The following is a 55338-nucleotide window of genomic DNA, read 5'->3' as shown; positions in this document are numbered from 1 at the left end:
GTTTCCGCTGCTGCGAGCGCCGCAGGTTCCGCCGCTCCGGCCAAGGCAGAGGCCGCACCTGCGCCGAAGGCCGACGCTGCGCCGGCGAAGGCTGAGGCCGCTCCGGCCGCGGCACCGGCGCCTGCCGCTGCACCCGCGGCCGTTTCGGCTGGTGGCAACCGCACCTTCTCTTCGCCGCTCGCACGCCGCCTGGCCAAGGAAGCCGGAATCAACCTTTCTAATGTCGCAGGTTCCGGTCCGCATGGCCGCGTGATCAAAAGCGATATCGAAGCTGCCCTTGCCGGCGGCGCCAAGCCCGCTCCGGCGCCTGCCGCTGCTTCGGCTCCGCAAGCTGCTGCCCCGGCCGCAGCAGCGCCGAAGGGCGCTTCCGAGGAAGCCGTGCTCAAGCTCTTCGAGCCGGGCTCCTATGAGCTTGTGCCGCATGACGGGATGCGCAAGACGATCGCCCGGCGCCTCGTCGAATCCAAGCAGACGATCCCGCATTTCTACGTCAGCGTCGATTGCGAGCTCGACGCTCTGATGGCGCTGCGCGCCCAGCTGAACGATGCGGCTCCGCGCAACAAGGACAACGCTCCGGCCTACAAGCTCTCGGTCAACGATATGGTCATCAAGGCCATGGCGCTGGCGCTGCGCGACGTTCCGGACGCCAATGTGTCATGGACCGACAACAACATGGTCAAGCACAAGCATGCCGATGTCGGCGTCGCCGTCTCGATCCCCGGTGGCCTGATCACGCCGATCATCCGCAAGGCCGAGCAGAAGACGCTGTCTGTCATCTCCAACGAGATGCGCGATCTCGGCAAGCGGGCCAAGGACCGCAAGCTGAAGCCCGAGGAATATCAGGGCGGCACGAGTTCGGTTTCCAACATGGGCATGATGGGCGTGAAGAACTTCGCCGCCGTCGTCAACCCGCCGCATGCGACGATCCTGGCCGTCGGCGCTGGGGAACAGCGGGTCGTGGTCAAGAACGGCGAAATGGCCATCGCCACGGTGATGTCGGTGACGCTGTCGACCGACCATCGCTGCGTCGACGGCGCGCTTGGCGCCGAGCTGCTCCAGGCCTTCAAGGGCTACATCGAAAACCCAATGGGCATGCTTGTCTGATAGCGAAGCGGAGGCGGAAATGACCAAGACCGTTCTTTGCTATGGCGACTCGCTGACCTGGGGTCATGACCCTGAGACAATCGGCCGTCATGAGTACAAGAATCGCTGGCCGAGCGTGCTTCAGGCAGCGCTCGGCAGCGAGGTGCGTATCATTCCCGAAGGGCTGAACGGTCGCACCACCGCTTTCGACGACCACCTTGCCGATTGTGACCGCAACGGTGCGCGCGTCCTGCCGACGATCCTGCAGACGCATGCGCCGCTCGACCTCGTCATTCTTCTGCTCGGCACCAACGACATGAAGCCTGTTGTGGCCGGCTCCGCCTTTGCCGCCTGCCAGGGCATCAGCCGGCTCGTGCGGCTGATCCGCAATCACGCCTGGCCCTTCGAATTTGACGGGCCGGAGATCCTGATCGTGGCGCCGCCGGCGATCTGCGCGACCGGCAATGTGCCCTTCGCCGCATCCTTTCCCGGCGGCATCGAGGAATCGGCAAAGCTTGCGACACTCTATCGCGATCTTGCCGACGAGCTCGGTTGTGGCTTTTTCGACGGCAATTCCGTCGCCAAGACCACACCGATCGACGGCATTCACCTTGACGCGGAAAATACCCGTGCACTCGGACGCGGGCTGGAATCAATCGTTCGGATGATGCTGGGGATCTGAGAATGACCGCCTTCGTCGTGCTGCGGCAGGCCTCACGGCGGGATGCCTCGGAGCTGGCGATTTTGGCAGATATTGCCTCGCATGGTTTTGCCTCCTGGCTCTGGTTCGCCGATGTCACGAAAGACGTCAGCGATACGCCGCTGGAGCGGGGCAGGCTGAAGATGAGCGAGGAGGAAGCCGTCGGCGGCTGGCGGGATGCGGTCGTCGCCGAGGCCTATGGCGAGGTCGCAGGTATCGCGATCGGCCATGCGCTGGACAGAGGCATCGGGGATATCGAGGCGACGATCGCGGCGACGGAGCCGATGCTCGCCTTGCAGAAAATGGTTGTGGGAAGCTGGTTCATCGGCAGTCTCGGCGTCTATCGCCACCTGCGCGGCATCGGCATCGGACGCAGGCTGCTGGAGGACCAGATCGAAAGAGCCGGTCGTCGGCCCGTCAGCCTGATCACCTCAAGCAATAATGAGGCGGCTTTGTCGCTTTATGAAAGAAACGGATTCTTGGAGGCTGCGCGCGCCGATGCCGTGCCGCTTTTCGAAAACAGCAAGAGACACGCGTGGGTGCTCATGACCCGCAGCGCAGTGTAACAAAAAGGGCAGGAAACACATGGCTGAATCCTACGACGTCATCATCATCGGCTCCGGTCCCGGCGGCTATGTCGCCGCCATTCGCGCCGCCCAGCTCGGCCTCAAGACGGCGATCGTTGAGCGCGAACATATGGGCGGCATCTGCCTGAACTGGGGCTGCATACCGACGAAGGCGCTGCTGCGTTCGGCCGAAGTGCTCGACCATGCCAATCACTTCAAGGATTTCGGCTTGGTTCTCGAAGGCACGGTCAAGCCGGATGCCAAGGCCGTCGTCGGCCGCTCGCGTGCTGTCTCTGCCCGCCTCAATGCCGGCGTCGGCTTCCTGATGAAGAAGAACAAGATCGACATCATTTGGGGCGAAGCAAAAATCACCAAGCCAGGCGAGATCGTCGTCGGCAAATCGTCCAAGCCGGTGGTCGAGCCGCAGCACCCGCTGCCGAAGAACGTCAAGGGCGAGGGCACCTATACCGCCAAGCACATCATCATCGCGACCGGCGCCCGTCCGCGTGCGCTACCCGGCATCGAGCCGGACGACAAGCTGATCTGGACTTATTTCGAGGCGCTGAAGCCGGATGCGCTGCCGAAGTCGTTGATCGTCATGGGCTCCGGCGCCATCGGCATCGAATTCGCAAGCTTCTATCGCTCGATGGGCGTCGACGTCACGGTGGTGGAAGTCATGCCGACCATCATGCCGGTCGAGGATGCCGAAATCACCGCAATCGCCCGCAAGCAGCTGGAAAAGCGCGGCCTCAAGATCTTCACCAGCGCCAAGGTGACCAAGGTCGAAAAGGGTGCGGGCAGCATCACCGCCCATGTCGAGACTGCAGACGGCAAGGTCCAGCAGATCACCGCCGACCGGATGATTTCGGCCGTCGGCGTTCAGGGCAATATCGAAAACCTCGGCCTCGAGGGACTTGGGGTGAAGACCGACCGCGGCTGTGTCGTCGCCGATGGTTACGGCAAGACCAATGTGGCCGGCATCTATGCGATCGGCGATGTCGCCGGCCCGCCAATGCTGGCGCACAAGGCCGAGCATGAGGGTGTCGTCTGCGTCGAGAAGATCGCCGGTCTGCCGAATGTGCATCCAACCGACAAGGGCAAGGTCCCGGGCTGCACCTACTGCAATCCGCAGGTCGCCTCCGTCGGTCTCACGGAAGCCAAAGCCAAGGAACTGGGCCGCGACATCCGCGTCGGCCGTTTCTCCTTTGCGGCAAACGGCAAGGCGATCGCGCTCGGCGAAGACCAGGGCATGGTGAAGGTGATCTTCGACAAGAAGACCGGCGAACTGCTCGGCGCCCACATGGTCGGCGCCGAAGTCACCGAGCTCATCCAGGGCTTCGTCGTCGCGATGAACCTCGAAACGACCGAGGAAGAGCTGATGCATACCATCTTCCCGCATCCGACGGTATCCGAGACGATGAAGGAAGCGGTGCTCGATGCTTATGGTCGTGTGCTGAACGCTTGAGAATTTTCGGGGCGCCGCCCTTTTCCGGAGTGGAAAGCCACTCCGGTCGGGTGGAAAAAGCGAAAGGAAATCATCATGTCTATGGAGACGCAGGCGTTGCTGGTGTTTTTGCTGATCGGCCTGGTTGCGGGATTCCTGGCAAGTCTCGTCGTCGGTGGCGGCGGTTTGATCAGATGCCTGCTGAGCGGCATCATCGGCGCCTTCGTCGGCGGCTATCTGTTCAGCGCGCTCGGCATTTCGCTGGGCATTGAAAATGCGCTGGTCGTGCAGATCATCCACGCGACGGTCGGCGCCATCATCGTGGTGCTGGTCGCAAGGGCGGTCGCTTAGCGCAGTTTGAGGGCAGGACAGGCATGGAAAGCGTGGGCTGGATTTCAGCAATCATTATCGGCGGACTTGCAGGCTGGCTGGCCGGCAAGCTGATGGATGCACGATATGGAATTTTCCTGAACATCGTGCTTGGCATCGTCGGCTCGGTCGTCGCCACCGCTATCCTCGCCCAGTTTCATGTCCAACTGGCCGGCGGACGGCTCGGCTATTTCGTGACGGGTTTCCTCGGCGCCTGCCTGCTGATATTCGTTGCGCGACTGGTGCGGCGCTAAATTGCGACGCGTAGAGACTGTGCCGCATAGGGCGGCGGAAAGCTGACACGACAATGGTGACCATTCTCGACACGATCAATCCCGACGCCAAGCGCGTGCGTCATCCGGAGAAGGCGCATCGGCCGGATACGGAAGTCATGCGCAAGCCGGACTGGATCCGCGTCAAGGCGCCGACCTCCAAGGGGTACGCCGAGACGCGCGCGATCGTGAAGGAGCACAAGCTCGTCACCGTCTGCGAGGAGGCCGGCTGCCCGAATATCGGCGAGTGCTGGGACAAGAAGCACGCCACCTTCATGATCATGGGCGAGATCTGTACCCGCGCCTGCGCCTTCTGCAATGTCGCGACAGGCAAGCCGAATGCGCTCGACATGGCCGAGCCGGAGAATGTCGCCAAGGCGGTCAGAGAGATGGGTCTCAGCCACGTCGTCATCACCTCGGTCGACCGCGACGACCTCGAGGACGGCGGCGCCGAGCACTTCGAGAAGGTGATCTGGGCGATCCGTGCCGCCTCGCCGGCAACGACGATCGAGATCCTGACGCCTGATTTCCTGAAGAAGCCGGGCGCCTTGGAGCGCGTCGTCGCCGCCAAGCCCGACGTCTTCAACCACAATATGGAAACGGTCGCCGGCAACTATCTGACGGTTCGCCCCGGCGCCCGTTATTTCCATTCCATTCGCCTGCTGCAGCGGGTGAAGGAACTCGATCCCACCATGTTCACCAAATCGGGCATCATGGTCGGCCTCGGCGAGGAGCGCAACGAAGTGCTGCAACTGATGGACGACCTGCGCACAGCCGATGTCGACTTCCTGACGATCGGCCAATACCTGCAGCCGACCCGCAAGCACCACAAGGTGGAAAGCTTCGTCACGCCGGAAGAGTTCAAGTCCTATGAGACGGTCGCCTACAGCAAGGGCTTCTTGATGGTCGCCTCCAGCCCGTTGACCCGCTCCTCGCACCACGCCGGTGATGATTTTGCCCGGCTGCGGGCTGTGCGTGAGAAGAAGCTGTTGTTGGCGGCTGAGTAAGGCTGGGGTGCTGCGACGGGAGGATATCCTCGCCCCCTTGAGATCGCCACATGCCCCTCATCCGCCTGCCGGCACCTTCTCCCCGCTTGCGGGGCGAAGGGGGTATGCCGCACCCGCCTCTTCCATCTTAACGCTGTGTTTGGCACGTCCCCTCTACCCGTTTACGGGGAGAGGGTTAGGGTGAGGGGCAAGCCGTGGTAGGGCCGAGGATGACACGATGGACCTCAGAGCAGATTTGCCGCTGCATCAGCAGATCACCGACCTCGAGCAGGCGGCGGAGCATATCCGAAGAGCCCGACGCATTCTCGTCGTCGGCTGCTCCGGCGGCGGCAAATCCACTCTGTCTCTAAAAATTGCAGCGCGCTTCGGGCTTCCCTACATTTCGCTCGACCGGGACGTTTTCTGGCTTCCCGGCTGGGTGGCGCGCGACAGGGCGGAGCAGCGAAGTATCATCGCCAGCCGGATCCTCGAAGAACGCTGGATCATGGACGGCACCAACCCGTCCTCGCTGGACATCAGGCTGCCGCGTACCGATTTCGTCATCTGGGTCCGCATGCCGCGACTTCTCTGTATCTGGGGTGCGGTCAGCCGATGGGCGAAATGGATTGGCCGCACCCGACCGGAAATGGCACCGGGTTGCATCGAGAAGGTCGATTTGGAATTTCTGCGCTTCATCTGGACCTTCGAGCAGAAATTTGCACCGCGTGTTGCCGCCAGCATCGCCGAACATGGGCCCGATGTGCCCGTTCTTCAGCTAAAATCCCGCCGCCGGATGCGCGGACTCCTTGATCTTCTGGGCGCGCCCGCTTAAGTGCCGCCTATGCCGCAATTCGAAACGCACCGTTCCGTCCCGCACACGCCCGACCAGATGTTCGATCTCGTTGCCGATGTCGAGCGTTATCCCGAATTCCTGCCGCTCTGCGAAGCGCTTTCAGTCAGGAGCCGCAAGGAGCGCGACGGCAAGATCCTGCTCCTGGCCGACATGACGGTCGGATACAAGGCGATCCGCGAGACCTTCACCACCCAGGTGCTGTTGAACCGGGCCGAGCGCGTCATCGAGGTGAAATATATCGACGGCCCATTCAAATATCTGGAAAACCGGTGGCATTTCGCCGAAACGCCGGCTGGCGGCTGCACGATCAATTTTTTCATCGATTATGAGTTCAAGAGCCGCATTCTGGGCGCGCTGATGGGCTCGATGTTCGATCGTGCCTTCCGCATGTTCACCGAAGCCTTCGAGACAAGGGCGAACAGGATCTACGCCACGGTGTGACGAACCATACCAGGCGTCAGTCGGGCAGCAGCGAATGCACCATCTCCAGCGCCGTCTTGACCGTAGCCAGCCGCACCGCGTTGCGGCCGATATCGCCGTAAAGCATCTTTCGGTGGATGAATGCGCCGGTTCGTGATCTGGCGGCGAGATGCACGAGGCCGACCGGTTTTTCCGCCGACCCGCCACCGGGGCCCGCAATGCCGGTGACGGCGACGGCGACCGCGGCGCGCGAGCGGAACAGGGCGCCTTGCGCCATCTGCCGGGCGGTCTCTTTGGAAACCGCGCCGAAGCCGAGCAGCGTTTGCTCCTGTACCCCGAGCATCTCGATCTTCGCCGTATTCGTGTAGGTGACGAAGCCGCGGTCGACGACGGCGGACGAGCCCGATATTTCGGTCAGCGCCCCGGCGATCAAGCCGCCGGTGCAGGATTCGGCGGTCGAGATCATTAGGCCGGCAGCCGTGAAGTCGCGGATGATCGCCTCTGCCGCCGACTGGATATCCTCGGGAAAAAGGCTCATCGCTTCATTCCCCGATAGACGACGGTCGCCGTGGCGATCGCCGCGATGCCTTCGCGCCGGCCGACGAAGCCGATCTTCTCGTTGGTCGTCGCCTTGACCGAGCATCGTTCGATATCGATGCCGAGATATTCCGACAGTCTCGCCCGCATGGTCTCGCGGTGCGGTCCGACCTTCGGCGCCTCTGCAATCAGCGAGACGTCGGCATTCATGATCGTGCCGCCGCGCTCGCGTACAATCCGGGCGGCATGCTCGATGAAGATCTTCGAAGCCGCTCCCTTCCATTGCGGATCGGACGGCGGGAAATGATCGCCGATATCGCCGGCGCCGCAGGTGGCAAGCAGCGCGTCGGTCAACGCATGCAGCGCGACATCGGCATCGGAATGGCCTTTGAGCTTCTGATCATGCGGAATGAACACGCCGCAGAGCGTCACGCCGTCGCCCGGTTCGAGCTGGTGCACGTCATAGCCGTTGCCGGTGCGCACGTCGGGCAGCAGCGAGGCCGACAGCTTGTCGTCGGCCATGGTGATATCGCGCTTGACCGTCAGCTTGACGTTATCGGGCGTACCCTCGACGATCGTCACTGGAATGCCGGCCCATTCGGCGATCGAGGCGTCGTCGGTGAAATCGCTTCGCCCGCTCGCCGCCGCCTTCTCATGCGCGTCGAGGATCGCTGCGAAGGCGAAGGATTGCGGCGTCTGTGCCGCATAGAGGTGCTCGCGCGAGACCGTCGTCAGCACAGTGCCGGCGCTGTCGGCGCGTTTCAGCGTATCGGTGACCGGCATGGCCGGCAGCACTGCCTGTGCGCCGTCGGCGAGGTTTTCGGCAATGCGGTCGAGAAGTCTCTGATCGAAGAACGGCCGCACCGCATCGTGGATCAGCACATGGCCGACATTCTTGTCCTGGAGGTATCTGAGGCCGGCAAGCACGGATTGCTGCCTGGTCGCGCCGCCGTGCACCGTTTCGATCGGCGTTGCCGAGACGATATGGCGAAAAGCTCTCGCAAACAGCGCCTCGTCGTCGGGATGAATGACGACGACGATCTGTTTGGCAGCTTCCCATGTCATGAAGTTTTCAAGCGTATGAACGATAACCGGCTTGCCGCCGATCATGCGATATTGCTTGGGGCCTTCCGTGGAGGATCCGGCGCGCTCGCCGCGGCCGGCGGCGACGATGACAATGCCAGCCGATATCGGTTGCTTGGACGGCATTTGCAGCATAAATCCCCTAAATCATGCGGAATTGACTGGAGTGCTCTAACCTCTTGCTTTGGCCTTTTCCAGCATCTGCCCGAAAAATATCGATTCCGACCCGAGCCCTCTTGGCAAAGGCATGGATCTATGGCTAAAAATAATGCAGTTCCATGGTGTGCCTGAAAGATAATCATTTGATTTGCAAGAATCTCGCAGCGCCTTTCCGAATCGGACCCGTGTCCGTGCGGAACCGCGTTGTGCTGGCGCCGATGTCCGGCGTCACGGATATGCCCTTCCGTGAGCTTGCCTGGCGCTTCGGCGCCGGCCTCGTCGTTACCGAGATGGTGGCGAGCCGCGAGCTGGTCAACGACACCGCCGAATCCTGGTCGCGGCTGAAGGCTGCAGGCTTTCGGCCGCACATGGTGCAGCTCGCCGGGCGCGAGGCGCACTGGATGGCGGAGGCGGCGAAGATCGCCGCCGATCATGGCGCCGATATCATCGACATCAACATGGGCTGTCCGGCAAAGAAGGTGATCGGCGGTTATTCCGGCTCGGCGCTGATGCGCGATCCCGATCACGCGCTCGGCCTGATCGAGGCGACGGTCAAGGCCGTCGACATCCCGGTGACGCTGAAAATGCGCCTCGGCTGGGATGAGAATTCCATCAACGCGCCCGACATAGCGCGCCGCGCCGAGGCGGCCGGCATTCAGCTCATGACCATTCATGGCCGCACCCGCATGCAGTTTTATGAAGGCCGTGCCGATTGGGATGCGATCCGCGCCGTTCGCGAGGTGATCTGCGTTCCGCTGATCGCCAACGGCGACGTCGAGACCGCCGACGATGCGCAGGAAATCCTGCGCCGCTCCGGCGCCGATGCCGTCATGATCGGCCGGGGCTGCCAGGGCAGGCCGTGGCATGCCGGCGTGCTCGCCGGAGCGGCAGAACCGCGACGCGAGGAGATTGCCGATATCGCCGTCGAACATTACCGGATGATGCTCGACTTCTACGGCGAGGCAGTGGCGATCCGCCATGCCCGCAAGCATCTCGGCTGGTATCTCGAGCGGTTTGCGCCCGCACTCGCCGGCGGCGAGAAGGCTGACATCATGACCTCGCGTGACCCGCGTGAGGTGGCCGCGCGCCTTTATCACGCGCTGGCTGCAGGTGCGCTCGATAGCCGGGAGGCGGCATGACGAAGGATATGACATCTCCGCCCGACAACGCCGGCGGAACCGTCGCCATGGCCGTGCTGAACGCCATCCAGAACCCGGTCATCATGGTCGATGAATCCGGTTTTGTCGCCTTCGCCAATTGGGAGGCGGAGGCCTTTTTCGGCGCCAGCGCGTCGCATCTGGCGCGATACCGGATCTCGACCTTCATTCCTTTCGGCAGCCCGCTGCTCGCCCTGATCGACCAGGTGCGTGAGCGCAAGGCGCCGGTCAACGAATACCGCGTCGATCTGAGTTCGCCGCGCCTCGGCCAGGACAAGCTCGTCGATCTCTACGTCGCTCCGGTGCTGAGCGAACCCGGCGCCGTCGTCATCGTCTTCCAGGAACGCTCGATGGCCGACAAGATCGACCGGCAGCTGACGCACCGCGCCGCCGCCCGCTCGGTGACCGGTCTCGCTTCCATGCTGGCGCATGAGATCAAGAATCCGCTCTCCGGCATCCGCGGCGCCGCCCAGCTGCTCGAACAATCGGTGATCGACGACGACCGGGCGCTGACCCGGCTGATCTGCGACGAGACCGACCGCATCGTCTCGCTGGTCGACCGCATGGAGGTGTTTTCCGACGAACGCCCGGTCGACCGAATGCCGGTCAACATCCATTCTGTGCTCGATCACGTGAAGGCGGTCGCCAAGGCGGGGTTTGCCCGCAATATCCGCATTACCGAAAGTTACGACCCGTCGCTGCCGGCGGTCTATGCCAATCGCGACCAGCTCGTTCAGGTCTTCCTCAATCTGGTGAAGAACGCCGCCGAAGCGGTCGGCGACCGGCCGGACGGCGAGATCATGTTGACGACGGCCTATCGCCCCGGCATCCGTCTTTCGGTCGCCGGCACGCGCGAAAAGATCTCGCTGCCGCTCGAGTTCTGCGTCCATGACAACGGCCCCGGCGTCCCTGCCGACCTGCTGCCGCATCTCTTCGATCCCTTCATCACCACCAAGACGAATGGCAGCGGCCTCGGACTGGCATTGGTCGCCAAGATCATCGGTGATCACGGCGGCATCATCGAATGCGACAGCCAGAACAGCCGCACGACTTTCCGTGTTCTCATGCCGGCGTCGAAGGACGCCTCGCTCGAGGATGCTTCTTCCGCAAGCTCGACAGGACCTTCTCGATGACAGCCACGATCCTCGTTGCAGATGATGATGCGGCCATCCGCACCGTGCTCAACCAGGCCTTGAGCCGCGCCGGTTATGACGTTCGCATCACCTCCAACGCCGCAACCCTCTGGCGCTGGATTTCGGCGGGCGAGGGCGATCTTGTCGTCACCGACGTGGTGATGCCCGATGAGAACGCCTTCGATCTTTTGCCGCGCATCAAGAAAGCCCGTCCCGACCTGCCGGTCCTGGTCATGAGTGCGCAGAACACCTTCATGACCGCCATCAAGGCGTCCGAGAAGGGCGCCTATGATTATCTGCCGAAGCCCTTCGACCTGACCGAACTGATCGGCATCATCGGCCGGGCTCTGGCCGAGCCGAAGCGCAAGCCCGCCAAGCTCGAAGAGGATATGCAGGACGGCATGCCGCTCGTCGGCCGCTCGGCGGCGATGCAGGAAATCTATCGCGTGCTCGCCCGCCTGATGCAGACCGATCTGACGCTGATGATCACCGGCGAATCCGGCACCGGCAAGGAGCTCGTCGCCCGCGCTCTGCATGATTATGGCAAGCGCCGCAACGGCCCGTTTGTTGCGATCAACATGGCGGCGATTCCGCGCGACCTGATCGAATCGGAACTCTTCGGCCATGAGAAGGGCGCCTTCACCGGCGCCCAGACCCGCTCGACCGGGCGCTTCGAACAGGCCGAAGGCGGCACGCTCTTCCTCGACGAGATCGGCGACATGCCGATGGATGCCCAGACGCGGCTTCTGCGCGTCCTGCAGCAGGGCGAATATACCACTGTCGGCGGCCGTACACCGATCCGCACCGATGTGCGCATCGTCGCCGCCACCAACAAGGATCTGAAGCAGGCGATCAATCAGGGCCTGTTCCGCGAGGATCTCTACTATCGCCTCAACGTCGTGCCGCTGCGTCTGCCGCCGTTGCGCGACCGCGCCGAGGACATTCCCGATCTCGTGCGCCATTTCATCCAACAGGCGGAAAAGGAGGGCCTCGGCTCCAAGCGCTTCGATCAGGAAGCGCTGGAACTGATGAAAGCCTATGCCTGGCCGGGCAACGTCCGCGAGCTGGAAAATCTCATTCGCCGCCTGATGGCTCTCTATCCGCAGGATGTCATCACTCGTGAGATCATCGATGCCGAGCTGCGCTCCGACGTGCCCGACAGCCCGATCGACAAGGGGCCGATCCGCAGCGGCTCGATGACGATCGCTCAGGCGGTCGAGGAGAACATGCGCAGCTATTTCGCAAGCTTTGGGGACAACCTGCCGCCGCCAGGCCTCTATGATCGCGTGCTGACCGAATTGGAATATCCGCTGATTCTCGCTGCGCTCACCGCAACGCGTGGTAATCAGATCAAGGCGGCCGATCTTCTCGGGCTCAACCGCAACACCCTGCGCAAGAAGATCAGGGAACTCGGCGTCTCTGTTTACAGAAGCTCGCGCACCGCCTGAGAAAAAGGCGGTGGGCTCCTCGTTTGCCCACCGCCACCTCCTCCCCAGTATCCGCCGCCACGGTCGGGAACAAAACTTAATCTATCCAAGCTTGAGCGCGGTTTGTATCTGCGCCGGCAAACAAAAACGCAGTGTCATCCGACGGTCACATAGTATTTGTGAGCTATTGTTTGCCGTTCGCGAAATGTCATTGAAGTTGCTGCATTCGCCGCCGCCACGCCTGTGGATAAGCTGTGGATAACAGGTGGATCATATGGCTCGATCAGCGGAGGACAGCATTCCCGAATCCGCTCGCATGTTGCCTATCCGTTCCGAATCTCGTCATCTGCCGCTGCTGCTGTAGACTTCCGCCGCAACTGTCGTCGTCAGCTGCCATGGGCGCTCCGGCTGATGTCGTGGAGCGCCCTTTTCTGTACGGCCGGGCTGACCGGAGCTGCGACATCGTGTTCCATGGCGAGCAATTTGGCGGCGGCGCCTCGTATATCCTTGCGGCCGCCATAGATTATGCGGATCGATCGCTCATTGATGGTGCGACGCCGGCCTCGGACGGTCGGCCCATGTTCTAACCTGCGGGAGCTGCGTGATGGAATATCGTCGTTTGGGAAAATCGGGTCTGAAGGTGAGCGAGTTCTCCTTCGGCTCATGGGTCACTTTCGGCAAGCAGGTGAATGGCGGCGACGCCGTCGACCTCATGCGGCTTGCGTATGATAACGGGGTGAACTTCTTCGACAATGCCGAAGGCTATGAAAGCGGCAAGTCGGAGATCGTCATGGGCGAGGCGCTCAAGTCGCTCGGCTGGAGCCGCGACAGCTTCATTGTCTCGAGCAAGGTCTTCTGGGGAGGCCAGAAGCCGACGCAGCGCGGCCTGTCACGCAAACATGTGACCGATGCCTGCCATGCGGCGCTGAAGCGGCTTCAGGTCGATTACCTCGACCTCTATTTCTGCCACCGCCCTGATATCGACACGCCGGTCGAGGAAACGGTCCGGGCCATGCACGATCTGGTCGCCCAGGGAAAGGTACTCTATTGGGGGACCTCCGAATGGTCCGCCCAGCAGCTGACCGAAGCCTACGCCGTTGCCCGCGACCTGCGGATCACGCCGCCCACCATGGAGCAACCGCAATACAACATCTTCGAACGCCAGAAAGTCGAGGCCGATTATCTCCCGCTCTACGACCTCATCGGCCTTGGCACCACGATCTGGTCGCCACTCGCCTCCGGCGTCCTGACCGGCAAATACAATAACGGCGTGCCGGACGACAGCCGCATGAATCTGCCCGGCTACGAATGGCTGAAGGAAAGATGGTCGAGCGATGCCGGCCGCGCTCAGCTCCGACAAGTCGGCGAACTCGCAAAACTCGCGGACGAGATCGGCTTGTCGATTACCCATCTCGCGCTTTTGTGGTGCCTCGCCAATCGCAACGTTTCGACTGTCATTCTCGGCGCCTCGCGGGCCAGCCAGCTGCAGGATAATCTCGCGGCACTTTCGCACAGGCACAAGCTGACCGCTGATGTGTTGGAGCGCGTTGATGCGATTGCCGGAAACAAACCGGAAGAACCGCGTCGCTTTTAAGAAGTCGCCAAAACTGTGTGGCTGCGGGTGCCCCTTGGCTTGACAACGTGGCGAGGCGCGTTGCATTTTCGCCACAATGCGTTGCTTAAAGGTCACGCAAGGGTTTTGGACATTTCGCTCCCGATCGAGTCGTTCCGACGCTGGCTCTTCTGAGCCGGCGTTCTTTGGTTTCGATCGGATGGCGGGACGGCGGGGTGCCGTCTGAAGAGAGGCCGAATGACGCAGGATGGGGTAGCGCCGGCGGCGGCGGGCGAGGCGGTGACGACGGTGACCGATCGCCGCGCGCTTTTCGCCGTGCCTGGCCTCGTGCTCGCCGGCGGCGCGCTTCTCTGCGCCACGATCACACTCTTCATACTGCTCGGCCTGACGCCGATCGCGCCGACCTCGCATGTCGTCATCACCTCGGTGATCGTCAATTCCTTCTTCGTCCTGACGCTGCTGGCGCTGATCGCCCGCGAGGTGGCAAGGCTGCTCAAGGCGCGCACACGAGGCAGAGCGGCCGCGCGCCTGCACATCCGTATCGTCGTGCTCTTCTCGATCGTCGCGATCACGCCGGCCATCCTCGTCGCCATCTTCGCCAGCATCACGCTGAATGCCGGCCTCGATCGCTGGTTTGCGCTGCGCACCCAGTCGATCGTCAGCTCGTCGCGCAATATCGGCCAGGCCTATATGATGGAGAACGCCAGCTACCTGCAGGGGCAGACGGTCTCCATGGCCAACGACCTGGAGCGCAATCGCGCTCTCTACAGCCTCGACAGGACGGGTTTTGCCGAGCTGATGACGCGGCAGGCGAGGGGGCGCGGTCTGCTTGGCGCCTTCCTCGTCGAGCGCGACGGATCGGTGGTCGTCCAGGCCGACATCGCCACGGAAAAGCCGCTGCCGGCCATTCCGCAGGACGCGCTGGAAAAGGCCGCGGCCGGCCAGCCGACGCTGATTCCGCCCGGCGTCACCAACCTCGTCGGTGCCATTATCAAGCTCGATGCCATCCAGGGCACATTTCTCTATACGGTGCGGGCCGTCGATCCCAAGGTCATGGGCGCCATGCGCATGATGGAGGAGAACGCCACCGAATACCGCTCGATGGAAGCCAACCGCTTCTCGCTGCAGATCGCCTTCGCCGTGCTCTACATCGGCTTCGCGCTGATCGTGCTGCTCGCGGCGATCTGGACGGCGATTGCCGTCGCCGACCGCATCGTCCGGCCGATCCGCCTGCTGATCACGGCCGCCGACAGCGTTGCCTCGGGCAATATGGATATTGTCGTGCCGGTACATGCCGTCGATGGCGACGTCGCCAATCTGTCGCGCACTTTCAACAAGATGATCTCGGAAATCCGCACCCAGCGCGACGAGATCCTCGAAGCCAAGGACGAGGTCGACGACCGCCGCCGCTTCATCGAAGCGGTGTTGTCGGGTGTTACCGCCGCCGTTATCGGCGTCGAACAGGATCGCCGCATCGCCATCGTCAACAGCTCGGCCGAGACGCTGATGTCGCTGTCGGCCGACGAGATGCTCGGCAAGCAGCTGGCCGACATCGCGCCCGAGGTCGATCAGGTGCTGACCGAGGCGGCGGTGCGTCATCGCGGCGATTTCCGCAAGCAGATCGCACTGGTGCGCGGCGGCACGGTCAGAACGCTGAGCGTGCAGGTCACCCGCGAGGAAGTGCGCGATATGAGCGAATCCTACGTGATTACGCTTGACGATATCACCGATCTCGTCATCGCCCAGCGCTCGACGGCCTGGGGTGACGTGGCACGGCGCATTGCTCACGAGATCAAGAATCCGCTGACGCCGATCCAGCTGTCCGCCGAGCGCATCCAGCGCCGCTACGGCAAGCAGATCAACCAGGACGACCGCACCGTCTTCGACCAGTGCACGGATACGATCATCCGCCAGGTCGGCGATATCGGCCGCATGGTCGACGAGTTCTCGGCTTTCGCCCGCATGCCGAAGCCGACCAAGGAGCCGAGCGACCTGCGCGATATCTTGCGCGACGCGATCTTCCTGCGCGAGATGGGCAATCATCACGTCACCTTCCTCTCGGAGTTCGGCGATAAGCCGCTGGAGGGCCTGTTCGACAGTCGCATGCTCGGCCAGGCGTTCGGCAATCTCATCAAGAATGCCGTGGAATCGCTGGAAGCCGTCCCGAGTGACGAGCGCGACGAGCGCAAGGTTCTCGTGCGCGCCGCGCTCGATGTGGCCCGCGACCGTTTCACCGTCGACGTGATCGACAATGGTCGCGGCCTGCCGGTGGAAAACCGCCATAGCATTCTGGAACCCTATATGACGATGCGCGAAAAGGGCACCGGCCTCGGGCTGGCCATCGTCAAGAAGATCATCGAGGAACATGGCGGGCAGCTCGAGCTGCATGACGCGCCCGCCGATTTTGACCGGGGAAGAGGGGCCATGATCCGCGTGCATCTGCCACGCCTGGAGCCTGCGCCCGCCGCTCCCGCAGCCAATGACAAGGAAAGCGCTTATGGCCTCTGATATTCTCGTCGTCGATGACGAGCACGATATTCGCGAGATCGTTTCCGGCATTCTCTCCGACGAAGGCCATGAGACACGCACGGCCCATGACAGCGACAGCGCGCTGGCGGCGATATCAGATCGCGTGCCGCGGCTGATCTTCCTCGATATCTGGATGCAGGGCAGCAAGCTCGACGGCCTGTCGCTGCTGGACGAGATCAAGACCCGTCATCCCGATCTCCCCGTCGTGATGATCTCCGGCCACGGCAACATCGAAACCGCGGTCTCGGCGATCAAACGCGGCGCTTTCGATTTCATCGAGAAGCCTTTCAAGGCCGATCGGCTGATTTTGATCGCCGAACGCGCGCTGGAAAATTCCAAGCTCAAGCGCGAGGTTTCCGAGCTGAAACGGCGCACCGGCGACGCCTTGGAGCTAATCGGCACTTCGGTCGCCGTCTCGCAGCTGCGCCAGACGATCGAGAAGGTGTCGCCGACCAACAGCCGCATCATGATTCTCGGCGCGTCCGGTTCCGGCAAGGAGCTGGTGGCCCGGATGATCCACAAGAAGTCGGCCCGCGCCAATGGCCCGTTCGTGGCGCTGAATGCTGCCAACATCACGCCCGATCGCATGGAAGTGGCGCTGTTCGGCACCGAAGGCACGCCTGGCCAGGCGCGCAAGATCGGCGCGCTCGAGGAGGCCCATCGCGGTATCCTCTATCTCGACGAGGTCGGCGAAATGCCGCGCGAGACGCAGAACAAGATCCTGCGCGTGCTTGTCGATCAGCAGTTCGAGCGGGTCGGCGGATCCAAGCGCGTCAAGGTCGACGTCCGCATCATTTCCTCGACCGCCTATAATCTCGAAAGCCGCATCGCCGAAGGCTGGTTCCGCGAGGATCTCTATCATCGCCTGGCCGTCGTGCCGGTGCGCGTACCGCAGCTTGCCGAGCGGCGCGAGGATATTCCCTTCCTCGTCGATCAGCTGATGCGCCAGATATCAGAACAGGCCGGCATTCGTCCGCGCCGCATCGGCGACGATGCCATGGCGGTGCTGCAGGCGCATGACTGGCCGGGCAATATCCGCCAGCTGCGCAACAATATCGAGCGGCTGATGATCCTTGCCCGCACCGACGGCCCGGACACGCCGATCACCGCCGACATGCTGCCGACCGATCTCGGCGACATGCTGCCCAAGGTTTCGGCCAAGAACGACTATCACATCATGACGCTGCCGCTGCGAGAAGCCCGCGAGATGTTCGAGAAGGATTATCTGATCGCCCAGATCAACCGCTTCGGCGGCAATATTTCACGCACCGCCGAATTCGTCGGCATGGAGCGCTCGGCGCTGCACCGCAAGCTGAAATCGCTCGGCGTCTGATCCTGGCGGCGCGGCCAGCCGCCGCGCCGCGTCTCTCCCACATCCCGAAGACCAGGTTTCCCATGCCGAGAATCGCCTATGTGAACGGCCGCTACGTCAAACATTCCGATGCCAGCGTGCATATCGAGGATCGCGGCTATCAATTCGCCGACGGCGTCTATGAGGTCTGCGAGATCCGCCACGGCTATATCGTCGACCTCACCCGTCATCTCGATCGTCTTGGCCGTTCGCTCGGGGAACTCAGCATCGCCTGGCCGATGAGTCGGGCGGCGCTGACGCGGGTCATTCGCGAGACGCTGCGCCGCAACCATGTCCGCAACGGGCTTTTCTACCTGCAGGTCACACGTGGCGTCGCCCGCCGCGACCATGTCTTCCCGGCCGACGGCACGCCGCCCTCGCTTATCATAACTGCCAAGAGCACCGACCCGAAGATCATCGCGGCCAAGAACGCCAACGGCATCAAGGCGATCACCGTCACCGACAACCGCTGGGACCGCGTCGACATCAAATCCGTCGGCCTGCTGCCGAATGCCATGGCCCGCCAGCAGGCCAAGGAAGCCGGCGCCCAGGAGGCGATCTATGTCGATGGTGACGGCATGGTAAAGGAAGGGGCGGCGACCAATGTCTGGATGGTCGATTCGGATGGAACCTTGGTAACGCGGCCGGCCGAACACGGCATCCTGCGCGGCATCACTCGCACCACATTGATCGATGTGGCCGCCAAGCTGGGCTTGAAGATCACTGAGCGGAATTTCTCTGTTTCCGAAATGCTCGCAGCCCGCGAGGTCTTCCTGACGGCAGCCACAAGTATCTGTTTTCCGGTCGTTTCCATCGATGGCCAAACCATCGCCAACGGCCATCCCGGCAGCGTCTCGCAGAAAGTCCGCGAAGCCTTTTTCGACGTTGCGGAAAAGATTGCGATTTGATACCAAGATTTGCTGGACCGGTGGAATGAGGGTGTTGCCGGTCTCGCATGGAGAGGTTGATTGATATTCTACCGGCCAACACGGGTCGGCAATAAAGAAAGAAGCGGCGCGATGGCGGAACGTTCTCAGAATTTGCAGGACTTATTTCTCAATACTGTTCGCAAACAAAAGATTTCCCTGACAATCTTTTTGATCAACGGCGTGAAACTCACGGGTGTTGTTACCTCCTTCGACAATTTCTGTGTTCTGCTTCGCCGTGACGGCCACTCGCAGCTCGTGTATAAGCATGCGATCTCGACGATCATGCCGGGTCAGCCGATGCAGATGTTCGAGAGTGAAGAAGCCGCGTCCTAACAGGATCAGCCGTCATTTCGACACGCGATACCAAGAACGATTCGATCATCCCTGAGGCCGCCAAGCACAGAGACGATATGCGCGCGACCGTCGTCGTGCCGGTTCTGAAATCGCGCAGCCGCGGTGGCCAGACCGAATCGGCCTCGACCCGCACCCCGGAAAGCCGGCTCGAAGAGGCGACCGGCCTTGCCCAGGCAATTGACCTAGACGTCGTCAACGGTTCGATCGTGCCGGTCAATGAGCCAAGACCGGCGACTTTGCTCGGCACCGGCAAGATCGAGGAGATCAAGGCGCTGCTCGACGAGCGCGATTCCGGTCTCGTCATCGTCGATCACCCGCTGACGCCGGTGCAGCAGCGCAATCTCGAAAAGGAATGGAACGCCAAGGTCATCGACCGCACCGGCCTGATCCTCGAAATCTTCGGCCGCCGCGCCTCCACCAAGGAGGGCACGCTGCAGGTCGATCTGGCGCACCTGAATTATCAGAAGGGCCGGCTGGTCCGCAGCTGGACCCACCTCGAGCGCCAGCGCGGCGGCGGCGGTTTCATGGGCGGCCCCGGCGAAACCCAGATCGAAGCCGACCGGCGGCTCTTGCAGGACCGCATCATCAAGCTCGAACGCGAGCTGGAGCAGGTCGTGCGCACCCGCCAGCTCCACCGCGCCAAGCGCCGCAAGGTGCCGCACCCGATCGTCGCGCTCGTCGGCTACACCAATGCCGGCAAATCGACGCTGTTCAACCGCATCACCGGCGCCGGTGTGCTGGCCGAAGACATGCTGTTTGCGACGCTCGACCCGACGCTGCGCCGCATGAAGCTGCCGCATGGCCGCACGGTCATCCTGTCCGACACGGTCGGTTTCATCTCGGACCTGCCGACCCATCTCGTCGCTGCCTTCCGCGCCACCTTGGAAGAGGTGCTGGAAGCTGACCTCATCCTGCATGTCCGCGACATGTCCGATCCGGACAACCAGGCGCAGAGCTCCGACGTGATGCGCATTCTCGGCGACCTCGGCATCGACGAGGCCGAAGCGGAGAAGCGGCTGATCGAGGTCTGGAACAAGATCGACCGTCTTGAGCCTGAGGTCCACGACACAATGGTGCAGCGGGCGGCGGGCGCCGCCAACGTCGTCGCCGTCTCGGCCGTCAGCGGCGAGGGCGTCGACACGCTGATGGATGAGATCAGCCGCAGGCTGTCCGGCGTGATGACCGAAACGACGATCCGCCTTCCCGTCGACAAGCTGACGCTGCTGCCGTGGCTCTACGACCACGCGATCGTCGACGGCCGCGAGGACAATGAGGACGGCTCGATCACGCTCGACCTGCGCCTGTCGGAAACCGAGGCCGCCGAACTCGAACGCCGCATCGGCAACGGCCCGAAGCCTGCGAAAGAGGATTGGGAGCGGTAAGTGGGGCCGTGAGCATGTCCATTTAAAGACAGCTACCAAGGCGTAGTTGCTCGACTGAGTGAGAGGACGCGGGGACGCTGCGACATCTCCCTTCTCCCCAGCGGGGAGAAGATGCCGGCAGGCAGATGAGGGGGTGAGCGGCAAAGCCGCGAATGCGCTGAGTGCAAGCGAAGGGCAATGAATGGCGTGCCGTGCGGCCCCCTCATCCGACCCTTCGGGCCACCTTCTCCCCGCTGGGGAGAAGGGGATGTGGCAACGCTCTGGCTCTTTCGGCCGGCTGATTTGGCCAGAAGCCAACCTCAGTCTCCGTCATCCTCGGCCTTGAGCCGAGGATCCATGCCACCGGCGCTGGTGGATGCGGTGTGGATGCTCGGCTCAAGGCCGAGCATGACGGAGGGTGGGGCTGCCGTCACCGCCCGCTCGATCGCCTTGGCCGCCTGCCAGATCTCCTCCATCCGCTCCAGCGTCGCATCCTCAAGCGTCTCGCCTTCTGCTTCAAGAACATGTTCTATGTGATTGAAGCGACGCCGGAATTTCGTGTTCGTTCCACGCAGCGCCTGCTCCGGATCAGCCTTAACATGCCGGCCGATATTGACGACCGCGAAGATCAAATCGCCGAGTTCGTCGCTGACCTTGGCGCGGTCTCCGTCCCGAAGTGCGGCCCGCAATTCGCCGATCTCTTCCTCGATCTTGTCGAGGATCGGCTCGGGCGCCGACCAGTCGAAGCCGACCTTGGCGGCGCGTTCCTGCAGCTTCAGCGCCTCGGTCAAAGCCGGAAAGCTGCGCTGCACCGAGCCAAGGAAGCCGCCCTTGAAATCCTCGGTGATCCCGCGCCTTGCCCGGCGCTCGGCGCGCTCGCGTTTTTCCGCCTGCTTGATTTCGTCCCACTGGATCTTCACCGCGTCGGGTGTGTCGGCGTCCGAGCGGGCGAAGACATGCGGGTGGCGGCGGATCATCTTGGTGGTGATGGCGTTGACCACGTCGCCGAAGGAGAATTCGCCGGCTTCCTCGGCCATGCGGGCATGGAAGACCACCTGCAGCAGCAGGTCGCCCAGTTCATCGCAGAGATCGTCCATATCGCCGCGCTCGATCGCGTCGGAGACTTCATAGGCTTCTTCGATCGTGTAGGGCTTGATCGTCTGGAAATTCTGCTCGATGTCCCACGGGCAGCCGGTTTCGGGATGGCGCAGCGCCGCCATGATCTCGATCAGCCGTGAAATGTCTTTGGAAGGTTCCATGGTGCCTCAGTTCAGCGGAATGTCGTTGGCGCTCTTCGACGACTGGTAGGTGGCCGACAGCGCGTCGTAGCGCGCCCTAATGCGGGCAGTCTGCGCCTTCAGCGCGGTCCTCAGGGAAGCCTCTTCGGTCTCGACCAGATCGGCGATGGCAAAGCTGTTCCAGAAGGCGTTTTGCCTGCGATAGCCGCCGGGTTCAAGTCCGAAGACCTCCCTCAGGATCTTCAGGTCGTGCGGAATGGCGAAGGCGTCGCGGGAATCCTCATGGCTGAAGAAATAGTAGAAATTGTCGAAGCCCGCCCAGGTGATCGCCGACATGCACATGGTGCAGGGTTCGTGCGTCGACAGGAAGATCAGATCCTTGGTCGCCGGTTTGTCGCCAAGCTCGTAGAAGCGCTTCAGCGTATGCACCTCACCATGCCAGAGCGGATTGTCGAGCTCGTTATTGGTCTCGGCGACAACGAGCGACAGATCGGATTTGCGCAGGATCGCCGCGCCGAACACCTTGTTGCCCAAGGAGACGCCGCGTTCGGTCAGCGGCAGGATATCCTCTTCGATGACCGAAAGCAGGCGGGCGGCGATGGTCTTGTCAGCCATTGGTGTCTCCGGTTTTTTTCCAGTCTATCGTCTTGGCGGCACGAGCGAAATGCGGCAAACGCCGGTGGACGTCGTTTGTCACAGGCTTTACACTGCACCGCAACAAAGAGAGTGGGAACAGGTGGTTGTCGTCAGCACGGTTGACTTTTCTCAAATCGCCGATGAGGCGAGCAAAAGAATACGCGCTTGCCGGGGCTTTCGAATTTCTGTTCCTTCAATCGCTTGTCGATCACGGGCATATTCTGGCAACTTCGAAGTGGATTGATAATGTCTCCCAAGACCGAGCAGCTTTCGGTATTTCCAGCCTTCTTTCGCGTGGAAGGCCAGAAGACGGCTGTCTTCGGCAATGGCGACGAGGCTTTCGCCAAGGTGCGGCTGCTCTTGAACACGCGGGCGCGGATCGTCGCCTATGCCGAGCGGCCGGAAGCCGATTATCATGCCTTCCTGATCGCCAACCGCATCGAGACGGTGCGCACCGGCTTTTCGTCCGGTCAGGTCGAGGGCGCAGTCCTTGTCTTTGCCGCCACAGGTGACGAAGCCGAAGATCGCCGGATCGTCGACGCCGCCCGCGCTGCCAGAATTCCGGCCAATGCCGTCGATCAGCCCGATTATTGCGATTTCTTCACGCCGGCGCTCGTCAACCGTGCCCCGGTCGCCGTTGCGATCGGCACCGAAGGCGCGGGGCCGGTTCTGGCGCAGATGATCCGCGCCCAGATCGATCAGCTTCTTTCCCCCTCGCTCGGGCGTCTGGCCACGCTGGCGACGCGCTATCGCAAATCGGTCGATCAGCTGGTGCCCCGCGGCGTTTCCCGCCGGGTCTTCTGGCGCCGCTTCTTCTGCGGCCCCGTTGCCGATGCGGTCGCCAACGGCAATCTGCCACAGGCCCGCCACGCCGCCGACCGGCTGCTCACTTCGATGGACAAGATCGCCGGCCATGTCTGGCTTGTCGGCGCCGGTCCGGGGGCTGAAGATCTGCTTACGTTGCGCGCCCAGCGCGTGATGATGGAAGCCGATGTCATCGTCTACGACGCGCTGGTGCCGCAGGCGATCGTCGACATGGGTCGCCGCGATGCCGAGCGGCTTTCCGTCGGCAAGCGCAAGGGCTGCCATTCGAAGTCGCAGGAAGAGATCAACGAACTGCTCGTCGAGCTCGGCCGCCAGGGCAAGCGCGTCGTCCGGCTCAAGTCAGGCGATCCGCTGGTCTATGGCCGGGCAGGGGAAGAGATGGCCGCGTTGCGCGCCGCCGGCGTCACCTATGAGGTCGTGCCCGGCATTACCTCGGCCTTCGCTGCCGCCGCCGATTTCGAGCTGCCGCTGACGTTGCGCGGCGTCGCCTCCTCGCTCGTCTTCACCACCGGCCACGATCTCACTGGCGACGTGCTGCCCGACTGGGCAAGCCTTGCCGTCTCCGGCGCGACGATCGCCGTTTACATGGGCCGCACCGTTGCCGCCTCGGTCGCCGAGCGGCTGATGCAGGCCGGCATTCCCGCCGAGACCACGGTCGCCGTCATCGAAAATGCCAGCCGCGCCGAGCGGCGTCTGCTGCATGGCACGCTCGCCGACCTGCCCGATCTGCAGCACCGCGACGAGCTGACCGGGCCGGTTATGGTCATTATCGGCGATGCGGTCGCCGGCGCCAATTTCGAACTGTCCGAGCCGCTGGTGCGTGCGAACGCCCGGCTCGAGGAACTTGCAAGGAGCTGAATATGGGTGACAAGGTTCTGACGGCCAACCGGCTGACGGACGGCATTGCCGTCTGGCTGGATGCCAACGGGAAGTGGTCGACCTCGCTGCAGGAGGCGCTTGTCGCGCGTCACAACGAAGCCGTCGAAGCCCTGGAAACCATTGGCAAAAAGTCCTATGCCGACAACGAGGTCGTTGACGTCGCCGTCGTCGACGTCCAGGAAACCAACGGCATTCTCTGGCCGCTTCGCCTTCGCGAGCGCATCCGCGCGCAAGGGCCGACCATGGAATATGCGCCGGGCTACGCTCCTGCCGATCCCGAATTCATTGCAGTCTGAGGAAGACGATGTACCGTTACGACGAATTTGATCATGCCTTTGTCAGCGAGCGCGTCGAGCAGTTCCGCGACCAGGTTCAGCGCCGCCTTTCCGGCGAGCTTGCCGAGGATGCGTTCAAGCCGCTGCGCCTGATGAACGGCGTCTACCTGCAGCTTCATGCCTATATGCTGCGCATCGCCATTCCCTATGGCACGCTGAGTGCGCGCCAGCTGCGCATGCTCGCCCATATCGCCCGCACCTATGACCGTGGTTACGGCCACTTCACCACGCGCCAGAACCTGCAGTTCAACTGGCCGAAACTGTCGGACATTCCCGATGCGCTGGCCGATCTGGCGAGCGTCGAGATGCACGCGCTGCAGACTTCGGGCAACTGCATCAGAAACGTCACCGCCGACCACTTCGCCGGTGCGGCCGCGGATGAGATCGCCGACCCGCGTCCCTATGCGGAAATCCTGCGCCAGTGGTCGTCCGTCCACCCGGAATTCTCCTTCCTGCCGCGCAAGTTCAAGATTGCCGTGACCGGCGCCGAGCGCGACCGCGCCGCCATCCAGGTCCATGATATCGGCCTGCACCTGAAGAAGAACGACAAGGGCGAAATCGGCTTTGCCGTCTATGTCGGCGGTGGCCAGGGCCGCACGCCGATGATCGCCAAGCTGATCCGCGACTTCTTGCCCGAGGAAGACCTGCTCTCCTACACGACGGCGATCGTACGCGTGTACAATCTGCACGGCCGGCGCGACAACAAGTACAAGGCCCGCATCAAGATCCTGGTGCATGAGACCGGCGCCGAGGAGCTGGCGCGTCAGGTGGAGGCCGAATTCGCCGCCCTGAAGGATAGCGAGCTCAAGCTGCCGGATCAGGATGTCGAGGCGATCGCCGCTTATTTCGCGCTGCCTGATCTGCCAGAGCGCGCCGAGGGCTGGGAAAACCTCGCCCGCTGGAAGAAGGCCGATCCGGCTTTCGCCCGCTGGGTGCAGCAGAATGTGCAGCCGCACAAGAACCCCGATTACGGCATGGTGACGATCTCGCTGAAGCCGATCGGCGGCATTCCGGGCGACGCCACCGATGCGCAGATGGAGGCCGTCGCCGATCTGGCCGAAGAATATGCCTTCGACGAAATCCGCGTCAGCCATGAGCAGAACCTGATTCTGCCGCATGTGGCGCTGGCCGATCTCGAAGCGGTCTATCGCGGCCTCGTCGCCATCAATCTGGCCGAAGCCAATGCCGGCCTGATCACCGATATCATCGCCTGTCCGGGGCTGGATTATTGCGCGCTCGCCAATGCGCGCTCCATTCCGGTCGCGCAGGAAATCTCCCGCCGCTTCGGCAGTCCCGAACGGCAGGCCGAGATCGGCGAGCTGAAGATCAAGATCTCCGGCTGCATCAATGCCTGCGGCCACCACCATGTCGGCCATATCGGCCTGCTCGGTGTCGAGAAGAAGGGCGCCGAACTCTACCAGATCACGCTTGGCGGTTCCGGCGACGAACATACCTCGATCGGCGAGATCATCGGCCGCGGCTTCGAGCCGGACCGGGTGACGGACGCGATCGAGACGATCGTCGACACCTATCTCGGCCTGCGGCTCGATCCGTCCGAAACCTTCCTCGCCGCCTATCGCCGCGTCGGGCCGCAGCCTTTCAAGGATGCGCTCTACGGCTCGGCCGCCGAAGCGGCTTAAGGAGGGGATGATGACGAAGATCTGGAGAGAAACCGGTTTTGTCGACAACGATCTCTGGGTTGTTGAAACCGACGAGGTGAAGGCAACAGGCGCACAGAAGCCGCTGCTCAGCCTCGACGAGCTGATCGCCAGGGCCGATCAAAGCAACGATGTCGGCCTCGGCGTGCTGATCAAGCCGGCCGACGACGTGCGCCGGCTCGAGCCCTACCTCGATCGCCTTGCAATCGTGGCGGTCGCCTTTCCCGCCTTCAACGACGGCCGCGCCTTCAGCCATGCCTCGCTGCTGCGCCAGCGCCTCGGTTATGCCAATGAGCTGCGCGCCGTCGGCGACGTGCTGATCGACCAGATCCCGCTGATGCTGCGCGTCGGCATCGACAGCTTTTCCGTGACCAACGCCACGGCGCTAAAGCGGCTCGCCGAAAACCGTCTGCCCGCCATTCCCCATCATTATCAGCCGGCGGTGCGTGACGCCGAAGCCGGCAAGGGCTATAGTTGGCGCCGTCAGGCGAAGCCGGCCGCATAAGCCGCCGGTCCGCCTCTTTACGATGGCGGAATATAGCATGAAGACATTCGAAATCGCGGTGATCGGTGGCGGCCTCGCCGGCATGATCGCCGCCATTGCGCTTGGCCGCGGCGGCCGCAGCGTGGCGCTGGTGGCTCCCATTGCCGCAAAGGAGGACCGGCGCACCACGGCGCTGATGGATCAGTCGATCCGCCTCCTCGATCGCCTGACGCTCTGGGAAAAGCTGCGCTCGGCGGCAGCACCCCTCACCAGCATGCGCATCATCGATGGCACGGACCGGCTGCTGCGGGCGCCCACCACCACCTTCCGCGCTGCCGAGGTCGGGCTCGATGCCTTTGGCTACAATTTTCCCAACAAGGCGCTGACCGAGATCCTCGAAGCGGCCACCGCCGGCGAGGGCAATATCACCCGCTTCACCGATATGGCCGAATCGATCGTGATCTCGCCCGAGAGAGTGTCGATCACGCTTGTCGGCGGTGAAACGCTCTCGGCCGATTTTGCCGTCGGCGCCGACGGCCGTGGCTCGAAGCTGCGCGAGGCGGCAGGTATCGGCGTGCGCAACTGGTCCTATCCGCAATCGGCCATGGTGCTGAATTTCGCCCATTCGCTGCCGCACCAGAATATCTCCAGCGAATTCCACACCAAACACGGCCCCTTCACCCAGGTGCCGCTGCCAGGTAGCCGCTCCAGCCTTGTCTGGGTGCAGGATCCCGCCGAGGCGACCGCCCGCATGGAACTGCCGCTGGCCGAACTGGGCTCTCTCGTCGAGGCGCAGATGCAATCCATGCTCGGCAAGGTCGATGTGGAGGAAGGCGTCCAGGTCTGGCCGCTCTCCGGCATGATGGCTCATCGATTCGGCAAGGGGCGCATCGCGCTGATCGGCGAGGCGGCCCATGTCTTCCCGCCGATCGGGGCGCAGGGGCTGAATCTCAGCCTGCGCGATATCATGGTGCTCACCGACATTCTCTGCGACAGGGCGGAACTGCCGCTGCCAGCCGATGCCGGCGAAAGCTTCGACCGCCGCCGCCGCGCCGACATTATGACGCGCACGGCGAGCGTCGATCTGCTCAACCGCTCGCTGCTCTCGGATTTCCTCCCCGTGCAGATGCTGCGCGCTGCCGGCCTGCACATCCTCTCGGCCATTCCGCCGCTGCGCAACCTCGTCATGCGCGAGGGCATCGAACCCGGCCGGGGCTTCCGCGATATTCCCGATAGCTTAAGGGAAAAGCTGAAGCGGAAGAAGGCCTGAGCGGATCGCAATCAGCCAGAGCGAAACGCTCGCCACCGAAAGCACCGTGGTGATCAGGATCGTCGCCGATGCGCGTTCCTGCCAGACGCCATATTGCTGGCCGATGACGAAGACATTGGTCGCCGTCGGCAGGCAGGCCAGCAGCACGGCCGCCTGGATCCAGACCGGCTCGAAACCGCCGATAACAGTCAGCGCGATGAAAACCGCGATCGGGTGCAGGATCAGTTTCGCCGGCACGATATAGAAAATCTCGGCCGGAATCCGCTTCAGCGGCCGCAGCGCCAGCGTCACGCCCATCGCGAAGAGCGCGCAGGGTGCGGCGGCCTGGGCAAGGTAGTCGACGAGGCGCTGGAACGCCAGCGGTTGATCGATGTGCAAGGCGGCGACGGCAAAGCCTGCCGTCGTCGACAGGATGAAGGGATGCAGCGCCACCTTGCGGGCGATATCGGCGGCAAGCTGGCCCGGCGAGCGCTTGTCGTCCCCGGCTGCCGCCATCAGCGCCGGCGCCACGATGAAATGCAGCGCGTTCTCGAAGCAGATGATCAGCGCCACCGGCACGGCGGCGCCTTCGCCGAGCGCCAGCAGCGCCAGCCCCGGCCCCATATAGCCGATATTGCCATAGGCGCCGGCAAAGGACTGGATGGTGCATTCATCAAGCGGATTGCCGCGCACGAAACGGCCGATGACAAAGAGCAGGATGAAGACCGCATAGGTCGCGGCGATATCCGTGACGATGAAATCGACCGGCGTCAGCTCTTCAATCGGCGTGCGCGAGACGAGCTTGAAGAATAGCGCGGGCAGGGCGGCGTAAATGATGAAGGTATTCAGCCAGCCGAGCGCTTCGGCCGGCTGCTTCGTCGCCTTGCCGGCGGCATAACCGATCAGGATCAGGCCGAAGAACGGCAGCAGCAGGCTGATGATGTCGGCCAAGGGAAAGTCCGGTTTTCGCGGGATGGTCGGCGGGGAAGAATCTCTTCTAGCCGATTTGCATCAGGATCGGAAAGGTCTGCTGGAACCAGATCGCCACATCGCTGACCCAGCCGAACAGGAAGGCGAGGCCGGTCAGGATGAGGAAGACGCCCATCACCTTTTCCACCGTGCCGAGATGGCGGCGGAAGCGCGACAGGAAGCGCATGAAGGCGCCGGAAAAGCCGGCGGCGATCCAGAAAGGGATGGCAAGGCCGAGCGAATAGATGGCGAGCAGCCCGGCGCCGGATCCGACCGTCTCGCGCGCGGCGGCGACGCCGAGGATGGCGCCGAGCACCGGCCCGATGCAGGGCGTCCAGCCGAAGGCGAAGGCAAGGCCCATGACATAGGCGCCGGTCAGCGTCGCCGGCTTGCCGCCGCCCTGGAAGCGCGCCTCGCGGGCGAGCAGACCGATTCGGAACAGGCCGAGGAAATTCAGCCCCATGACGATGATAACAAGCCCGCCGATCTTGGAGAGCAGATCGAGATGCTGGCGAAGCGCCATGCCGATGCTCGACGCACCGGCGCCGAGCGCCACGAAGACGGTGGCAAAGCCGAGCGTGAAGAGCAGCGCCGAAAACAGCACGCCGCGCCTGATATCGGGGGCGACCGCCACCGCGCCGCCGCCGCGGAACTGCTCGACCGATATGCCGGCCATATAGCAGAGATAGGGCGGGACGAGGGGGAGCACGCAGGGCGAAAGAAAGGAAAGCGCCCCTGCCAACAACGCGCTCCACAGGGAAATATCGGCAATCGACACGCATTCTCTCCGGCTGCAATCTGCGCCCTGTTCCTAGCCTCGCAGGCCCGGGATTGCCAATCACCTTTTTGCGTGGGCGACAAATCTGGCTTTGTGCGCCAGAGAAATGTGTCCTACCTTCGCAAAAGCCGAATTTTTCGGTTGACCGCAATGGGTCACCTGCCTATGTTCCGCCCACTTCCAGCCGGGGTGCCTCACACCCGCGGAGAGGGAGAGCGTAGCTCAGCCGGTAGAGCAACTGACTTTTAATCAGTAGGTCTCGGGTTCGAACCCCGACGCTCTCACCAAAAACAAAAAAACAACCGCATATAGTGTTTCGAATGCGGAGCGAGCGCTCCCGTGGATCCCGGTTTCGCCGGAGTTGTGGCCCGCGCACTCGAAAAGAACGCCATCTTCCGATCTGCATCGCTCGTTGCGCTTGGAACGCCTTTTTGCCGCAGCCCAGGAGCTTTTCAAGCATCGGCACGACGAAGGCGGATTTACCGGCTGGCTCGCGACTCGCCTTCCGCGTCTCCCGCAAAGCTCCGCTTATCAAGCGATTGAAATCTTCAAAGGCGGCGTCGCGAGCTACCACGTTTATAAGAGCGAGTTTCATGGCATTTATCATCCGCGTATATGAGGCGACGATGTCGATTAGTCGGAGGCAACGGAAGAAGTCACCTTGGGCCAACTGCAACTCTGCGCAGATTTACTCGGCCTTGATTCCACGGCAGCAATCTATCAATCCGGCTTTAAGCGCCTGATTCATAGGTCCTCCCCCTCAAGCGAGCAGACTTCGAGATCGTCTTCGTCGAAAACTATCTCGGCCAACCGATACGGGGGGCCATCAAACCAGCCCATCGCATCTGCCTGCTCATAAGTAAGCGATTCGTGCTCCTTCCTGCCATCAGCCTGGACGGTCGTCATTTCAACCGGGTGGATGCCAATCGCGACAACTGTGCGCGTGCCGACGTCGGTACACCTCCACCGACTTTTCCCGCACCAGAACTCCAGACCGATCTGAAACTCCGAGTGTTCCATGTATGACCTCCCTGATTTCGTATGTGATGATTGCAAATAGCCGAGTGTCGGGTCTCGAGGCTGCTGCTATCTTGTAAAAGTCGAATCGGGAGGATCACAAACCTGACTCGCGCCGAACAGGGCGCTTTGTCCAATCCAGCCACGCTCGGTTTATGATAGTTGTTTCCTTAACCGGAGCGCCCATGGTCCAATACTGTCGGCCGTCGATGTCAAGGTAGACAGAGCTTCTACTAGTTGGCTCAAACCACCTTCGTTCGCCCTGCGTGCGGATGAATGAGACGGCTTCCTCAAACAGGGCCTGGTCCTCCGGCGGATCATCGAATTGTCGTACCGAGTATTCGTGCGGCCACTGCGGCATGGTTTTCGCGTAACGCCAGTGGCGCGTGCCGATGAATTTCTTGAAGTCATCAATGCTATCCATTGGGTCTCGTCTTTGGTCCCGAAGTTCAAGAGGCTAATCATGCGACTGCTCATGACCCACCTCGCCCAATTCAGCTCGCTCTCCAAACAGGGAGAGTTGCTGTGCACGCAGGGGCTCGCCTACCTTCTTCAAAATCCGGATGCGCGCAAGAGCTTTGGGGACCATATCTCCAAGACGGTGGGCCGAACTATCAACTCCGACTTGACTTGGCGAGCTGAGGCTCGACAGAAAGACGGTGCCCGCCCCGACTTGGAGGGCTGCACGGCTGACGGAAAGCTCGTGGTCAAGATAGAGGCGAAATTGGGCGCGGCGTTTGGCGAGGGCCAACTCAGTTCGTACCTTGGCGACCTTCAAGAAAGCCCTCATAGTGGAATGTTGCTGGTGCTGGTCCCTCAATACCGCGTTGCTGCGATGAAAGCGTCGGTGCCGAATGCGTCCCCTCTTACCGGGGATGGTCCTTGGCAGCACAATGCAACGTCCGACTTGACCGTTGCGGTGATCGATTGGGAGGGGGTTTTGGTTACTCTGAGAGACGTTCGCTCGGACCCGTTCCGTGGTGACCTCGCCCAATTTGAGGCCATGTACAGGGTCCTTGCGGGCCACGACATAGAGCCACTGAGGAGTGTCTCTGAACTGCTCGCTTGGCGCGAGCGGAAAGAGGTATTCGTCAATCTCGTGGATCGGGTTACCCGCCGCTTGGCGCAGCAGAGCCGAGTCCTCCCGATGGGCAAGGATCGCGACGACTACCAGCGTCGATATGTCTGCCTACCGCTTGGCGCCGAGCAGCCCTGCTTCAGCGTGGGGGTCCGCGATCCTTTTGCGGGGTACACGACGCCTATTTGGCTGCGGTTCCACCGTCTTACGCCCAAGTTCTCGGTTATCCGCGAACGTCTTGTCGCGTCTGGCTTGTCGCAGCAATTAACTGAGTGCGGCGGCCACATCTGGATACATCTCGATATTCCGCTCAATGCCGATGGCGAAAGTCTGGTTGACTCGTTGGTTGAGCAAGCACAATGGGTTATCGAGGTCGCGTACCAGCCATTGTGACACACAGACGTGTATCCCACCAAATCTCTCAGAGGCGGCAATTATGCTTGCCCCGGCGACGACTGGTGAATCGGTGACTGCCCCGGTTTTCTCACAGCGCCCCTGCCGTGCAGACCCCTTGAACCCACCGCCGCCGATATCGGGTTTTCCGGCAAGGATGTTCATGAGGCCCGGTTTACCCCCGGCGATGCGGAGCAGATGGCCGACAAGAGCGGCTTCAAAGTTTCGCGGTGCCGACGTTCAGCTCACAGCCCGCGCAAAGTCCGGCAGTCTCCATCGGGCGACGGTGAGCCCACGCGGGCGATCACCGTTTATGATGGTTCACCTGCCGCTTGGAACCAAACGCTATTCTCGGCACTACTGTCGCCTGCCGACAAGGCCGTGTTTATGCTCGGTCCCGAACACCACGCGTGTGGGTCCGTCTCTGGCCCAGCCGCGCAAGAGTTTTCCGGCAGGCGAGCACGGAGCCGTACCCATACACCAAAAGAAGTAAATTCCGCCTTGGCGGTGCGCCTATTGGGCGATCTTGACATCTGCGTGCATTCCCACAACCTGCAGCTATGGGGAGTGGTCGTGATTATGGGGGATTCATGAGTGTTTGTAATCACGTAAAATCAGCTTGCTTATTTGCCTCTTTGACGTTGCTTTCGGCTAATCAAGCATTCGCGTTCACTCTTACCCGCATCAGGGTCCCCGACTGGATGGATCCGTATATGGCCATGTTTTTGGTTTTCTCATTATTTGGTTATCTGGGATTGGTAGTGACGAAACCACGCGGAGTGCCTGTTAAGCAGCTTTCCAGGGTCAAATTTTCACCCCTCGCCAACTTCTTTCGCGTCTTCTTTGGCACCATGTTTCTCATATTCATGGCTATGCTGTTTGTAGGCATGGCCCTTCGTCGGTACGCAGAATAGAGCCTCACGGATCTTCCCACCGAATCATCTTGCCCGAAGCGAAAGTTGCGCCCTGAGGTTGAAATCATGTGTCGGTTCCTCTTTGATGGCAGGGGCGATCATTGCTCTGTAGCCCGGAGACTGCGATGGATATGACCACCCTCAGCGAACGCTTTTTTGGCCTGTCCTTCCTGATGCTCTGGGTGTTGCTGGCAATCCTGATCTTTAGCGCCCTGCGTCATGGGTTGAATGCAGAGCCGAAGGACGATGACCGGTCCCGCGCGCAGGATCGGTCACATGGACGCATAGTCCGGCATCTCCTCGAAGGCGACAGGCGGAACAGAGCCATGGCCCAGGCTGTCGAGGCCAAGGCCAAGTCCTATTTCGCGCGCCGCATCGGTAAGATCCATCTGGCAGCGCTGGCCTTCTTCATAGCGACGACCCTGTTTCTGGCGCTCTGGAATCGCTACGAGGTCAAAATGCAACGGGCATCCCAAATCCCAGTTACATCACCGCTGCAGCACGATGCTGACTGACTTCGGGCAATCGCTATTCCGGCGAAATACAGCCCACCTGATGTTTCGTCAGCGTCAAAAAATTCTCCGGGTGAGATAGTGCGCGGGTCTTTAGTCTGCCCGCCTTTGGCGGGTTCAATCGCCCTCTCCAAAAGAAGGTGCCTTTCCATCAAATTGCTCAGCTTTCGAGCCGTTGCGGACCGCAGGTCAATTGCTCATAGTTCGCCAGCGTTGGGGGATCATGCATGTTCAATGTTCCGAAATACCTGATCGCATTTTACATGAGCTTGGCGATGCAGACCGCCTCGGCCCAAACAGTTGAGCCCGGCAGGTGCTACAACGAAATGGCAGACGTCATCGCAACGATAGATGCAGTGATGTCACGCGAGAAGGCAGATATTTCCGGCTACAGCAAGCGCTTGCAGCAAAGATTACCCAAGGGCCCCTGCGATATTGAGGCAATTCGCGCCGTAGCGAGGAGTTCTCCTCATTTCCGATGGCACAAGATTGGTAAAATGTCTGACATGTTCAGGTTCTCGAATGAAGAATTGGTTTCTGATTTTTGGATTGATTTGAATACGAAGGAAATACCTCAAGACTCTTTATGGATACGCGTCAAAAAGACGGAATACGACTATGAATAAAATCGGTCGGTCCCTGACGTGCTGCGAAGCGATGGCGCAAGTCATCGGTCCTGGTGACCGAGTTGGACGCATTTCCCATCTAGCTCATCTCCGCTGATAGCTTTGATCAATCTTTGGCGGCCGCCATGGTCCGAACGGCTCGTTCTGAAATGTTCGCCCTCGGCTGGCGAGAAACCTCTAGGGCTGCGACGCACCCGACCCAATCACCGCTGGACGATCACGCGGGTTCCCGGCTGGACCATATCGTAAAGCTCCTCGACGTCCTCGCGGTACATCCGGAAGCATCCGCTTGATGCGTTGGTGCCGATGGAGGAGGGGTCGTTGGTGCCGTGGATGCGGAGAAGTCCGTCGGCAAGGTAGATCGCCCGGGTGCCAAGCGGATTTGCGGGCCCGGGCTTCACTACTTCCGGGAGCCTTGGGTTCTTCTGGCGCATGCTGGCTGTTGGCCGCCATTCGGGATGCAGTCGTTTCGACACGACCCGCGTTGTCCCGTACCATTGTTTGCCTTCGCGGCCGACGGCGATGGGGTAGGCAAACTGCTCACCCGCTGACGTCGTGTAGATAAGGGTGTGCTCACGCGTGGCGATGACGATGGTTCCTCTTCCAATTCGCGTCGATGGCTCCCGAGGTTCTTGAAGGGGTTCCCCATAGTCAGGTTCTAGCTCGTAGTCGGGAGGAGGGGGATAGGGGCTGTAAGGGTCATCATAGCCATAGCCGTCGTATTCACCATATCCGTCATACGGCGCGTAAACTTGGGCTTGGGCATGTGCCGCTATCAGAAATAGGGCCGCAGCAAGGAGAACCAGCAATCTCATTCGTCGCATCCGCCTGTTATACAATCATGATTGGGTCGAATTCTATGGCGGCACTATGGCGGGCTGGATTTCGATTTGACGGTGATCTTCCGTCGCTCCCGTTTTTCGCTGGGTTCGCGTATCGAGCCCACGAACCCCCAGGCGAGGGCTTCCAAAGGAAGCTGCGACGAGTGTTTGTTTTGCTGCGCGAGCCTTCGCAAAGCCCAAGGGCTGGCTGCGCATCGCCACGCTCTAGGAACGGCGCGCCCACAGTCTTCTTCTCGGCCATCTGCGTCGCAGCCGCCGTCATCCTATGGCTCTGATCAAAGGCCCCCGCGCCTAAACCTTGCTCAGATGCTTCGGCCAGAATTCCTGGTGCACTTCGGCGGCTTCCTCTTCGAGGTTCGTCGGGCCAACAACTGTGACGGCACGCGCGCCGGTCTGCAACACCGCCCGGCTGGGCACGTTCAACCCGATCCCGGCAATCTCGCCAAGCCGCGTTTCGGAGCACGCAAACACCATTCGCCCGATCCCCGACCAGTAGATCGCCCCGGAGCACATCGCGCAGGGTTCAGTGCTGGTATAGAGCGTGCAGTCGGCGAGAAAAGCAGGGTCGTGGTGCCGCGCCGCCAGTTTGACCAGGTTCATCTCGGCGTGGTTTGTCATATCGTGGCCGGTGAAGACGCTGTTTTCGGCGCGCAGGAGGACTGCGCCGTCCTTGACCAGGACCGAGCCAAACGGTTCGTCACCGTTTGCCACCGCGGATTTCGAGAGCGCAATCGCCTCGCGCAGAAACGGCTCGTGATTTTCCATGAGATCCCCCAAGGTTAGAGCGGGATGATCTTCTCTCGGATTGGAAGGATTTCCAAGCGCTGATCAGAATCAAGATTGGTGATCTGCGTCGCCTTCCGCGCAGATGCCGACGGCGGCCCCAGACCTTCATTCTCGGAACCAAAAGCGCCCGTATCGACTTTGACCCGTGAGTTATGTTGGAGGTCCCTGATGGACAGAACACCGAAAACGGCTATCCGCGGAATGATGTTGTACGTCCTCGCTCTTCTCGTCCTGGGTATTCTGGCAGGCGCCGCCTACACGCTCTATGGCCGTCCCGCCGATCCCTCTCAGCAATCGGCGGCTGAGGCTATTCCGCAAAAGGCGACAGCTCCGCAGTGAGGGGTGTCAAGATGCTATTGAATCGGTCGCCCTTCGAGAACGAATGGTGAAACCGAAAGCGTTCTGCCAGAGCCGGCGCCCACCCGGTCCGGTCGTGCTGAAACGCCCGCGCGCCACCGCGAGGCACCCCGCAAGCGGCAACCAACATGGCTTTGGAAAGCAAGGCAGAAATTCTGTCGCAAGTCCTTCCCACCATTAGGGAGCTTATGTTTATAGGGGGAACAACCTGCGACACGGGAAATCGGCACCCGAACAGGCATCACGAAAGTGGGGAGAGTCAACCGAGCCGGGTCGGCCCGCTATGGCGGATTTTGCGCTCGGACAGTGTGAACAGAGGAGTTCGCGGATGAGAGAACATGCGGTCGTGATATCGGGAGGAGGGCCGACGGGGCTGATGCTGGCGGGCGAATTGGCCCTGGCGGGCGTCGATGTCGCCATCGTCGAACGGCGCGAGAATCAGGAGATCGTCGGTTCTCGGGCCGGCGGCTTGAGTTCGCGCACGCTCGAAGTTCTCGATCAGCGCGGCATCGTCGATCCGTTCCTGGCGGAAGGGCAGATCGCCCAGGTCACGGGATTTGCGGTCACGCGGCTCGATATCAGCGATTTTCCGACCCGGCACAATTATGGGCTGGCGCTGCGGCAGAAGCATATTGAGCGGATCCTGGCCGGCTGGGTCGGCGAGCTGCCGGTGACGATCTATCGCGGCCGCGAACTGACCGGTTTCAGAGAGGACGAGGCCGGCGTCACCCTCGAACTCTCCGATGGGACGTCGCTGCGCGCAGGCTATCTCGTCGGCTGCGATGGCGGCCGCAGCCTGGTCCGCAAGATCGCCGGCATCGCCTTTCCGGGATGGGAAGCGACCACCAGCAATATTCTCGCCGAGGCCGAGATGGAGGAGGAGCCGCCACTCGGCGTCCACCGCACGGCGCTCGGCATGCATGCTTTCGGTCTCGAGGAATATCAAATCCGCGACGGCAAGGTGGTTTTTGCCAGCGAAGGTCCGATCAACGTCATGGTGACGGAACAGACGGCCGGCGGCACAGGCGAGCCGACGCTTGATGATCTCAGGCAAGCGCTCATCGCCGCCTGCGGAACCGATTATGGCATCCACGGCCTGAAGTGGATCTCCAGGTTCACCGACATGTCGCGGCAGGCGGAGGTCTACCGCAAGGGCAGGGTGCTGCTGGCGGGCGATGCCGCGCATGTGCATTCGCCGGTCGGCGGGCAGGGGCTCAATACCGGTGTGCAGGATGCGGTGAACCTCGGCTGGAAGCTGGCCCAGGTGGTGAAGGGCATATCGCCTGAGGCCCTGCTGGACACCTATCATGCCGAACGGCATCCAGTCGCCGCCCGCGTGCTGCGCACGACGATGGCGCAGGTCGCGTTGCAACGGACTGATGATCGCACCGAGGCTCTCAGAGAGGTCGTGCTGGAGCTGCTTGGCCTTGAGGAGGCGCGCAAGAAGATCGCCGCCGAGATGTCCGGACTTGGCATCCGTTATGATTTTGGCGAGGGGCACCCGTTGCTCGGCCGCCGCATGCCTGATCTCGACCTGGTCACCCCGGACGGCCCCTTGCGTGTCTTTAGCCTGCTGAAACAGGCGGGACCGGTGCTGTTAAACCTCGGGCCGCGCGGCAGCCTCGACACCGGGCCATGGTCAGACCGCGTGCCTCTGGTCGATGCGCGCTATGACGGGCCATGGGAGTTGCCGGGGCTGGGGGCGGTCGCAGCGCCGACCGCGGTGCTGATCCGGCCGGACGGATATGTGGCCTGGGTGGGCGAGGCGTCCCAGGATGGCCTTAATGCTGCGATGAACACCTGGTTCGGGCCGCCCCGCTGACAGGGCGAAAAAACCGCTGAGCTAGGCGGCCAGCGAAATCGGCGCGACGTCCGGCATTGGCTCCGGCATCGGTTTGCCCCGGCGCTCCCAGGTGCGGCGGCTGATGCCGAAGGCCTCCCAGGGGCGGGCTGCGCTGAGTGAATTGTCGAGATAGTCGGCCCTGGAAACGGCGCCGGCGGCCCGCCGCTGCTCTTCCTTTCGGCTTCGGTCGCGCTGGCGCTGCTTTGCCTTCTGCAGTTTTGCTCTTTTCGCCTTCGGCACGTCGAAGGCGCCGATGGTGCGAATGTCGAGCGCGCTGCGTTCCGCATAGCTCAGATGCAGGGCGTGACCGAGCGCGTCGGCGGTCAGCGGAGAAAAGCGCAGTTTCGTCCGCTCGTAGATGATTTCCTCGATCGCAGTTTTCTCAGCCCAGGGCAGCCAGCGCGCCGCCCAGCCGAGAACCACCTCGACAAAGCCTTCCTTGAACTCGACAAAGGCGAGGCCGGCGATCACCTCGACATAGATCAAGGCGTCATCCGCCTCGGGCACGATCTCGCCATGACGATGCCGGATCAATTTCTCGATCTCGCGCATCCGGCCGCGGAAATGATTCCAGCGGCCGCCGCGCATGCGGCGCTGCACGGCCTTGTAACCCAGCAGGCAGTCGCCGATCTTGATCGCGGTAATATCCCGCGCAAGACCCTCCGCACACCCGGCCTCGTCAGCCCGATCTGCCGATCGAGCCCATTCATCCGCACCGACGAGACGATCCATCGTTTCTCCTTTGCGATCTGCCCCAAGAGGCCGAAACGACTGATTGTAGCGGAAGTCGAGGGGGTGACGTTCACTTTTTGTGCGCTGTTTCCACCGATTTTCGCAGTGGTGATGCAGTGGCGTAACGACCGATCCGATGCCCTATTTCGAGCGGCTTCCAAGCTTGACGATCGGGAAACGAGCGGCATCCCGGGTCCCTTTGATTTCTATTGGGAACGTCCCGTGTTATGATCACGGGACTGGCCTTATCGGCCGTGTTGTCAGTACAGAGACTTGTCCGATGAGCGAAGTGGACGTGCTTTTTGCCAGCCTGCGACAGGCGGCTGACCCGCAGACGGTCGAGTGCATCGAAAACGTCGTCAAGCACGGCGCCGATCGTGATCTCAATCGCGTCAATGCGCTCGCCTTCGCCGCCAAGCACCACCTCGATGAAGAGAAAACCATTGCAGCCTTTCTGCATGCGGCGCGCATCGGCGCCTTCGAGATGACCTGGAACGTGCTTTGCCCGGGATGCGGCGGCGTTCTCGACAGCGGCGCAACCCTCAAAGGGGTTAACCAGGATAGCTATCATTGCGCTCTCTGCGCGGCCGGATACGAACCGACCCTCGACGAGATGGTCGAAGTCACCTTCACGGTCAGTCCGCGCGCGCGCCGGATTGCCGCCCACGAGCCCGACCGGCTGCCGCCGCTCGAATATTACCGGCAGATTTTCTTCAGCTCCGGAGTCGACCTGCCGGAGGATCTCGAAGCCAGGTTCGACCGCATCCTGCTGGAGATGATCGAGCTGGCGCCGGGTGAGAAGGCCTTCGTGTCGCTGCAGCTGCCGGCGCAATTCGTCATCATCTTCGATGCGGTGACCCATTCGGCGCAGTTCATCGATGTGCAGGGGGAGCCCACGGAGGAACGCCAGAACCTCTCGATGGTCATCAGCCGCGGGCATGCCTTGAACGAAACCGTGACGCTGAGACCCGGCTTGCTGCGGCTCACGCTCGAGAACCACACCGATGGCCGGGTGGTGCCGAATGTCTGCATTGCCGGCGATGATCTGCACGACCTCCTGGGCCGCAGGCGGGAGTTTCTGACCGCCAAGCGCCTGCTGACGAACCAGAGTTTTCGCGACATCTACAGGACCGATACGCTCGACGTCGACCAGCGCCTGAAGATCACCAGCCTGACATTCCTGTTCACCGATCTCAGGGGCTCGACCGCGCTCTATGAGCGAGTCGGCGATCTCGCCGCTTTCGATCTGGTGCGGGCGCATTTCCGCGTTCTTCACGAGATCGTTGCCACCGAGGCCGGCGCGGTCGTCAAGACGATCGGCGATGCCGTGATGGCGACCTTTCCGAGCCCGGACCGGGCGGTGGCGGCGGCGCTGAGGATGCGTGAGGCGATGCGCCGGTTGAATGCCGAACACGGCAGCGAAGACCTCCTGCTGAAGATCGGCATCCACGAGGGACCGTGCCTCGCCGTCAACCTGAACGACAGGCAGGACTATTTCGGCCAGACGGTCAATATCGCCTCCCGCGTCCAGGGCCTTGCCGACCCGAATGTGATCATGACGACCGAGGCGATCGTCGAAGATGCCAATGTGTCGGAGATCCTGCGCGACAGCGGCGTCACGTCCGCCTCGCGAATGGCGGAGCTTCAGGGCATCGGCAGGGAGGTCAGGATCTTCGCCCTGTCGTGAGCCTCGAGTTGTTTTTCCGGTCTGATAACAGCCTGCCGTTCACTCTGGCGCTCAACAGAAGTTGAGCTGACTTCCGGAATTGATCGTTGCAATTCTCATGGACCTATCGATTCTCGACATTAATCGTAAGGACGGAGAGGGCGATCCATGAAGCGGGAAGACCTGAATGATATGCTGTGGTTCCTCGCTGTGGCCGAAGAGCGCAGCTTCACCAAAGCGGCGGCGAAGCTCGGCACGTCCCAATCGACGATCAGCCACACGATCAAGAAGCTCGAGGCGCGGATAGGTTTGCGGCTGTTGACCCGGACGACACGCAGCGTGTCGCCGACGGAGGCGGGGGAGAGGCTGATCCGCTCGCTCGCGCCGCGCATAGAGGAACTGGAATCCGAGATCGACCAGTTGATGGAGATCAGGGACAAGCCTTCGGGGACTGTCCGGATCACCCTGTCCGACCACGCCCTGGAGAGCATCGTCTGGCCGAAACTCCGCAATGTGCTGAAGCACTATCCCGACATCGGGCTGGAGTTGAACACGGATAACGGCTTTCGCAATATTGTCGAAGACCGGTTCGATGCCGGCGTGCGTCTCGGCGAAAGCGTCGACAAGGACATGATCGCTGTCAGGATCGGTCCGGACTGGCGCCTTGTCGCCGTTGGATCGCCGGACTATTTCGCAAGGCGCACTGCGCCTGAAAAGCCGCAGGACCTCGTCGGCCATATCTGCATCAACAACCGGCAATCGCGCTCGGGCGGTCTCTATGCCTGGGAGTTCGCAAAGGACGACAGGGAACTGCGGGTCCGGGTCGATGGGCAGCTTACGTTCAGCACGACCTACGCGATGATCGATGCTGCGGTCAAAGGTTACGGCATCGCCTATGTGCCGGAGGACATTGTCGCCCGCGAAATCGAGGCGGGGCGCCTGCTGCAGGTTCTTGACGACTGGTGCCCGTCTTTTCCCGGCTATCATCTCTACTACCCCAGCAGACGGCAGAACTCGCCCGCCTTCAAGGTGATCGTAGAAGCGCTCCGCCAATCCTGATGCGGCAATGTCAGACGCATATAATATCAGCCGCATATGCAGAAGAAGAGACGCCAGAGCATCAGCCCTGGCGTTTCGATTCAAGCCACCAGCCCCTTGGTCAATTCCAGCGCCTGCCGCTCGAACAGCCGGCGATAGATGCCGCCATTGAGCCGGATCAGCGCCTGGTGGTCGCCTTCTTCGACGACCTTGCCCTTGTCGAATACCAGCAGCCGATCGAGCGCCCGCACCGTGGACAGCCGATGGGCGATGACAAGCGTGGTGCGGCCGTCCATCAGGCGTTCCATAGCCTGCTGGATCTGCACTTCGCTTTCGCTGTCGAGGCTCGACGTCGCCTCGTCGAGGATCAAGATCGGGGCATCAGCCAGGAAGGCGCGGGCGATGGCGACACGCTGCCGCTCGCCGCCCGACAGCTTGACGCCGCGTTCGCCGACCATCGTCTCATAGCCCTTCGGAAGGTCCATGATGAAGCCGTGCGCATTGGCCTGTTTCGCCGCCTGCTCGATCTCACGCCGCGAGGCGTTCGGCCTGGAATAGGCGATATTTTCCGCGAGCGTCCGGTGGAACAGGATCGGCTCCTGCTGCACGATGGCGAGTTGGCCGCGCAGGCTCGATTGCCTGACCTCGGCGATGTCCTGCCCGTCGATGCGGATGGCGCCCGAGTTCACATCGTAGAGGCGCTGGATGAGCTTGACGAAAGTGGTCTTGCCCGAGCCAGAATGTCCAACCAGCCCCACACGCTCGCCCGGCCTGATGGTGACCGAAAAGTCCTCGTAAAGCGGGTCGGGATGAGCGCCATATTGGAAGGTGACGCGATCGAAGACGATCTCGCCCGCGCCGATCGCAATCGGCTTGGCGTGCGGCTTGTCCTCGATGCCGAGCGGCATCCTGTCGAGCAGCACCAACTCCTCCATGTCGTTGACGGCACGCTGGAGATTGCGGATGTCCTGGCCGACATTGCGTAGATAGCCTTGCAGAACGAAGAACATGGCGAGCACGAAGGTGATGTCGCCGGGGCTCGCCAGCCCCTGCCGCCACATGATCAGGCCCGTTCCCAGAATGCCGGCCTGCATAGAGACCATCATGAAGCCCTGGATCGTGCCGCTCAAAGTGCCGCGCTTCCATGTCCGCCGCGTCCGGCTGTCCCATTTACCCAGCACATGGCGCAAGCGGGCTTCTTCGCGGTTTTCCGCACCGAAGGCCTTGACCACCGAATTGCAGCTGATCGCATCTGCCAGCGCACCGCCGAGCCTGGTGTCCCAAGCATTGGCAAGCCTTGCCGCCGGCGACACGAAGCCCACGGAAAGCGCCACGGTGACTCCGATATAGATCAGCGACCCCGCCGCCACGATCAGGCCCATGATCGGCCAGTAGCTGCCGAGGACGATACTGGCGCCGACCAGCATGACGATGGACGGCAGCAGCGCGACCAGCAAGAGGTCGTTGAGCGAATCGAGCGCCCACATGCCGCGGGTGATCTTGCGCACCGTCGAACCGGCGAAGCTGTTGGCGTGCCAGTCGGTCGAAAACCGCTGCACCTTGTGGAAACCGTTATTGACCACATCCGCCATGATGCGCAGCGTCAGCCGGATGATGCCGTTGAAGATGAACCAGCGCAGTGCCACGCTGATAAAGCCGAGGATGACAACGACGGCAAAGGCGCTGAGCGCTCTGTCGACCGCGTTGCCGCCGGCAATGGCGTCGACGATCCGGCCGGAAAATACCGGCACCATGACTTCGGCCAGCGTGCTTGAAATTACCAGCACGATGATGATGCCGACCAATGCAGGCCGGTGAGTCCAATGATGAAAAACAAAGCCGAGCACGTGACGATAGGCATCGGCGCGGAAATCGAGCTTCTTGCGAGTCATTTTATACAGCCCGGCCCGTATCGGAAACCGGTCCTCAAAATCGAGAGTTGAAAGGCACAGCCCGCGCGGAAGACAAAGTAATGCCGTCAGATCAGTCGGGCTGAAGAAAGAGAAAACCGCATGTCGCGCGCGCTTGAGGCGGGTCGCGAAGGGATATGACCTAGCGTCGGGACATACCACACGGGAAGACTTCGATGATTGCTGATGTCATTCAACGCCTCCCTTTTGTTCGATCTGAAGCGGTAGCGTTTTTGTAGCGAAGCAATTCGCCATTGCCAAGAGGGAATTTACAACCGTAGGGAAAGTGATGCGAAAACGACACAATTGGGGGAGTGGGAAAGCTCATCTGCGCCGAGGGGTCGCGGGCCGGATCATGTCGAGGCGCAACGCCGGATCGTCAAGATGTCGCCCACTCCATGAGTGCGTTCTGGGCATGCAGCAGGAATTCCTTTGCGGGACGGCTTTGACAGACGGGGTGCGACATCGCGTCGGCAGTTACTTCCTGTCCTCTTGCGACTGGCGGGCATGGCAAAAAGATCAGGTCGCGCTGTCCCTTATCGAGAAGCGTTGCTGTTAGCTGATACGCGACCAGCTCGTTTTCCCTTGCCTCTTTCGGCCACGAGTCCGTGATGATGACATCCGCTTCAAGGGCATGCCTGATATCCCGGCTGATTTCGAAATTCGGGTTCAGGAGATTGGGATCGGCCACTTGCCAGCGCTCCGGGTAGACTTGGACGACGTGGATGGGCATGGATTTCGATGCCTCGACCCAGGAACGAAGAATGTTGGCATCTGGCGCGATCCCGACAACCTTGAGGCCGTCCAATGATCCCCTGACGCTCTTGATGTAGGCGAGATCGCCGAGCGTTTCGCACGGATGATTTAGTCTTGTTCGGGCATTGATGACAGGCGCATGCATGACGGCTGCGAGCTCTTGCAAGGTAGCAAGTTCCTTCGTCCTGACGACGAGGAGATCAAACCAGTTATCGAGATAGCCTGCGAGATCGGCGGTGGCCTCGCGGGTGTTGAAGCTGATCGGCGGTTGCACGCAGACGCCGCCCATAGCCTTGACGCCGAGATCGAAGGCGGCCGTATTCCGCCATCCCGTGTCGTCGACGATAATGCCCACCCGTTTGCCATGCAGGGATTGCGGCATGGTGCGGCCCGCCCAATGCTTCGCAAGCTGGTCGGCTCTGTCGATAATCGCAGCGACTGTGTCCAGCGGCAGTGAGTGGAATTCAAGGAAATCTTTGTTCAGCGTAGGATCCACGGTGTTTCCAATGTTTCTCTTGGCTATGCAAGCGATCGACCGCTCTGCAACGGTTATGCCGGCTCCTGATGCGCCAAACCTCCCATTGGCATAAACGGACTTTTCAATAACTGCACGAGCGAGCATTGCCGGGTCTGAATCCGCCCGCACAGGCCGGGTTCCTCGAAGTATCCAGCTGATATTGATAATCCTCCCGGTCCTGCCTCGCGGGCGAGGTGCAGGAAGCCGTGAGCGCGGATGCGCCGATCATCGTGCTGGTTGCGACCAATGTGAGGAATCGGGTCATCTGAGCTTCTCCTGAGGTTGGTGTCGGTAATCTATCACGCCGGCACAAACAGATGCGAGGACCGGCGAGGGCGATCACGCTCATCTGATGGAGACAATCGGGCTATCGTTCTTCATCATATGGTATACCGGACGATCGGCTCGGACTATTCTGCGGTTATGGAAGTAAGTCCGCAGTGTTACCAAGTGAATGATTCCCGATTTTGTCTTGAACAAATCGGCGATTTTTATTAATATAAAACCATAAAAAAGTAATATAAATGGGAGGTTACTATGTCGGAAGCTCGGTTCGAGCCGGTTTTTCTTCATCGTCAGCATTTCGTCGCCGAGATCACATGTCTCGACGAAATCTTCGATTTTCTGGATGAGTGGCCGCAGGACAAGCGAGGTCTGGCGTATGACACGCTGCTGAAGGCGTGCAGGGATACCGCCAAGGGGGCATTTCCTCTCAGCGCCGCACGCGAGAATTTCCGCCGTTTTCTGAAGATGTCGGGCATGCTCGACAGTGGACCCAAATTCGAGGGGATGGGCGATCGAAACGTCGGCAATGCTTGAAGAACCAGCTCTGATGATCTGAGCCGGCGTGCCGCCACGTCATAAGCGGTGAGTCTGGTCGCGGATCTCGACTGGTCGGCAGTCAAACCGAGCGCGGCAAGCCGCGGAAAGCGGCAACAGCTCTCAGCCGATTTCACCGGATCTATGCGCGTCGCCCCGGTCGCGACGCGCGTTAGCCAAGGCTGGCGGCCGCCCAATCGCAGCGGAAGACCAGCACGGGCTTCGAAAATCCCTTGATGCGCCGGCGCGTCGCATGGGCGAAGAGGTCGCCGGCGCCAAATTCCCGGAAGATATTCTCCGACACGAGGATCTGGTCACTGGCTGCGGCCGCGCAGAGGCGGGCTGCGAGCTGCACGGTGGAGCCGAAGAGGTCGTTGCTGTCCTCGACCGGCTCGCCGCAATCGAGTCCGATGCGAACATGGATCGGCTCGGCCTTGCTGCCGTTGTAATGCTGGAATTCCTGCTGGATCGCCATGGCGCATTCGACGGCCGCGGTCGTCGCCGCGAAGGCGGCCATGATGCCGTCGCCGGTGTGCTTCACTTCGCGGCCGGAATTTTTGCCGAGGCACCGGCGCACGATCGCGTCATGGGCTCTGACAAGCTCCGTCCCCATGCGGTCGCCGAGGCGCGTCGTCATCTCGGTCGAGCCGACAATATCGGTAAAGAGGATCGCCCGGTGGCCAGGATCCATCCGCGGCGCGGATTGGCCGGGCGCCGGATCGGGGTCATTAATGCGACCGAGAAAGGCCTCGACGGCCGACAGAGCCACCTCGACGACCTCGTTGGCGACGAAACCGTGCGCCTCGCGATGTACGCAGTGGACGGTTTCGACATCGGGCGCATCCACCAGACAGAAGGCCGTCCCGCGCCGCTCGTCGAACCAATAAGTCAGAAACTTGACGCCGTATCGATCCTGAATGTCGATATCCATGCGATGCGCCTGCGCAACCTCGGCGGCTGACGTTCCTTCGAGATAGTGTCGGTCCATGAAGATAGGCATCGCGCGTCCTCCCAGATCCGCCGCGTGCAAGAGGGGGCATTGTACGATCTGGATTCATTCACGTCCACCTTCGGGACAATCAATGCCCGATCATTGCAAGGCGTTGCTTCCGAGAAGGCAACGCGTTGCTGCACGCCCGACAGAATATGCATGGATATTGGCGATTTTGATGAGTGGGTGTAATGAGTTCAGTCTGATATTACCATAATCGGTCGTTTAATGCTGATAGCGAGAGTTCCGGAACCCCTCGAGAAGCTTCAGACGTTTCCCGTTTCAAGCGTCGCCTGCCGGATCCCGCCGGGAGAGACGTGTCTATCACGGTCATGGTGCCAAGGATCGAAGGCCGCTGCCAACGGCATGCTAATTGCAAAGTATCGGTTAGCTCGCCGAAATTAGGAAAAGCTGTAGCAAAGTGAGACAGACGGCAAATTTTCGACCGGTCGGCCTGGCCTCCATGGGGCTTGGCCATTATGCCGTTATCAACTCAGTGTGGGATGCCGCGCGAACGCTGCTCCGTGACTGGCCGGTGGACGACGGCGAAGAATATTTCGAAGCGGTCAAAGCCTGCCTGGATGCGATTACCGGCGATCTCTCGCCGGATCATGTGCGCGCCGTCTTCATCAGGGCTGCGCAGGAGGCGGGCATCGCCGTCATAGAAGCTGCCGACTGACCAGCGGCCGCGCCTTTGTTCCGATTTTCTCCCCGTTCCACGAAGCTCGTCCCGGCGCTTGACTTCTCCAGTCAAAAGTCTAGATTAGAACAGAACGGGAACATTGGAGATTGTCATGACACATACGGAACAGGTGATCGCCAACGCCCTTGCCCTCGTGGAAGCCTCCCGGGCGGCCCGCGAGCGGGACCAGCAGCGCCGCGCCGCCTGGCAGAAAAAGGTGGAACTCAGCCGACCGCTGCCGCCTTTGCCGCGTCCGGTCCAATTGCCGCTGGCGCTAAACTGATGCAGCCGAGCTTGAAATCCCGTCAGGCCAGGCTTGATCAGATGGAACCCGATGATGCTTGGGAAGTGGAAGCTGTGCTCGCCTGGCATGACGATGATGCCAAGGCGGCGATCCGCTCGCTGCTCGATGACTGCAAGCATTTGCGCCGGCAACTGGCGCTGGCCGAATGCGTGATGAGTCGCGGGATGGCGCGCGGCTGGACGCCGCGATACGAACGCGATGCGCTCTGATGAAGTCTTCAGCCGCCCCTGCCGCGGCGGCTTTGGCCGGACCCGTATAGGCTCTGCCCGTGGGCTGGCGGCACCAAGGCTGACGACGGTGAAAACCGGAAGCGTTAGCCGCCGGTCCAACCGCTCGGATCGCCCCCTGCGGCTGCTCAGCAGGTTTCAGCATCGTGACGTTCCGCAGTCATGCCGAGGCCGACCTTGGCGAGATAGGCTTCCAGCGCTGAAGAGGCGCCGGATGCGACTATGGCGCCGATATAGCCGTCCGGACGCACGAGCACATGGTCGCCCGGCGTCAAGGCATAGACGCTGCGGAAATGCCCGCTTTCATCCAGGAGGTCGCCGCTCCGGCCGACCCTGTGGATGTGCAATCCCTTGCGCGGCGGCACGACTGTCTCGTCGACCTCGTAGCAGAGCAGGGTCCAATGGGCGCCCCTGAACATGTCGAACAGCCGCCTTGGCTGGCCGGCCGCACCGGCGAGCGGGGCATCCGGCGCGCGGTCGCCGGCAAGCAGACCGCCGCGGCGTTCCGGCTTTTCCAGCGCGACGGAGGATTCGGGATAGCCGATATCGAGCTGATGAACCTCGCGGCCACGTCTGACGTCACCGCGCTTCAGCGCATCGAGAAGTTTGGTCGCAAGGCCAAGCATCGCCGCAGCAATCGGGCGGCGCTCTTCCTCGTAGCTGTCGAGCAGCTGATCGGGGGCGCCGGCGATGACCGCAGCCAGTTTCCATCCGAGATTATAGGCATCCTGGACGCTGGTATTGAGGCCCTGGCCGCCGGTCGGCGGATGCGTATGCGCGGCATCGCCGACGAGAAAGATGCGGCCGAGCCGGTAGCGGTCGGAAAGCCGGGCGTTCATGGTGTAGGCCGAGGCCCAGGAGACCGACTGGACGTCAATATTCTCGCGGCCGGTGCGTTCCCTCACCAGGGCGGTCAGACCCGCTGCGGAAAGGTCGATCTCGCCTTCGAGAGGGATCGGTCCCTGGATCTGGAACAGATCGGTTCCCACCAGCGGGCAAAGGGCCAGCTGTCGCTGCATGTCGCCTTCGCCAAAGCGATGCCAGGCGTCGCGATCGAGCCCCGTCAGCGCGACATCGGCGACGATGGCGCGCACGCCGAGCGTCTTGCCGGGAAAGCCGATATCCAGCGCGTGGCGTACAAAGCTGCGGCCGCCATCGGCGCCAACCAGCCATCGGACGCGAATGGTCTCGTCGCCAGATTGGCTATTGAGTTGCGCCGTCACGCCCGCCTCGTCCTGTTCGAAACCGATAAGCTCGCAGCCGAATTCCGGCCGGTGTCCCAGCTCGATGAGGCGCTCGCGCATCACCCTCTCGGTCAGGAACTGCGGCACCATCAGCGGAAGATGATAGGGCTCGGCAGGCGTCGCCTCCTCGCGCACCATGGCGTCGGAGTCGATGAAGCTTCCGTCGTTGCGATATTCCCGCTGCTTGGGATAGGCGCCGCCGAGCGCGACGATCCGGTCGAGGATGCCTAGATCCTCGAAGACCTCCTGCGTTCGCGGCTGAATGCCCTTGCCGCGCGAGCCGCGGAAAGGGTCGTTTAACTTTTCGATCAGGCGAAAAGATATACCACGCCGCGCCAGCTCGATCGCCAGCGTCAGCCCGGCTGCGCCGGCCCCTGATATCAGCACGTCGATTGTCGAATTCTGTGTCACTGTCGTCTCCATATGTGTATTATGCACATAATAGGAGAATCGAAATGTCGTCAACAATAAATGTGCAAAATACACATATATCGGAAAAGCTGCGCGAACTGCATGGGGCTTTGATCGAAATCGTCAGCGTGATGAACCGGCCCCAGCGCGACGAGCAGATGGTGCGCGAAGCAGGTATTTCGCTCGATCGCGCCCTGTTTCCGCTGCTGGTGACGGTGGAACGCCTCGGCCCGATCGGCGTCGTCGAACTCGCCGACCGCGCCGGGCGCGACTACACCACCGTCAGTAGGCAGGTCGCCAAGCTCGAGAGCCTGGAGCTGGTCGAGCGTCGGGAAAGTGCCGCCGACCGCCGCGTGCGCGAGGCTGTCATCAGCCCGAAAGGCAAAGTGATGACGGACCGCATCGACGCCGCGCGCGAGCGGATGGGCCGCGCGATCTTCGCAAGCTGGGACGAGCACGATTTCAATGAGCTGGTGCGGCTTATGCGAAAATTTGCCAGCGATATCGGGGGTAGCGCTGAGGAGCCGCAGGGAGAGGGCGGCTGACGCGGGCGCTCCCACAGGGCCTGCTTCATCAGAATACTTTGGCGGCCGTCGCTTCGACTTCCACCAGAAAGTCAGGCCGGGTGAAGCCGCTGACGATGATCAGCGTTGAGGCCGGCTTCGGATCCAAGGTATAGCGATCCCGCACCGCCATATAAGCCGGGAAATCCTCGCGTTTCGTCACAAAGGCGGAGATTCGGATCACATCGCCAAAGCTCATCTCGGCCTCGGCGAGAATTGCCTTGATTGCCTCGAAGCAGAGTTCCGCCTGTGCGCCGATATCCTCCGGCACGATCTCGTCGGGGCCGATGCCGAGCTGACCCGAGGTCACGAGCAGCGAGGCGCCCGGCGGCACCAATAGCCCGTGATTGTAATGTCCGAACGGGCGGCGGACGGATGAGGGATTGAAAACCTTCTTCATCGGCATTCCCTGCTTGAACGAGGTGTCGCTGCGGCCCGGATGTTCAGTAGCGCTCCATGGCGTTCTTCACCTTCTCCAGAAAGCGTATCCGGCTTTCCTCAGTGCAGTTGTTCATGTCGTAGTGGGCAAGAAAGGTGACTGGCCGCAGCGGGTAGATCTGGGCTCGCAGCACGCGCTTGACGATCTTCTTCGGCGGATTTCCGGCCACAAAAGCCCGGAACGGCGTGGCGCCATAAGTGAGCACGGCGGCAAGCTTCCTGATATGGCGCAGCCGCGATTCCACCTTGCCGTCGACCAGTTCGAACGAGACGCCGGGAAGCCAGACGCGATCGAAATATCCCTTCAATATTGCGGGGAAGCCAAAATTCCAGATCGGCGTGACCAGCACCAGCCCTTCGGCCCGCTTCAGCCGCTCGACATAGGATTTCACCAGTTCGGTGTTGCCGGGATAGTCGTGATAGCTGAGCCGGTCATGCCGGGAAAGAACGGGATCGAAATTCTCGGCGTAAAGATCGCATCCGTCCACGTCGTGGCCGGCTTTGCGCAGGCTTTCCAGCGTCTGCTTGTAGAGGGCCTTGCCGTAGCTTTCCTCCACCGGATGCGAATGCAGCACGAGAACCCTCATGAGGCCTCCATGACGCTGGCAAGGCCGGGGAAGAGATAGTTCTTGCCGGCATTGAAATCGAAGTCAGGGTTCTCCCAGGCGATCATCTTGCCGGGGTTCAGCAGCCCCTTGGGATCGGTTTCATGCTTGAAGGCAAGCTGCACCTTGTCGGTGCGCTTCATGCCACCTTCCTCGAGCGTATAGCGGTGCGGGTTGAAGATCGGGCAGCCGTGATCCTGGTGGATCCGGATGATCACTTCAAGGCGCTCTTCGGTGGTGTAGCGCACCAGCGGCAGGCCGGAGCACTGGATCTGCCCGTCGAACCGGATGAACTCCAGATGCCCCGGAACTTCGTCGCCGAAGATCTCCACCATCTTGGCGACCTTGGCCACGTGATCCGGCCCGGGATACTGAACCTGCAGATAGGTGAAGCCGGGATCGACTTTCAGCGCCCGCAGCGTCGTGTGGTTCCAGGCAAGTTCATAGGCATGCGGAATGCCTTTCATGCTCTCGACCTTGTCGGAGCGGAAGATCACTTCGCCCTTGTGGGCCGAGGTGAAGGCCAGGAAGGCGTCCATCGCATGCGGCGCGATCATCAACACCACCACCGACTGCCCCTTGCGGATATAAGGCTTGTGGCGAGTGAAATAGTCGTGCGGGATCGGAGCGGCGATCGGGGCGATTTCCTTGACGAGGATGCCGTTGCACTTGGCCAGCGCGTCCGAAAAGCGCACGCAGGCCATGAAGTCATCGTAACCGACGAGAACATCGACCCAGTCATAGGCAGGCGCCAGCGGCATTTCGATCTCGGTGATGATGCCGTTGGTGCCGTAGGCATGGCTGACCTTCTGCAGGTCCCAGCCGGTGAGATCGAGCACGCGCGGCTCGGCCTCCATGGTGACGACGCGCAGGCGCAGAATATTGCCGAGATCGCGCAAGCCGCCCCAGGTGATCGAGCCGACGCCGCCGGAGCCGCCGGCAATGAAGCCGCCGACCGTCGCCATCTGCGCCGTCGAGGGATGGAACCGCAGTTCCTGGCCGGAATGAGCCTTGGTCTGCTTGTCGAGCTGGGCAATGATGATGCCCGGCTCGCAGATCACGCGGCCGGGATGGATTTCCTTGATCTTGTCCATGGCCGCCAGATTGAGCACGATCCCGCCGGAAAGCGGCATCGCCTGGCCGTAATTGCCGGTGCCGCCGCCGCGCGGCGTGACCGGCACGCCGTGCGCGAAGGCGACTTTCAACGTCCGGATGACCTCTTCTTCGTTTTTCGGCGTGACGACGAGGTCGGCCGTCACATTATCGAGCTGCGCCTTCAGGATCGGCGAATACCAGTAGAAATCGCGGCTCTTCTGGCGCACCAGCGCCGGATTGTCTTCGATGGCGATGCCTTCGAGTTCTTGGCTGATCGTCTGATAATCCGGCATGTCAGGCTCCAACGACGCTGTCGAGTTCACGATAGTCCGGCAGGCTGCGGTCGATCACCTTGCCGCGACGAAGGACGACGCGGTCGGACTGCGGACGGGAAAGAAATTCGCTCCAGCGCCTGGCGCTGAAGAGAACGAGATCGGCCGATGCGCCGACGGCGATGCGCCCCATATCCGGCCGGCCGAGAATATCGGCCGGCGAGGTGGTGACGACACGCGCAGCCGTATTCAGCGGATGGTCGAGGTGCAGGATGCGGACCGCCTCGCGGAACACCTCCACCGCATCCAGATCGCCATAAGCATAGAAGGGATCGCGGGTATTGTCGGAGGCGACCGCGGTTGCAACGCCGGCCGCGGCCAGCTCCTTGAACAGGGTGACGCCGCGCCAGCGCGGTGTGCGACCGGGATAGCGGTCCTGCAGATACGTGTTGCACATCGGCAGTGAGACGATGGCGACACCGGCCTCTGCGACAAGATCGACCGTGCGTTTTGCCGTCTCCTCGTCCTGGCGGGCGAGCGAGCAGCAATGGCCGGCCGTTACCTTGCCGCCGAAGCGGTTGCGCAGGACGGCTTGGGCAATTGCCTTGAGGGTTTCCGCAGCCGGATCGTCGGTCTCGTCGACATGAAGATCGACATCGAGGCCGTTCTCGGCCGCAGCTCTGAACAACATGTCGAGCTGGCTGTCGAGATCGCCGCTCATCCGGGTGACGCCGCCGATCAGCCCGCCCTTTTCGCGGACCACAGTGACGAGATCGGCGAAATAGGCCGCGTCCGCCATGTTTTCCATCGGAAACAGCGCCACCGCCTGTAAAGCGATTCTGTCCTTCCAGACATCGCGCATTTCGGCAAAGACTTCGAATGAAATGCGGTGCTGCGGCGCAAGGGAATCGAGATGGGTTCGAATGAGGCTGGTGCCGTGTGCGTAGGCAGATCGAAGGGAAAACTCCATGCGCTTCTTGACGTCGGCGGCCGACCAGTTTGCCTCGCGGTCTGCGCGCACGGCCTCCAGCGCTCCCGGGAATGTGCCGTCCGGATTGGCGTTGCGCGGCCAGATGTGGCCCTTGTCGAGGTGCGTGTGCATGTCTGCGAAGCAGGGCCAGACCATGCCCTCCTTCAGGTCGGACTTCGCCAATTCTACGGGCGCTCCGCCGGCCGGCAGCAGGGCGGAAATCACGCCGTCGGCGATGACGATATCGGCTCGGACGAGCCCCTCGACAACAGGCGCCTCATAACCGGCGACGGCAGCGGCAGGCAGGGTTGCGTTGCTCAGCACGAAGCGGCCGGCATTGGGCGGGGAGATGAAGGAATAGGTCATCAGTTTTCCCGTTTCAGGCTGCTTTCGTGCCAGCGGTGCAGGGCAAGCCACGAAATGAAGGAGGTGACGGCGAAGATCGCCACGCCGAGCAGCGAGAGCATCAGCAGCGCCGCAAAGAGGCGCGGAATATTGAGGCGATACTGCGCTTCGAGGAGCCGGAAGGCGAGACCGGAGCCGGCGCCCGCCGAGCCCGCGGCAAATTCCGCGACGACGGCGGCAATCAGCGCCAGGCCGCCGCCGATCCTGAGACCCGTCATGAAATAGGGTTGGGCGGCCGGCAGCTTGAGAAAGAGCAGCGTCTGCCAGCGCGAGGCGCCGTAGAGCTCGAACAGGTTGATGAGATTATGGTCGACGCTTTTCAGCCCCTGCACCATATTCGAAAGGATCGGGAAAAACGCTACCAGGAAGGCGCAGATCAGCAGCGCCACCTGCGTCGACGGCGCATAGATCAGGATCAGCGGCGAGATCGCCACGATCGGCGTGACCTGAAGAATGACCGCGAGCGGATAGAAGGCGAGTTCGATCCAGCGCGACTGCACGAGGAAGATCGCAAAACCGACGCCGCCGACAAGCGCCAGCATCAGCGACATCAGGGTGATCTTGGTGGTGACCCAGAGGGCAGGGGCAAGCGTGCCCCAGTCGGTCACGAGGGCACTGGCGACCGCCGCAGGGCCCGGCAGGATATAGGGCGGCACGCCGGACAGTCTGACATAGGCAGACCAGATCAGGATCAGCGCCGCGATCACCAGCAGGGGGATCAAGATGCGCAGCGCCAGATCGCGGCCCTTGGCGCTTGCCATAGTTTTGAAAACCAGCGGCGCTTCGGCCGGTTCGTCACTCATCGATGGTCCTCCACCGCGTTGATCGCCCCGATCAGCGAATGCGAGACCGTCTCGCAAGCTCTGCGGTATTCTTCCGAAGTGCGGTAATGAGCATCGCGTTCAAGGCTGGTCGTCAGCGGCAGATCGGCATGAACGCGCCCAGGTCTTGCCTTCATCACGACGATGCGGTTCGAGAGATAGGCGGATTCGAAGACCGAATGAGTGACGAAGATGACGGTGATGCCGGTCACCTTCCAGAGCCGCAGCACGTCGTCGTTCAGCCTCTGGCGGGTGATCTCATCAAGCGCCGCGAAGGGCTCATCCATCAGCAGGAGCTTCGGCCTGGTCACGAGCGCCCGGGCGATCGACACACGCATCTTCATGCCGCCGGAGAGTTCGCGCGGATAGGCGCTGGCGAAATCCTGAAGCCCGACGGTGCTCAGCGTCTCCAGTATCCGATCGTGCGCCGCAGCCTTCGAAACATGTTTCAGCTTCAGCGGCAGATGGACATTATCGAACACGGTCTTCCAGGGCATCAGCGTCGGCTCCTGAAAGACGAAGCTGATATCGCCCTCGGGGAGACCCTTGGAGTTGATGCGCGAACTTGGCCAGTCGATCGCGCCCGAGGAGACATTGCCGAGGCCGGCAATGATGCGCAGCGCCGTGGATTTACCGCAGCCGGACGGACCGAGCAGACTGATGAACTCACCGCTTTCCACGGTCAGCGACATATTCGAAAGGGCCACGGTTCCGCTGGAGAAGACTTTCGAGACCGATTGCATGACGACCAGCGGCCGCTTGCGCGCTTCTTTCGGTGATAGGGCCTGAGCTTCTGCTGGGGGCATTGCCTGTCTCGTTCATGCAGGGGAATGATCCGCCGTGTTGGCGGCGGACCACAGGCGGCGTTGGTAGCTTATTTCTTCATCGCCATTCCGGTGCCCTTGCAGACGAATTTTGTCGTAAACGCCTTGGTGTAATCCGTCTCCGGCTTGAACACCTTGATCGCTACCATTTCGTCGAAGAAGGCCTTGTAATGCCCCTCGGTCAGGCAGCCGATGCCCTTGTCGAGACTGTCGCCGGATTCGATGATGCCGTACTCCTTCATCTTGGCGATGGAATAGGCGATCTGACCATCCGTCATTTCGGGATTGTCCTTCTTGATCAGCTCATTGGCCTTCGCGTTGTCGCCATAGAGATAGTGGTACC

57 protein-coding genes, 1 tRNA gene and 1 pseudogene (2 of these 59 cut by a window edge) are annotated in these 55338 nt (G+C 61.8%); 37 read left to right on the top strand and 22 right to left on the bottom strand.

The window, feature by feature from the left end; all coding sequences use genetic code 11:
• The 9 genes from GGD53_RS14010 to GGD53_RS13970 all read left to right on the top strand — a co-directional run.
• Window positions 1-1104, top strand: partial view of a pyruvate dehydrogenase complex dihydrolipoamide acetyltransferase gene (locus GGD53_RS14010; RefSeq protein WP_184456906.1) — the 3' portion only. Its footprint begins 249 nt before the window's first position; only the last 1104 of its 1353 coding nucleotides appear in the window; the start codon falls outside the window, past its left edge; it ends in the stop codon at window positions 1102-1104.
• A 19-nt stretch (window positions 1105-1123) separates the two neighbouring features.
• Window positions 1124-1765 (top strand): SGNH/GDSL hydrolase family protein, encoded by a 642-nt coding sequence (locus tag GGD53_RS14005; protein WP_184456904.1) that lies wholly within the window; start codon window positions 1124-1126, stop codon window positions 1763-1765.
• Between the two features lie 2 nt (window positions 1766-1767).
• Window positions 1768-2349: a GNAT family N-acetyltransferase gene (locus tag GGD53_RS14000; protein WP_184456902.1), complete on the top strand. Its 582-nt coding sequence runs from the start codon at window positions 1768-1770 to the stop codon at window positions 2347-2349.
• A gap of 19 nt (window positions 2350-2368) precedes the next feature.
• Window positions 2369-3814, top strand: coding sequence for a dihydrolipoyl dehydrogenase (gene lpdA, locus GGD53_RS13995; RefSeq protein WP_184456900.1), 1446 nt, complete (start codon window positions 2369-2371; stop codon window positions 3812-3814).
• A gap of 75 nt (window positions 3815-3889) precedes the next feature.
• The gene (locus GGD53_RS13990; protein ID WP_011425215.1) at window positions 3890-4144 is read left to right on the top strand and encodes a GlsB/YeaQ/YmgE family stress response membrane protein; all 255 of its coding nucleotides are present in this window, start codon (window positions 3890-3892) and stop codon (window positions 4142-4144) included.
• Window positions 4145-4167: 23 nt separating this feature from the next.
• Window positions 4168-4416 carry a GlsB/YeaQ/YmgE family stress response membrane protein gene (locus GGD53_RS13985; RefSeq protein ID WP_085778064.1) on the top strand — a complete coding sequence of 83 codons (249 nt, stop codon included), beginning with the start codon at window positions 4168-4170 and terminating at the stop codon, window positions 4414-4416.
• Window positions 4417-4469: 53 nt separating this feature from the next.
• Window positions 4470-5441 (top strand): lipoyl synthase, encoded by a 972-nt coding sequence (gene lipA, locus GGD53_RS13980; RefSeq protein ID WP_184456898.1) that lies wholly within the window; start codon window positions 4470-4472, stop codon window positions 5439-5441.
• 217 nt (window positions 5442-5658) lie between these two features.
• Window positions 5659-6252 (top strand): AAA family ATPase, encoded by a 594-nt coding sequence (locus tag GGD53_RS13975; protein WP_184456896.1) that lies wholly within the window; start codon window positions 5659-5661, stop codon window positions 6250-6252.
• 9 nt (window positions 6253-6261) lie between these two features.
• The gene (locus GGD53_RS13970) at window positions 6262-6714 is read left to right on the top strand and encodes a type II toxin-antitoxin system RatA family toxin (RefSeq protein ID WP_184456894.1); all 453 of its coding nucleotides are present in this window, start codon (window positions 6262-6264) and stop codon (window positions 6712-6714) included.
• Window positions 6715-6730: 16 nt separating this feature from the next.
• Here GGD53_RS13970 and GGD53_RS13965 read toward each other — a convergent pair whose 3' ends face one another.
• Together GGD53_RS13965 and GGD53_RS13960 are read right to left on the bottom strand one after the other, a co-directional pair.
• Window positions 6731-7231, bottom strand: coding sequence for a CinA family protein (locus GGD53_RS13965; protein WP_184456892.1), 501 nt, complete (start codon window positions 7229-7231; stop codon window positions 6731-6733).
• Window positions 7228-8448, bottom strand: a complete 1221-nt coding sequence (locus GGD53_RS13960) for a bifunctional 2-C-methyl-D-erythritol 4-phosphate cytidylyltransferase/2-C-methyl-D-erythritol 2,4-cyclodiphosphate synthase (protein ID WP_184456890.1) — start codon at window positions 8446-8448, stop codon at window positions 7228-7230. The genes GGD53_RS13965 and GGD53_RS13960 overlap by 4 nt, the downstream gene beginning before the upstream one ends.
• A gap of 143 nt (window positions 8449-8591) precedes the next feature.
• On the opposite strand from GGD53_RS13960, the gene dusB reads away from it, so the two are divergent.
• The 9 genes from dusB (at window position 8592) to hflX (ending at window position 20307) form a co-directional block, all read left to right on the top strand.
• Window positions 8592-9611: a tRNA dihydrouridine synthase DusB gene (dusB, locus tag GGD53_RS13955; RefSeq protein ID WP_184456888.1), complete on the top strand. Its 1020-nt coding sequence runs from the start codon at window positions 8592-8594 to the stop codon at window positions 9609-9611.
• Window positions 9608-10762: a two-component system sensor histidine kinase NtrB gene (locus tag GGD53_RS13950; RefSeq protein ID WP_184456886.1), complete on the top strand. Its 1155-nt coding sequence runs from the start codon at window positions 9608-9610 to the stop codon at window positions 10760-10762. Before dusB ends, GGD53_RS13950 begins: the two co-directional genes overlap by 4 nt.
• A complete protein-coding gene (gene ntrC, locus GGD53_RS13945; protein WP_184456884.1) occupies window positions 10759-12210 on the top strand; it encodes a nitrogen regulation protein NR(I) in 1452 nt (483 codons plus the stop codon). The genes GGD53_RS13950 and ntrC overlap by 4 nt, the downstream gene beginning before the upstream one ends.
• Before the next feature lie 583 nt (window positions 12211-12793).
• Window positions 12794-13783 carry a potassium channel beta subunit family protein gene (locus GGD53_RS13940; protein WP_184456882.1) on the top strand — a complete coding sequence of 330 codons (990 nt, stop codon included), beginning with the start codon at window positions 12794-12796 and terminating at the stop codon, window positions 13781-13783.
• 216 nt (window positions 13784-13999) lie between these two features.
• Window positions 14000-16270 (top strand): sensor histidine kinase NtrY-like, encoded by a 2271-nt coding sequence (locus GGD53_RS13935; RefSeq protein ID WP_184456880.1) that lies wholly within the window; start codon window positions 14000-14002, stop codon window positions 16268-16270.
• A complete protein-coding gene (locus GGD53_RS13930; RefSeq protein ID WP_011425228.1) occupies window positions 16260-17624 on the top strand; it encodes a sigma-54-dependent transcriptional regulator in 1365 nt (454 codons plus the stop codon). Before GGD53_RS13935 ends, GGD53_RS13930 begins: the two co-directional genes overlap by 11 nt.
• A 62-nt stretch (window positions 17625-17686) precedes the next feature.
• On the top strand, window positions 17687-18550 hold the full coding sequence (locus GGD53_RS13925) for a D-amino-acid transaminase (protein WP_184456878.1): 864 nt from the start codon (window positions 17687-17689) through the stop codon (window positions 18548-18550).
• Window positions 18551-18661: 111 nt separating this feature from the next.
• Window positions 18662-18904 (top strand): RNA chaperone Hfq, encoded by a 243-nt coding sequence (hfq, locus tag GGD53_RS13920; RefSeq protein WP_003539403.1) that lies wholly within the window; start codon window positions 18662-18664, stop codon window positions 18902-18904.
• A gap of 77 nt (window positions 18905-18981) precedes the next feature.
• A complete protein-coding gene (gene hflX, locus GGD53_RS13915) occupies window positions 18982-20307 on the top strand; it encodes a GTPase HflX (RefSeq protein WP_184456876.1) in 1326 nt (441 codons plus the stop codon).
• A gap of 404 nt (window positions 20308-20711) precedes the next feature.
• Here hflX and mazG read toward each other — a convergent pair.
• Together mazG and GGD53_RS13905 are read right to left on the bottom strand one after the other, a co-directional pair.
• A pseudogene (gene mazG / locus GGD53_RS13910) lies at window positions 20712-21545 on the bottom strand (nucleoside triphosphate pyrophosphohydrolase); the annotation flags it as partial.
• 6 nt (window positions 21546-21551) lie between these two features.
• Window positions 21552-22139, bottom strand: a complete 588-nt coding sequence (locus GGD53_RS13905; protein WP_184456874.1) for a nucleoside deaminase — start codon at window positions 22137-22139, stop codon at window positions 21552-21554.
• 267 nt (window positions 22140-22406) lie between these two features.
• Here GGD53_RS13905 and cysG point away from each other — a divergent pair, with 267 nt between their 5' ends.
• From cysG to GGD53_RS13880, 5 genes are read left to right on the top strand one after another with little or no spacing between them, the layout of a single operon-like run.
• On the top strand, window positions 22407-23843 hold the full coding sequence (gene cysG, locus GGD53_RS13900) for a siroheme synthase CysG (protein WP_184456872.1): 1437 nt from the start codon (window positions 22407-22409) through the stop codon (window positions 23841-23843).
• Window positions 23844-23845: 2 nt separating this feature from the next.
• Complete coding sequence (locus tag GGD53_RS13895) at window positions 23846-24160, top strand: DUF2849 domain-containing protein (protein ID WP_184456870.1); 315 nt, start codon at window positions 23846-23848, stop codon at window positions 24158-24160.
• 8 nt (window positions 24161-24168) lie between these two features.
• Complete coding sequence (locus GGD53_RS13890) at window positions 24169-25839, top strand: nitrite/sulfite reductase (protein ID WP_184456868.1); 1671 nt, start codon at window positions 24169-24171, stop codon at window positions 25837-25839.
• A 10-nt stretch (window positions 25840-25849) separates the two neighbouring features.
• Complete coding sequence (locus tag GGD53_RS13885; RefSeq protein WP_184456866.1) at window positions 25850-26362, top strand: DUF934 domain-containing protein; 513 nt, start codon at window positions 25850-25852, stop codon at window positions 26360-26362.
• 37 nt (window positions 26363-26399) lie between these two features.
• Window positions 26400-27611 carry a UbiH/UbiF family hydroxylase gene (locus GGD53_RS13880; RefSeq protein WP_184456864.1) on the top strand — a complete coding sequence of 404 codons (1212 nt, stop codon included), beginning with the start codon at window positions 26400-26402 and terminating at the stop codon, window positions 27609-27611.
• On the opposite strand, the gene GGD53_RS13875 is transcribed toward GGD53_RS13880, so the two are convergent.
• Window positions 27579-28541: an AEC family transporter gene (locus tag GGD53_RS13875; protein ID WP_184456862.1), complete on the bottom strand. Its 963-nt coding sequence runs from the start codon at window positions 28539-28541 to the stop codon at window positions 27579-27581. The two genes, GGD53_RS13880 and GGD53_RS13875, sit on opposite strands and share 33 nt — an antisense overlap.
• Window positions 28542-28587: 46 nt before the next feature.
• Window positions 28588-29337 (bottom strand): cytochrome c biogenesis protein CcdA, encoded by a 750-nt coding sequence (locus GGD53_RS13870; RefSeq protein ID WP_184456861.1) that lies wholly within the window; start codon window positions 29335-29337, stop codon window positions 28588-28590.
• 211 nt (window positions 29338-29548) lie between these two features.
• On the opposite strand from GGD53_RS13870, the gene GGD53_RS13865 reads away from it, so the two are divergent.
• Window positions 29549-29624: transfer RNA gene (locus GGD53_RS13865), tRNA-Lys, on the top strand.
• A gap of 457 nt (window positions 29625-30081) precedes the next feature.
• Here GGD53_RS13865 and GGD53_RS13860 read toward each other — a convergent pair.
• Window positions 30082-30357 (bottom strand): hypothetical protein, encoded by a 276-nt coding sequence (locus GGD53_RS13860; protein WP_184456859.1) that lies wholly within the window; start codon window positions 30355-30357, stop codon window positions 30082-30084.
• A gap of 94 nt (window positions 30358-30451) precedes the next feature.
• Window positions 30452-30778: a hypothetical protein gene (locus GGD53_RS13855; protein ID WP_184456857.1), complete on the bottom strand. Its 327-nt coding sequence runs from the start codon at window positions 30776-30778 to the stop codon at window positions 30452-30454.
• Between the two features lie 39 nt (window positions 30779-30817).
• Here GGD53_RS13855 and GGD53_RS13850 point away from each other — a divergent pair, with 39 nt between their 5' ends.
• The 3 genes from GGD53_RS13850 (at window position 30818) to GGD53_RS13840 (ending at window position 33877) form a co-directional block, all read left to right on the top strand.
• Window positions 30818-31825 carry a PD-(D/E)XK nuclease family protein gene (locus tag GGD53_RS13850; protein ID WP_246717770.1) on the top strand — a complete coding sequence of 336 codons (1008 nt, stop codon included), beginning with the start codon at window positions 30818-30820 and terminating at the stop codon, window positions 31823-31825.
• Between the two features lie 1039 nt (window positions 31826-32864).
• A complete protein-coding gene (locus tag GGD53_RS13845; protein ID WP_184456853.1) occupies window positions 32865-33254 on the top strand; it encodes a hypothetical protein in 390 nt (129 codons plus the stop codon).
• 224 nt (window positions 33255-33478) lie between these two features.
• Window positions 33479-33877, top strand: coding sequence for a hypothetical protein (locus GGD53_RS13840; protein ID WP_184456851.1), 399 nt, complete (start codon window positions 33479-33481; stop codon window positions 33875-33877).
• Between the two features lie 203 nt (window positions 33878-34080).
• Here the strand turns inward: GGD53_RS13840 and GGD53_RS13835 are convergent, their stop codons facing one another.
• Both GGD53_RS13835 and GGD53_RS13830 read right to left on the bottom strand, forming a co-directional pair.
• Entirely contained in the window at window positions 34081-34692 is a 612-nt protein-coding gene (locus tag GGD53_RS13835; RefSeq protein ID WP_184456849.1) for a L,D-transpeptidase, read from the bottom strand.
• Between the two features lie 318 nt (window positions 34693-35010).
• Window positions 35011-35484, bottom strand: a complete 474-nt coding sequence (locus GGD53_RS13830) for a nucleoside deaminase (protein ID WP_184456848.1) — start codon at window positions 35482-35484, stop codon at window positions 35011-35013.
• A 189-nt stretch (window positions 35485-35673) separates the two neighbouring features.
• Between GGD53_RS13830 and GGD53_RS13825 the strand changes: the two genes are divergently transcribed.
• Both GGD53_RS13825 and GGD53_RS13820 read left to right on the top strand, forming a co-directional pair.
• A complete protein-coding gene (locus GGD53_RS13825) occupies window positions 35674-35844 on the top strand; it encodes a hypothetical protein (RefSeq protein WP_184456846.1) in 171 nt (56 codons plus the stop codon).
• Window positions 35845-36190: 346 nt separating this feature from the next.
• A complete protein-coding gene (locus tag GGD53_RS13820) occupies window positions 36191-37684 on the top strand; it encodes an FAD-dependent monooxygenase (RefSeq protein ID WP_184456844.1) in 1494 nt (497 codons plus the stop codon).
• A 21-nt stretch (window positions 37685-37705) separates the two neighbouring features.
• Here GGD53_RS13820 and GGD53_RS13815 read toward each other — a convergent pair whose 3' ends face one another.
• Window positions 37706-38305, bottom strand: a complete 600-nt coding sequence (locus GGD53_RS13815) for a hypothetical protein (RefSeq protein ID WP_348647419.1) — start codon at window positions 38303-38305, stop codon at window positions 37706-37708.
• On the opposite strand from GGD53_RS13815, the gene GGD53_RS31690 reads away from it, so the two are divergent.
• From GGD53_RS31690 to GGD53_RS13805, 3 genes are all read left to right on the top strand, one after another.
• Entirely contained in the window at window positions 38222-38668 is a 447-nt protein-coding gene (locus GGD53_RS31690; RefSeq protein ID WP_246717775.1) for a hypothetical protein, read from the top strand. The two genes, GGD53_RS13815 and GGD53_RS31690, sit on opposite strands and share 84 nt — an antisense overlap.
• Before the next feature lie 49 nt (window positions 38669-38717).
• Complete coding sequence (locus GGD53_RS13810) at window positions 38718-40124, top strand: adenylate/guanylate cyclase domain-containing protein (RefSeq protein WP_184456840.1); 1407 nt, start codon at window positions 38718-38720, stop codon at window positions 40122-40124.
• Between the two features lie 147 nt (window positions 40125-40271).
• Window positions 40272-41162: a LysR family transcriptional regulator gene (locus tag GGD53_RS13805; RefSeq protein ID WP_184456838.1), complete on the top strand. Its 891-nt coding sequence runs from the start codon at window positions 40272-40274 to the stop codon at window positions 41160-41162.
• An 80-nt stretch (window positions 41163-41242) separates the two neighbouring features.
• Here GGD53_RS13805 and GGD53_RS13800 read toward each other — a convergent pair whose 3' ends face one another.
• Together GGD53_RS13800 and GGD53_RS13795 are read right to left on the bottom strand one after the other, a co-directional pair.
• Window positions 41243-43033, bottom strand: a complete 1791-nt coding sequence (locus GGD53_RS13800) for an ABC transporter ATP-binding protein (RefSeq protein ID WP_184456836.1) — start codon at window positions 43031-43033, stop codon at window positions 41243-41245.
• 397 nt (window positions 43034-43430) lie between these two features.
• Window positions 43431-44303: an ornithine carbamoyltransferase gene (locus GGD53_RS13795; protein ID WP_348647418.1), complete on the bottom strand. Its 873-nt coding sequence runs from the start codon at window positions 44301-44303 to the stop codon at window positions 43431-43433.
• A gap of 558 nt (window positions 44304-44861) precedes the next feature.
• Here GGD53_RS13795 and GGD53_RS13790 point away from each other — a divergent pair.
• Window positions 44862-45143, top strand: coding sequence for a DUF982 domain-containing protein (locus GGD53_RS13790; protein ID WP_184456834.1), 282 nt, complete (start codon window positions 44862-44864; stop codon window positions 45141-45143).
• A gap of 172 nt (window positions 45144-45315) precedes the next feature.
• Here the strand turns inward: GGD53_RS13790 and GGD53_RS13785 are convergent, their stop codons facing one another.
• A complete protein-coding gene (locus tag GGD53_RS13785) occupies window positions 45316-46143 on the bottom strand; it encodes a nickel-binding protein (RefSeq protein WP_184456832.1) in 828 nt (275 codons plus the stop codon).
• Between the two features lie 412 nt (window positions 46144-46555).
• On the opposite strand from GGD53_RS13785, the gene GGD53_RS13780 reads away from it, so the two are divergent.
• The 3 genes from GGD53_RS13780 to GGD53_RS13770 all read left to right on the top strand — a co-directional run bounded on the left by GGD53_RS13780 (window position 46556) and on the right by GGD53_RS13770 (window position 47329).
• Window positions 46556-46813 (top strand): DUF982 domain-containing protein, encoded by a 258-nt coding sequence (locus tag GGD53_RS13780; protein WP_085778099.1) that lies wholly within the window; start codon window positions 46556-46558, stop codon window positions 46811-46813.
• 115 nt (window positions 46814-46928) lie between these two features.
• The gene (locus GGD53_RS13775) at window positions 46929-47099 is read left to right on the top strand and encodes a hypothetical protein (RefSeq protein ID WP_164517744.1); all 171 of its coding nucleotides are present in this window, start codon (window positions 46929-46931) and stop codon (window positions 47097-47099) included.
• Window positions 47099-47329, top strand: a complete 231-nt coding sequence (locus GGD53_RS13770; protein ID WP_184456830.1) for a hypothetical protein — start codon at window positions 47099-47101, stop codon at window positions 47327-47329. The genes GGD53_RS13775 and GGD53_RS13770 overlap by 1 nt, the downstream gene beginning before the upstream one ends.
• 146 nt (window positions 47330-47475) lie before the next feature.
• Here GGD53_RS13770 and GGD53_RS13765 read toward each other — a convergent pair whose 3' ends face one another.
• Entirely contained in the window at window positions 47476-49002 is a 1527-nt protein-coding gene (locus GGD53_RS13765; RefSeq protein WP_184456828.1) for an FAD-dependent monooxygenase, read from the bottom strand.
• A gap of 44 nt (window positions 49003-49046) precedes the next feature.
• Between GGD53_RS13765 and GGD53_RS13760 the strand changes: the two genes are divergently transcribed.
• Window positions 49047-49547, top strand: coding sequence for a MarR family winged helix-turn-helix transcriptional regulator (locus GGD53_RS13760; protein ID WP_184456825.1), 501 nt, complete (start codon window positions 49047-49049; stop codon window positions 49545-49547).
• A 28-nt stretch (window positions 49548-49575) separates the two neighbouring features.
• On the opposite strand, the gene GGD53_RS13755 is transcribed toward GGD53_RS13760, so the two are convergent.
• The 7 genes from GGD53_RS13755 to GGD53_RS13725 form a co-directional block, all read right to left on the bottom strand.
• Window positions 49576-49965 (bottom strand): RidA family protein, encoded by a 390-nt coding sequence (locus GGD53_RS13755; RefSeq protein ID WP_184456823.1) that lies wholly within the window; start codon window positions 49963-49965, stop codon window positions 49576-49578.
• 43 nt (window positions 49966-50008) lie between these two features.
• The gene (locus tag GGD53_RS13750) at window positions 50009-50590 is read right to left on the bottom strand and encodes an NAD(P)H-dependent oxidoreductase (RefSeq protein WP_184456821.1); all 582 of its coding nucleotides are present in this window, start codon (window positions 50588-50590) and stop codon (window positions 50009-50011) included.
• Window positions 50587-51996 carry an FAD-binding oxidoreductase gene (locus tag GGD53_RS13745; protein ID WP_184456819.1) on the bottom strand — a complete coding sequence of 470 codons (1410 nt, stop codon included), beginning with the start codon at window positions 51994-51996 and terminating at the stop codon, window positions 50587-50589. The genes GGD53_RS13750 and GGD53_RS13745 overlap by 4 nt, the downstream gene beginning before the upstream one ends.
• A gap of 1 nt (window position 51997) precedes the next feature.
• Complete coding sequence (locus tag GGD53_RS13740; protein ID WP_184456817.1) at window positions 51998-53311, bottom strand: cytosine deaminase; 1314 nt, start codon at window positions 53309-53311, stop codon at window positions 51998-52000.
• A complete protein-coding gene (locus tag GGD53_RS13735) occupies window positions 53311-54153 on the bottom strand; it encodes an ABC transporter permease (RefSeq protein WP_184456815.1) in 843 nt (280 codons plus the stop codon). Before GGD53_RS13735 ends, GGD53_RS13740 begins: the two co-directional genes overlap by 1 nt.
• Entirely contained in the window at window positions 54150-54977 is an 828-nt protein-coding gene (locus tag GGD53_RS13730; protein ID WP_184456813.1) for an ABC transporter ATP-binding protein, read from the bottom strand. The genes GGD53_RS13735 and GGD53_RS13730 overlap by 4 nt, the downstream gene beginning before the upstream one ends.
• Before the next feature lie 68 nt (window positions 54978-55045).
• Window positions 55046-55338, bottom strand: the 3' portion of a protein-coding gene (locus GGD53_RS13725) for an ABC transporter substrate-binding protein (protein WP_184456811.1). It continues 724 nt past the right edge of the window; only the last 293 of its 1017 coding nucleotides appear in the window; the start codon falls outside the window, past its right edge; its stop codon occupies window positions 55046-55048.

It is taken from the genome of Rhizobium aethiopicum (assembly GCF_014197535.1).
Lineage (GTDB): Bacteria > Pseudomonadota > Alphaproteobacteria > Rhizobiales > Rhizobiaceae > Rhizobium > Rhizobium aethiopicum_A.
The sequence above is the reverse complement of the archived record's forward strand: the minus strand, read 5'-3'. Positions and strand labels throughout refer to the sequence as shown.

Bases quoted from the DNA above. Each gene is read 5' to 3' on its own strand.
- GGD53_RS14005 (WP_184456904.1), top strand. From the start codon at position 1,124: ATGACCAAGACCGTTCTTTGCTATGGCGACTCGCTGACCTGGGGTCAT.
- GGD53_RS14000 (WP_184456902.1), top strand. From the start codon at position 1,768: ATGACCGCCTTCGTCGTGCTGCGGCAGGCCTCACGGCGGGATGCCTCG.
- lpdA (WP_184456900.1), top strand. From the start codon at position 2,369: ATGGCTGAATCCTACGACGTCATCATCATCGGCTCCGGTCCCGGCGGC.
- GGD53_RS13990 (WP_011425215.1), top strand. From the start codon at position 3,890: ATGTCTATGGAGACGCAGGCGTTGCTGGTGTTTTTGCTGATCGGCCTG.
- GGD53_RS13985 (WP_085778064.1), top strand. From the start codon at position 4,168: ATGGAAAGCGTGGGCTGGATTTCAGCAATCATTATCGGCGGACTTGCA.
- lipA (WP_184456898.1), top strand. From the start codon at position 4,470: ATGGTGACCATTCTCGACACGATCAATCCCGACGCCAAGCGCGTGCGT.
- GGD53_RS13975 (WP_184456896.1), top strand. From the start codon at position 5,659: ATGGACCTCAGAGCAGATTTGCCGCTGCATCAGCAGATCACCGACCTC.
- GGD53_RS13970 (WP_184456894.1), top strand. From the start codon at position 6,262: ATGCCGCAATTCGAAACGCACCGTTCCGTCCCGCACACGCCCGACCAG.
- GGD53_RS13965 (WP_184456892.1), bottom strand. From the start codon at position 7,231: ATGAGCCTTTTTCCCGAGGATATCCAGTCGGCGGCAGAGGCGATCATC.
- GGD53_RS13960 (WP_184456890.1), bottom strand. From the start codon at position 8,448: ATGCTGCAAATGCCGTCCAAGCAACCGATATCGGCTGGCATTGTCATC.
- dusB (WP_184456888.1), top strand. From the start codon at position 8,592: ATGGTGTGCCTGAAAGATAATCATTTGATTTGCAAGAATCTCGCAGCG.
- GGD53_RS13950 (WP_184456886.1), top strand. From the start codon at position 9,608: ATGACGAAGGATATGACATCTCCGCCCGACAACGCCGGCGGAACCGTC.
- ntrC (WP_184456884.1), top strand. From the start codon at position 10,759: ATGACAGCCACGATCCTCGTTGCAGATGATGATGCGGCCATCCGCACC.
- GGD53_RS13940 (WP_184456882.1), top strand. From the start codon at position 12,794: ATGGAATATCGTCGTTTGGGAAAATCGGGTCTGAAGGTGAGCGAGTTC.
- GGD53_RS13935 (WP_184456880.1), top strand. From the start codon at position 14,000: ATGACGCAGGATGGGGTAGCGCCGGCGGCGGCGGGCGAGGCGGTGACG.
- GGD53_RS13930 (WP_011425228.1), top strand. From the start codon at position 16,260: ATGGCCTCTGATATTCTCGTCGTCGATGACGAGCACGATATTCGCGAG.
- GGD53_RS13925 (WP_184456878.1), top strand. From the start codon at position 17,687: ATGCCGAGAATCGCCTATGTGAACGGCCGCTACGTCAAACATTCCGAT.
- hfq (WP_003539403.1), top strand. From the start codon at position 18,662: ATGGCGGAACGTTCTCAGAATTTGCAGGACTTATTTCTCAATACTGTT.
- hflX (WP_184456876.1), top strand. From the start codon at position 18,982: ATGCGCGCGACCGTCGTCGTGCCGGTTCTGAAATCGCGCAGCCGCGGT.
- GGD53_RS13905 (WP_184456874.1), bottom strand. From the start codon at position 22,139: ATGGCTGACAAGACCATCGCCGCCCGCCTGCTTTCGGTCATCGAAGAG.
- cysG (WP_184456872.1), top strand. From the start codon at position 22,407: ATGTCTCCCAAGACCGAGCAGCTTTCGGTATTTCCAGCCTTCTTTCGC.
- GGD53_RS13895 (WP_184456870.1), top strand. From the start codon at position 23,846: ATGGGTGACAAGGTTCTGACGGCCAACCGGCTGACGGACGGCATTGCC.
- GGD53_RS13890 (WP_184456868.1), top strand. From the start codon at position 24,169: ATGTACCGTTACGACGAATTTGATCATGCCTTTGTCAGCGAGCGCGTC.
- GGD53_RS13885 (WP_184456866.1), top strand. From the start codon at position 25,850: ATGACGAAGATCTGGAGAGAAACCGGTTTTGTCGACAACGATCTCTGG.
- GGD53_RS13880 (WP_184456864.1), top strand. From the start codon at position 26,400: ATGAAGACATTCGAAATCGCGGTGATCGGTGGCGGCCTCGCCGGCATG.
- GGD53_RS13860 (WP_184456859.1), bottom strand. From the start codon at position 30,357: ATGGAACACTCGGAGTTTCAGATCGGTCTGGAGTTCTGGTGCGGGAAA.
- GGD53_RS13855 (WP_184456857.1), bottom strand. From the start codon at position 30,778: ATGGATAGCATTGATGACTTCAAGAAATTCATCGGCACGCGCCACTGG.
- GGD53_RS13850 (WP_246717770.1), top strand. From the start codon at position 30,818: ATGCGACTGCTCATGACCCACCTCGCCCAATTCAGCTCGCTCTCCAAA.
- GGD53_RS13845 (WP_184456853.1), top strand. From the start codon at position 32,865: ATGGATATGACCACCCTCAGCGAACGCTTTTTTGGCCTGTCCTTCCTG.
- GGD53_RS13840 (WP_184456851.1), top strand. From the start codon at position 33,479: ATGTTCAATGTTCCGAAATACCTGATCGCATTTTACATGAGCTTGGCG.
- GGD53_RS13835 (WP_184456849.1), bottom strand. From the start codon at position 34,692: ATGAGATTGCTGGTTCTCCTTGCTGCGGCCCTATTTCTGATAGCGGCA.
- GGD53_RS13830 (WP_184456848.1), bottom strand. From the start codon at position 35,484: ATGGAAAATCACGAGCCGTTTCTGCGCGAGGCGATTGCGCTCTCGAAA.
- GGD53_RS13825 (WP_184456846.1), top strand. From the start codon at position 35,674: ATGGACAGAACACCGAAAACGGCTATCCGCGGAATGATGTTGTACGTC.
- GGD53_RS13820 (WP_184456844.1), top strand. From the start codon at position 36,191: ATGAGAGAACATGCGGTCGTGATATCGGGAGGAGGGCCGACGGGGCTG.
- GGD53_RS31690 (WP_246717775.1), top strand. From the start codon at position 38,222: ATGACGATGCCGGATCAATTTCTCGATCTCGCGCATCCGGCCGCGGAA.
- GGD53_RS13810 (WP_184456840.1), top strand. From the start codon at position 38,718: ATGAGCGAAGTGGACGTGCTTTTTGCCAGCCTGCGACAGGCGGCTGAC.
- GGD53_RS13805 (WP_184456838.1), top strand. From the start codon at position 40,272: ATGAAGCGGGAAGACCTGAATGATATGCTGTGGTTCCTCGCTGTGGCC.
- GGD53_RS13800 (WP_184456836.1), bottom strand. From the start codon at position 43,033: ATGACTCGCAAGAAGCTCGATTTCCGCGCCGATGCCTATCGTCACGTG.
- GGD53_RS13790 (WP_184456834.1), top strand. From the start codon at position 44,862: ATGTCGGAAGCTCGGTTCGAGCCGGTTTTTCTTCATCGTCAGCATTTC.
- GGD53_RS13785 (WP_184456832.1), bottom strand. From the start codon at position 46,143: ATGCCTATCTTCATGGACCGACACTATCTCGAAGGAACGTCAGCCGCC.
- GGD53_RS13775 (WP_164517744.1), top strand. From the start codon at position 46,929: ATGACACATACGGAACAGGTGATCGCCAACGCCCTTGCCCTCGTGGAA.
- GGD53_RS13770 (WP_184456830.1), top strand. From the start codon at position 47,099: ATGCAGCCGAGCTTGAAATCCCGTCAGGCCAGGCTTGATCAGATGGAA.
- GGD53_RS13760 (WP_184456825.1), top strand. From the start codon at position 49,047: ATGTCGTCAACAATAAATGTGCAAAATACACATATATCGGAAAAGCTG.
- GGD53_RS13755 (WP_184456823.1), bottom strand. From the start codon at position 49,965: ATGAAGAAGGTTTTCAATCCCTCATCCGTCCGCCGCCCGTTCGGACAT.
- GGD53_RS13750 (WP_184456821.1), bottom strand. From the start codon at position 50,590: ATGAGGGTTCTCGTGCTGCATTCGCATCCGGTGGAGGAAAGCTACGGC.
- GGD53_RS13745 (WP_184456819.1), bottom strand. From the start codon at position 51,996: ATGCCGGATTATCAGACGATCAGCCAAGAACTCGAAGGCATCGCCATC.
- GGD53_RS13740 (WP_184456817.1), bottom strand. From the start codon at position 53,311: ATGACCTATTCCTTCATCTCCCCGCCCAATGCCGGCCGCTTCGTGCTG.
- GGD53_RS13735 (WP_184456815.1), bottom strand. From the start codon at position 54,153: ATGAGTGACGAACCGGCCGAAGCGCCGCTGGTTTTCAAAACTATGGCA.
- GGD53_RS13730 (WP_184456813.1), bottom strand. From the start codon at position 54,977: ATGCCCCCAGCAGAAGCTCAGGCCCTATCACCGAAAGAAGCGCGCAAG.